The sequence below is a fragment of the Nitrosomonas eutropha genome, assembly GCF_900116685.1.
Lineage (GTDB): Bacteria > Pseudomonadota > Gammaproteobacteria > Burkholderiales > Nitrosomonadaceae > Nitrosomonas > Nitrosomonas eutropha_A.
Genome location: NZ_FPBL01000002.1, coordinates 1 through 57,671, shown reverse-complemented (window position 1 = coordinate 57,671; position 57,671 = coordinate 1). Strand labels below are relative to the sequence as shown.

Annotated in this window: 56 protein-coding genes and 1 tRNA gene (1 of these 57 running past the window's edge); 31 read left to right on the top strand and 26 right to left on the bottom strand. The window is 45.8% G+C overall.

Annotated elements, in window-relative coordinates:
• Nucleotides 1–513, bottom strand: partial view of a 23S rRNA pseudouridine(1911/1915/1917) synthase RluD gene (rluD, locus tag BM331_RS02955; RefSeq protein ID WP_083414665.1) — the 5' end (the start) only. 513 nt of this gene lie to the left of the window's left edge; only the first 513 of its 1,026 coding nucleotides appear in the window; the start codon lies at nt 511–513; its stop codon lies beyond the left edge, outside the window.
• Between the two features lies 1 nt (nt 514).
• Between rluD and BM331_RS02950 the strand changes: the two genes are divergently transcribed.
• The 3 genes from BM331_RS02950 (at nt 515) to BM331_RS02940 (ending at nt 2,448) form a co-directional block, all read left to right on the top strand.
• Nucleotides 515–1,318, top strand: a complete 804-nt coding sequence (locus BM331_RS02950) for an outer membrane protein assembly factor BamD (protein ID WP_074926932.1) — start codon at nt 515–517, stop codon at nt 1,316–1,318.
• Between the two features lie 75 nt (nt 1,319–1,393).
• A tRNA-Arg gene (locus BM331_RS02945) sits at nt 1,394–1,469 on the top strand.
• 94 nt (nt 1,470–1,563) lie between these two features.
• Nucleotides 1,564–2,448: a recombination-associated protein RdgC gene (locus BM331_RS02940; protein WP_074927433.1), complete on the top strand. Its 885-nt coding sequence runs from the start codon at nt 1,564–1,566 to the stop codon at nt 2,446–2,448.
• A 162-nt stretch (nt 2,449–2,610) separates the two neighbouring features.
• Here BM331_RS02940 and BM331_RS02935 read toward each other — a convergent pair whose 3' ends face one another.
• A complete protein-coding gene (locus BM331_RS02935) occupies nt 2,611–2,895 on the bottom strand; it encodes a hypothetical protein (protein WP_074926931.1) in 285 nt (94 codons plus the stop codon).
• A gap of 229 nt (nt 2,896–3,124) precedes the next feature.
• Between BM331_RS02935 and BM331_RS02930 the strand changes: the two genes are divergently transcribed.
• The gene (locus tag BM331_RS02930; RefSeq protein ID WP_074926929.1) at nt 3,125–4,687 is read left to right on the top strand and encodes an amino acid permease; all 1,563 of its coding nucleotides are present in this window, start codon (nt 3,125–3,127) and stop codon (nt 4,685–4,687) included.
• A gap of 27 nt (nt 4,688–4,714) precedes the next feature.
• Here BM331_RS02930 and BM331_RS11980 read toward each other — a convergent pair whose 3' ends face one another.
• The 5 genes from BM331_RS11980 to BM331_RS02905 all read right to left on the bottom strand — a co-directional run bounded on the left by BM331_RS11980 (nt 4,715) and on the right by BM331_RS02905 (nt 7,209).
• Nucleotides 4,715–4,885: a winged helix-turn-helix domain-containing protein gene (locus tag BM331_RS11980; protein ID WP_218154541.1), complete on the bottom strand. Its 171-nt coding sequence runs from the start codon at nt 4,883–4,885 to the stop codon at nt 4,715–4,717.
• On the bottom strand, nt 4,845–5,039 hold the full coding sequence (locus BM331_RS12345) for a response regulator (protein ID WP_371265331.1): 195 nt from the start codon (nt 5,037–5,039) through the stop codon (nt 4,845–4,847). The genes BM331_RS11980 and BM331_RS12345 overlap by 41 nt, the downstream gene beginning before the upstream one ends.
• Complete coding sequence (locus BM331_RS12130; RefSeq protein ID WP_074926927.1) at nt 5,027–5,293, bottom strand: hypothetical protein; 267 nt, start codon at nt 5,291–5,293, stop codon at nt 5,027–5,029. Before BM331_RS12130 ends, BM331_RS12345 begins: the two co-directional genes overlap by 13 nt.
• Before the next feature lie 133 nt (nt 5,294–5,426).
• Nucleotides 5,427–5,660: a hypothetical protein gene (locus BM331_RS11795; protein WP_218154540.1), complete on the bottom strand. Its 234-nt coding sequence runs from the start codon at nt 5,658–5,660 to the stop codon at nt 5,427–5,429.
• 28 nt (nt 5,661–5,688) lie between these two features.
• The gene (locus BM331_RS02905) at nt 5,689–7,209 is read right to left on the bottom strand and encodes an FAD-dependent oxidoreductase (RefSeq protein ID WP_074926923.1); all 1,521 of its coding nucleotides are present in this window, start codon (nt 7,207–7,209) and stop codon (nt 5,689–5,691) included.
• 263 nt (nt 7,210–7,472) lie between these two features.
• Between BM331_RS02905 and BM331_RS02900 the strand changes: the two genes are divergently transcribed.
• The gene (locus BM331_RS02900; protein ID WP_074926921.1) at nt 7,473–8,477 is read left to right on the top strand and encodes a class 1 fructose-bisphosphatase; all 1,005 of its coding nucleotides are present in this window, start codon (nt 7,473–7,475) and stop codon (nt 8,475–8,477) included.
• A 38-nt stretch (nt 8,478–8,515) separates the two neighbouring features.
• On the opposite strand, the gene BM331_RS02895 is transcribed toward BM331_RS02900, so the two are convergent.
• The 6 genes from BM331_RS02895 to BM331_RS02870 all read right to left on the bottom strand — a co-directional run bounded on the left by BM331_RS02895 (nt 8,516) and on the right by BM331_RS02870 (nt 13,568).
• Nucleotides 8,516–9,475, bottom strand: a complete 960-nt coding sequence (locus BM331_RS02895) for a glutathione S-transferase family protein (RefSeq protein WP_074926919.1) — start codon at nt 9,473–9,475, stop codon at nt 8,516–8,518.
• 3 nt (nt 9,476–9,478) lie between these two features.
• On the bottom strand, nt 9,479–9,937 hold the full coding sequence (locus tag BM331_RS02890) for a DoxX family protein (RefSeq protein WP_074926917.1): 459 nt from the start codon (nt 9,935–9,937) through the stop codon (nt 9,479–9,481).
• A gap of 618 nt (nt 9,938–10,555) precedes the next feature.
• The gene (locus BM331_RS02885) at nt 10,556–11,506 is read right to left on the bottom strand and encodes a polysaccharide deacetylase family protein (RefSeq protein WP_074926915.1); all 951 of its coding nucleotides are present in this window, start codon (nt 11,504–11,506) and stop codon (nt 10,556–10,558) included.
• 122 nt (nt 11,507–11,628) lie between these two features.
• Nucleotides 11,629–12,081: a SixA phosphatase family protein gene (locus BM331_RS02880; RefSeq protein ID WP_074926913.1), complete on the bottom strand. Its 453-nt coding sequence runs from the start codon at nt 12,079–12,081 to the stop codon at nt 11,629–11,631.
• Between the two features lie 89 nt (nt 12,082–12,170).
• Nucleotides 12,171–12,860 carry a VIT1/CCC1 transporter family protein gene (locus tag BM331_RS02875; RefSeq protein ID WP_074926911.1) on the bottom strand — a complete coding sequence of 230 codons (690 nt, stop codon included), beginning with the start codon at nt 12,858–12,860 and terminating at the stop codon, nt 12,171–12,173.
• Between the two features lie 27 nt (nt 12,861–12,887).
• On the bottom strand, nt 12,888–13,568 hold the full coding sequence (locus BM331_RS02870; protein WP_074926909.1) for an alpha/beta hydrolase: 681 nt from the start codon (nt 13,566–13,568) through the stop codon (nt 12,888–12,890).
• A 77-nt stretch (nt 13,569–13,645) separates the two neighbouring features.
• Here BM331_RS02870 and BM331_RS02865 point away from each other — a divergent pair, with 77 nt between their 5' ends.
• A complete protein-coding gene (locus BM331_RS02865) occupies nt 13,646–14,755 on the top strand; it encodes a transglutaminase family protein (protein ID WP_074926906.1) in 1,110 nt (369 codons plus the stop codon).
• A 156-nt stretch (nt 14,756–14,911) separates the two neighbouring features.
• Here the strand turns inward: BM331_RS02865 and BM331_RS02860 are convergent, their stop codons facing one another.
• From BM331_RS02860 to cysB, 3 genes are all read right to left on the bottom strand, one after another.
• Nucleotides 14,912–16,633, bottom strand: coding sequence for an NADPH-dependent assimilatory sulfite reductase hemoprotein subunit (locus tag BM331_RS02860; protein ID WP_074926904.1), 1,722 nt, complete (start codon nt 16,631–16,633; stop codon nt 14,912–14,914).
• Between the two features lie 8 nt (nt 16,634–16,641).
• Nucleotides 16,642–18,477 (bottom strand): assimilatory sulfite reductase (NADPH) flavoprotein subunit, encoded by a 1,836-nt coding sequence (locus BM331_RS02855; protein WP_074926902.1) that lies wholly within the window; start codon nt 18,475–18,477, stop codon nt 16,642–16,644.
• 525 nt (nt 18,478–19,002) lie between these two features.
• Nucleotides 19,003–19,932, bottom strand: a complete 930-nt coding sequence (gene cysB / locus BM331_RS02850; protein WP_074926899.1) for an HTH-type transcriptional regulator CysB — start codon at nt 19,930–19,932, stop codon at nt 19,003–19,005.
• Between the two features lie 233 nt (nt 19,933–20,165).
• Here cysB and BM331_RS02845 point away from each other — a divergent pair, with 233 nt between their 5' ends.
• The 7 genes from BM331_RS02845 (at nt 20,166) to BM331_RS02815 (ending at nt 29,822) form a co-directional block, all read left to right on the top strand.
• A complete protein-coding gene (locus BM331_RS02845) occupies nt 20,166–20,855 on the top strand; it encodes a phosphoadenylyl-sulfate reductase (protein WP_074926896.1) in 690 nt (229 codons plus the stop codon).
• Nucleotides 20,856–20,888: 33 nt separating this feature from the next.
• Nucleotides 20,889–21,797, top strand: a complete 909-nt coding sequence (cysD, locus tag BM331_RS02840; protein ID WP_074927431.1) for a sulfate adenylyltransferase subunit CysD — start codon at nt 20,889–20,891, stop codon at nt 21,795–21,797.
• A 60-nt stretch (nt 21,798–21,857) separates the two neighbouring features.
• Entirely contained in the window at nt 21,858–23,141 is a 1,284-nt protein-coding gene (gene cysN, locus BM331_RS02835; protein ID WP_074926894.1) for a sulfate adenylyltransferase subunit CysN, read from the top strand.
• 111 nt (nt 23,142–23,252) lie between these two features.
• A complete protein-coding gene (locus BM331_RS02830) occupies nt 23,253–26,804 on the top strand; it encodes an FAD-dependent oxidoreductase (RefSeq protein ID WP_074926892.1) in 3,552 nt (1,183 codons plus the stop codon).
• Nucleotides 26,805–26,949: 145 nt separating this feature from the next.
• Entirely contained in the window at nt 26,950–28,077 is a 1,128-nt protein-coding gene (locus BM331_RS02825) for a Re/Si-specific NAD(P)(+) transhydrogenase subunit alpha (protein ID WP_074926890.1), read from the top strand.
• Nucleotides 28,078–28,133: 56 nt separating this feature from the next.
• Nucleotides 28,134–28,442: an NAD(P) transhydrogenase subunit alpha part 2 gene (locus tag BM331_RS02820; RefSeq protein WP_011634267.1), complete on the top strand. Its 309-nt coding sequence runs from the start codon at nt 28,134–28,136 to the stop codon at nt 28,440–28,442.
• Entirely contained in the window at nt 28,443–29,822 is a 1,380-nt protein-coding gene (locus BM331_RS02815) for an NAD(P)(+) transhydrogenase (Re/Si-specific) subunit beta (RefSeq protein ID WP_074926887.1), read from the top strand.
• 5 nt (nt 29,823–29,827) lie between these two features.
• On the opposite strand, the gene BM331_RS02810 is transcribed toward BM331_RS02815, so the two are convergent.
• The 3 genes from BM331_RS02810 to BM331_RS02800 form a co-directional block, all read right to left on the bottom strand.
• Nucleotides 29,828–30,643: a tetratricopeptide repeat protein gene (locus tag BM331_RS02810; protein ID WP_074926885.1), complete on the bottom strand. Its 816-nt coding sequence runs from the start codon at nt 30,641–30,643 to the stop codon at nt 29,828–29,830.
• A 282-nt stretch (nt 30,644–30,925) separates the two neighbouring features.
• A complete protein-coding gene (gene bfr, locus BM331_RS02805) occupies nt 30,926–31,390 on the bottom strand; it encodes a bacterioferritin (protein WP_074926883.1) in 465 nt (154 codons plus the stop codon).
• Nucleotides 31,391–31,443: 53 nt separating this feature from the next.
• Nucleotides 31,444–31,644: a (2Fe-2S)-binding protein gene (locus tag BM331_RS02800; protein WP_074926880.1), complete on the bottom strand. Its 201-nt coding sequence runs from the start codon at nt 31,642–31,644 to the stop codon at nt 31,444–31,446.
• A gap of 476 nt (nt 31,645–32,120) precedes the next feature.
• Here BM331_RS02800 and BM331_RS12125 point away from each other — a divergent pair, with 476 nt between their 5' ends.
• From BM331_RS12125 to BM331_RS02785, 3 genes are all read left to right on the top strand, one after another.
• On the top strand, nt 32,121–32,426 hold the full coding sequence (locus BM331_RS12125; protein WP_074926878.1) for a transposase: 306 nt from the start codon (nt 32,121–32,123) through the stop codon (nt 32,424–32,426).
• A 330-nt stretch (nt 32,427–32,756) separates the two neighbouring features.
• On the top strand, nt 32,757–33,788 hold the full coding sequence (locus BM331_RS02790; protein ID WP_074926876.1) for a hypothetical protein: 1,032 nt from the start codon (nt 32,757–32,759) through the stop codon (nt 33,786–33,788).
• Nucleotides 33,789–33,831: 43 nt separating this feature from the next.
• Nucleotides 33,832–35,355 carry a sensor domain-containing phosphodiesterase gene (locus BM331_RS02785; protein ID WP_074926875.1) on the top strand — a complete coding sequence of 508 codons (1,524 nt, stop codon included), beginning with the start codon at nt 33,832–33,834 and terminating at the stop codon, nt 35,353–35,355.
• Nucleotides 35,356–35,370: 15 nt separating this feature from the next.
• On the opposite strand, the gene BM331_RS02780 is transcribed toward BM331_RS02785, so the two are convergent.
• The 3 genes from BM331_RS02780 to purE are packed head-to-tail and all read right to left on the bottom strand — an operon-like array spanning nt 35,371 to nt 37,910.
• On the bottom strand, nt 35,371–36,258 hold the full coding sequence (locus BM331_RS02780) for a phosphoribosylaminoimidazolesuccinocarboxamide synthase (protein ID WP_074926874.1): 888 nt from the start codon (nt 36,256–36,258) through the stop codon (nt 35,371–35,373).
• 33 nt (nt 36,259–36,291) lie between these two features.
• A complete protein-coding gene (locus tag BM331_RS02775) occupies nt 36,292–37,422 on the bottom strand; it encodes a 5-(carboxyamino)imidazole ribonucleotide synthase (RefSeq protein ID WP_083414664.1) in 1,131 nt (376 codons plus the stop codon).
• Nucleotides 37,413–37,910, bottom strand: coding sequence for a 5-(carboxyamino)imidazole ribonucleotide mutase (gene purE, locus BM331_RS02770; RefSeq protein WP_218154538.1), 498 nt, complete (start codon nt 37,908–37,910; stop codon nt 37,413–37,415). Before purE ends, BM331_RS02775 begins: the two co-directional genes overlap by 10 nt.
• A 180-nt stretch (nt 37,911–38,090) precedes the next feature.
• Between purE and BM331_RS02765 the strand changes: the two genes are divergently transcribed.
• The 10 genes from BM331_RS02765 to BM331_RS02720 all read left to right on the top strand — a co-directional run bounded on the left by BM331_RS02765 (nt 38,091) and on the right by BM331_RS02720 (nt 48,075).
• Nucleotides 38,091–38,525, top strand: a complete 435-nt coding sequence (locus tag BM331_RS02765; protein ID WP_074926871.1) for an ExbD/TolR family protein — start codon at nt 38,091–38,093, stop codon at nt 38,523–38,525.
• 71 nt (nt 38,526–38,596) lie between these two features.
• Nucleotides 38,597–39,235 carry a superoxide dismutase gene (locus tag BM331_RS02760; RefSeq protein WP_074926870.1) on the top strand — a complete coding sequence of 213 codons (639 nt, stop codon included), beginning with the start codon at nt 38,597–38,599 and terminating at the stop codon, nt 39,233–39,235.
• Between the two features lie 9 nt (nt 39,236–39,244).
• Complete coding sequence (hisG, locus tag BM331_RS02755; protein WP_074926869.1) at nt 39,245–39,895, top strand: ATP phosphoribosyltransferase; 651 nt, start codon at nt 39,245–39,247, stop codon at nt 39,893–39,895.
• A gap of 18 nt (nt 39,896–39,913) precedes the next feature.
• Nucleotides 39,914–41,212: a histidinol dehydrogenase gene (gene hisD / locus BM331_RS02750; RefSeq protein ID WP_074926867.1), complete on the top strand. Its 1,299-nt coding sequence runs from the start codon at nt 39,914–39,916 to the stop codon at nt 41,210–41,212.
• A gap of 64 nt (nt 41,213–41,276) precedes the next feature.
• Nucleotides 41,277–42,452 (top strand): FAD-dependent monooxygenase, encoded by a 1,176-nt coding sequence (locus BM331_RS02745; protein WP_074926865.1) that lies wholly within the window; start codon nt 41,277–41,279, stop codon nt 42,450–42,452.
• Between the two features lie 175 nt (nt 42,453–42,627).
• Nucleotides 42,628–43,641 (top strand): tRNA dihydrouridine synthase DusB, encoded by a 1,014-nt coding sequence (gene dusB, locus BM331_RS02740; protein ID WP_074926863.1) that lies wholly within the window; start codon nt 42,628–42,630, stop codon nt 43,639–43,641.
• Nucleotides 43,638–43,880 carry a helix-turn-helix domain-containing protein gene (locus tag BM331_RS02735; protein WP_074926862.1) on the top strand — a complete coding sequence of 81 codons (243 nt, stop codon included), beginning with the start codon at nt 43,638–43,640 and terminating at the stop codon, nt 43,878–43,880. Before dusB ends, BM331_RS02735 begins: the two co-directional genes overlap by 4 nt.
• Nucleotides 43,881–43,889: 9 nt before the next feature.
• The gene (gene purH, locus BM331_RS02730; protein WP_074926860.1) at nt 43,890–45,452 is read left to right on the top strand and encodes a bifunctional phosphoribosylaminoimidazolecarboxamide formyltransferase/IMP cyclohydrolase; all 1,563 of its coding nucleotides are present in this window, start codon (nt 43,890–43,892) and stop codon (nt 45,450–45,452) included.
• Between the two features lie 63 nt (nt 45,453–45,515).
• Nucleotides 45,516–46,814, top strand: a complete 1,299-nt coding sequence (purD, locus tag BM331_RS02725) for a phosphoribosylamine--glycine ligase (RefSeq protein ID WP_074926858.1) — start codon at nt 45,516–45,518, stop codon at nt 46,812–46,814.
• On the top strand, nt 46,807–48,075 hold the full coding sequence (locus tag BM331_RS02720) for an esterase (protein ID WP_074926856.1): 1,269 nt from the start codon (nt 46,807–46,809) through the stop codon (nt 48,073–48,075). The genes purD and BM331_RS02720 overlap by 8 nt, the downstream gene beginning before the upstream one ends.
• A 62-nt stretch (nt 48,076–48,137) precedes the next feature.
• Here BM331_RS02720 and BM331_RS11790 read toward each other — a convergent pair whose 3' ends face one another.
• Together BM331_RS11790 and BM331_RS02715 are read right to left on the bottom strand one after the other, a co-directional pair.
• Nucleotides 48,138–48,281: a hypothetical protein gene (locus BM331_RS11790; RefSeq protein ID WP_177217823.1), complete on the bottom strand. Its 144-nt coding sequence runs from the start codon at nt 48,279–48,281 to the stop codon at nt 48,138–48,140.
• A gap of 42 nt (nt 48,282–48,323) precedes the next feature.
• Nucleotides 48,324–50,258, bottom strand: coding sequence for a DNA repair helicase YoaA (locus BM331_RS02715; protein ID WP_074927430.1), 1,935 nt, complete (start codon nt 50,256–50,258; stop codon nt 48,324–48,326).
• Nucleotides 50,259–50,488: 230 nt separating this feature from the next.
• Between BM331_RS02715 and BM331_RS02710 the strand changes: the two genes are divergently transcribed.
• The 4 genes from BM331_RS02710 (at nt 50,489) to rsmA (ending at nt 55,891) form a co-directional block, all read left to right on the top strand.
• Nucleotides 50,489–52,669 (top strand): LPS-assembly protein LptD, encoded by a 2,181-nt coding sequence (locus tag BM331_RS02710; RefSeq protein ID WP_074926854.1) that lies wholly within the window; start codon nt 50,489–50,491, stop codon nt 52,667–52,669.
• A gap of 44 nt (nt 52,670–52,713) precedes the next feature.
• Complete coding sequence (locus BM331_RS02705; protein WP_256214790.1) at nt 52,714–54,009, top strand: peptidylprolyl isomerase; 1,296 nt, start codon at nt 52,714–52,716, stop codon at nt 54,007–54,009.
• 72 nt (nt 54,010–54,081) lie between these two features.
• The gene (gene pdxA, locus BM331_RS02700) at nt 54,082–55,119 is read left to right on the top strand and encodes a 4-hydroxythreonine-4-phosphate dehydrogenase PdxA (protein ID WP_074926851.1); all 1,038 of its coding nucleotides are present in this window, start codon (nt 54,082–54,084) and stop codon (nt 55,117–55,119) included.
• Between the two features lies 1 nt (nt 55,120).
• Nucleotides 55,121–55,891: a 16S rRNA (adenine(1518)-N(6)/adenine(1519)-N(6))-dimethyltransferase RsmA gene (gene rsmA, locus BM331_RS02695; protein ID WP_074926849.1), complete on the top strand. Its 771-nt coding sequence runs from the start codon at nt 55,121–55,123 to the stop codon at nt 55,889–55,891.
• On the opposite strand, the gene BM331_RS02690 is transcribed toward rsmA, so the two are convergent.
• Together BM331_RS02690 and BM331_RS11785 are read right to left on the bottom strand one after the other, a co-directional pair.
• On the bottom strand, nt 55,884–56,387 hold the full coding sequence (locus BM331_RS02690; protein ID WP_074926847.1) for a methylated-DNA--[protein]-cysteine S-methyltransferase: 504 nt from the start codon (nt 56,385–56,387) through the stop codon (nt 55,884–55,886). The genes rsmA and BM331_RS02690 overlap by 8 nt on opposite strands.
• Nucleotides 56,388–56,680: 293 nt before the next feature.
• A complete protein-coding gene (locus BM331_RS11785) occupies nt 56,681–57,049 on the bottom strand; it encodes a hypothetical protein (protein WP_074926845.1) in 369 nt (122 codons plus the stop codon).
• A gap of 141 nt (nt 57,050–57,190) precedes the next feature.
• Here BM331_RS11785 and BM331_RS11570 point away from each other — a divergent pair, with 141 nt between their 5' ends.
• Nucleotides 57,191–57,529 carry a hypothetical protein gene (locus tag BM331_RS11570; protein ID WP_143100918.1) on the top strand — a complete coding sequence of 113 codons (339 nt, stop codon included), beginning with the start codon at nt 57,191–57,193 and terminating at the stop codon, nt 57,527–57,529.
• The last annotated feature ends 142 nt before the right edge of the window (nt 57,530–57,671 follow it).

Below are 57,671 nucleotides of genomic sequence, written 5' to 3'. Positions count from 1 at the left end.
AACCAGCAGGCCGGTAGTGTTTTTGTCCAGCCGGTGAACGATACCGGCACGGGGCACCTGGCTTAGTTGTGGAGCATGGTTAAGCAAAGCATTTAATAATGTTCCGTGCCAGTTACCGTTTCCTGGATGGACGACCAGGCTAGCGGGTTTGTCGATGACAATCAAATGATCATCTTCGTAGATAATGCTGAGTGGAATCGCCTCAGCCTGATGGCTTTGATCACTTTCAACCAGGCCGGCTATGACGTGGATTGTTTCTCCCCCCCATATTTTTTGTCTGGTTGATCCCGCCGAGCCATCCACACTGACACGGTTTTCTCCTATCCATCGCTGTAACCGGCTGCGCGACCATTGAGGAAGCAACTGAGCCAGTGCCTGATCCAGCCGCAATCCTGCAAGGTTGCTTGGCGCGATCAATTCGATAATATCTTCATTTTTCTGGCCGCTGGCTGTGGATGAATCGGGCTTTGCGCTATAATCGCGTCCATCTTGCCCGTTACTGAGATTATTCATTATGTTGCGACAATTTTTGGCAGCGTGGTTGATGGTATTGCTGGCCGCATGTGGCATCCTGTCCGAGAAAACGGTTGATAACAGCCAGTGGTCTGCGAGTAAATTTTATATAGAAGCAAAAAATGAGCTTAACGAGGGTAATTATTCAGCTGCAGTCAAATTATTCGAAGCACTAGAAGCCCGTTATCCCTACGGACGGTTTGCTCAACAGGCACAGCTTGAAATAGCTTACGCTTACTACAAGGATCAGGAACAGGCTTCAGCTATTGCAGCGGCAGACCGGTTTATCCAGCTCTACCCACATCATCATAATATTGATTACGCTTATTATATCAAGGGACTCGCCAGCTTTAACGATGATCAGGGCCTATTGGGGTATATAACCACCAAAATTATTAAACAGGATCTGAGTGAACGGGATGCAAAGGCTTCAAGAGAATCATTTGAAGATTTCAAGCTGCTGGTAACCCGCTATCCAGATAGCAAATATACGCCTGATGCACTGCAGCGTATGGCTTATCTGGTCAATGCGCTGGCAAGAGGTGAAATTCATGTTGCCCGGTATTATATGAAACGGAAAGCTTACATAGCAGCTATCAGGCGGGCGCAGTTTGTACTGGAAGAATATCCGCAAACGCCTGCGACGGAAGAAGCGCTGTACATCATGGCAAGTGCCTACAACGAGTTGGGCATGATCGATTTGCGCGAGGATACAGAGAAAGTCATCAAAAAAAATTTTCCGGAAAGTGCTTATCTCACAGACTCCGGTTCACTGGTAGCAAAACCCTGGTGGAGAATCTGGTAGTAAATTAAATTTTTTCTGCATTAGGAGAGTGTGCCAATTTCGTTCATCCAGGATTTTGGCGTAAAATGCAGCCCCGCCCTGGTAGCTCAGGGGATAGAGCAACCCCCTCCTAAGGGGTAGGTCGGACGTTCGATTCGTCTCCAGGGCGCCAACAACTTACCAATCAGTTAACAGACCCCATCCGGATTACCGGAATCCACGGATCTGTTGTAGTTAATAGTGTGTTTCTATCTCAATACAAATCCATGTGGTTTAAAAATTTACAGATTTACCGTCTTACCGATGAAGTGATCATTCCTGACGAGCTTAAAGAGCGGCTGGCAAAGCAAACATTGCAGGGCTGCTTAGGACTGGAAGCACAGAGCAAAGGCTGGGTTTCCCCGGGAGCTGAGGAAGCTGATCTGGTCTACAGCTACGGGCAGCAGATGCTGATCTCGCTGGGGATCGAGAAAAAGCTGTTACCTGTATCAGTTGTCAATCAACTTGCCAAAGTTCGTGCGCAGGAAATGGAATCGCACCAAGGATACCCGCCTAGCCGCAAACAGATGAAAGATATCAAGGAAGCAGCTTATCGTGAGCTGTTGTCGCGGGCGTTTGCCGTTCAGCAACGGAATCACGCTTGGATTGATCCGGTTGGCGGCTGGTTTGTTGTTGAAGGGGCAAGTGCTGCCAAGGCGGACACTTTGATTGAGGCATTTATCAAATCAACCGGCTGTGGCCTGCAACGAATCAGCACGACTATGGCTCCGGTATCGGCCATGACGGCATGGTTGTCAGGGGATGACCCACCTTCCATTTTCTCAATTGATAGTGATAGTATTTTTCGCAGCCGAGAAGATAAGAAGGTTTCAGTGAGTTATGTGCAGCAATCACCCGATCCACAAGAAATTACCCGACATGTTCAAACCGGCAAGGAAGTTATCAGATTGGCGATGACCTGGCGAGACAAAATTTCTTTTATTCTGGATGAAAATCTACAGTTAAAACGACTGACTTTACTTGATATCGACCGTGAGCCGGCAGAAACGGCCGAAGAGCAATTCAGCAGTGACTTTTTTCTGATGACAGGTGAATTACGGCAGCTGCTGCCCGAATTGATGGATGCATTAGGGGGAATGGCAAATGAGTAAGCTGCTTGCAATGGCGGGAAAGAGGAGAGACCACTGCAGACAGTTTAGAGGTAATCGGATTATCAGAATGTAGCGTTATGGCTGCGTAGTATCGGATTTCTCCTGTCCATGTTCGTATTGTTCTTTCTGACCTTTCTGACGCTTTTCCTGCCATTGTGTATGTCAGCGCTGTTTCATTTCCTGTAACTTGGTATATTGCTCGGGCGTCAGGATAGCTTTCAGCTGGGATCGTGTTTCTTCATGTAATGCTTTGAACTTCTCCCCATTCTGTTTGAAAAGTGTCTCAAGTTTGGATTTCTGATCATCGGTCAGTGATAGCACTTTATCCATTCGCCCTATTCTTTTTGCTTGATAGTGATCATGATCTCCTTTGCATTCTCCCGGATTGGCAACTGCTGTCAGAGGCAATGTCAAGGCGAAAATAATAGCGATAAGGTTTGCATTCATGATAAATCCTCCAGATTGGTTCTTTAAAAAAGAGCGGAATGCTCGTTGCTCTTGATGACAACTATAATCTGTCAGTTATGTAAATAAATTGCAGAGAATGTGTAAAAACTGTGGAAATTAACAAAATATAAGCCTGGTTTTGAAATTTCAACTCGGATATTTCTTGTAAACTACTTGCTATTGAACTGGAAAGTATTGTAACCATTTGTTTTAATTGAGGAGAAAGCCTATGATTTTCTGGCGCGTCAAATCGCTAGACTCCATTATGGCCACAGCCAAAAAAAAATGCCTACATCGTTCCCTGGGTGTATGGCAGCTCACCTTGTTGGGAATTGGTGCGATCATAGGAACCGGTATTTTTGTATTAACGGCTGAAGCTGCCCAGAAAGCTGGCCCTGGCATGATGATCTCTTTTATTATTGCCGGTTTTGTTTGTGCGGTAGCTGCACTATGCTATTCCGAACTTTCTTCAATGGTACCGGTATCCGGATCTGCCTATACCTATTCCTATGCTGTGCTGGGTGAATTAATCGCGTGGATGGTTGGCTGGGCATTAATACTGGAATATTCTGTTGCTGCCGGAGCAGTTGCGGTAGGCTGGTCAGGTTATTTTGTCGGATTACTGAATAATTCATTATTGGGAATAGAAATACCCTTCGTACTGGCAAATGGTCCTTATGCTGGAGGCATCATCAATCTGCCTGCGGTTGTTATTTGCCTCCTGGTAACTGGGTTATTAATTATTGGTACGCGGGAAAGCGCTACATTCAATGCAGTACTGGTTGCAGTCAAAATTGTTGCCTTGATAGCCTTTACCATCCTAGCATTACCGGTTATCAATATGGATCACTTCCATCCCTTTTTACCATTAGGTACATCAGGTGTTGTAGCTGCTGCGGCTTCTATTTTTTTTGCTTATGTCGGCTTTGATGCTGTTTCAACCGCAGCAGAAGAGACCAAAGATCCGCAACGCAGCTTGCCAATCGCACTGGTAGGTTCATTACTGATTTGTACGTTATTCTACCTGCTGATAGCAGTTGCGGTAGTTGGAGCAGCAGGTGCACAACCATTGATCAATGCAGCGGGAGAAGGCTTTATACCTGGTTCCATAGAAATGGCAGAACAGTGCAAACTGCTTGCTGCACAAGGACAGCAACCAGTGGTTTGCTCGCAAGAAGCACTGGCGCATGTATTGCGCGAAATCGGATGGGTAAAAGTTGGAAACCTGATTGGTCTGGCTGCTTTTCTGGCGCTCCCTTCAGTTGTCCTGATGATGCTATTTGGGCAAACACGTATTTTCTTCGTTATGTCACGCGATGGCTTGCTACCGGATGGATTAAGTAAAATTCATCCGCGCTTCAAAACACCCTATATTGTGACACTGGTCACCGGATCTTTCGTTACCGTGTCGGCAGCTTTCCTGCCGGTAGGGAAGTTGGCAAATATCTCCAACTCCGGAACATTATTTGCTTTTCTGATAGTGGCACTCTCTGTCATGATTCTTAGAATCAAGGATAAAAACCGCACAAGACCTTTCAAAACGCCCGCAATCTGGTTGATGGGGCCGCTTGCTATCGGCGGTTGCATAATACTTTTTTTGTTTCTGCCAACAGATGCTCAACTGGTATTTCCGATCTGGACAGGGATTGGACTGATTTTTTATTTTCTGTATGGCTATCGCAGAAGTCATGTTCTGCTGGGTATAGATACCCCTTCCGGAGGTGAAAATCTGATCGAACCTATTCGCTCTCTGGTGGATTGTGATGAAAAGAATAGAGTAGGGGATAAATAGTTTCTTGTATCAAACCCTGACTAATCCTTATTTATCCGGTTCTATTGCCTGCAGATCATAACGATAACCAACGCCGTAAACCGAACAAATTATTTCCTTGTCCGGTATCAGCTCTATAAGTTTTTTTCTCAGTTTCTTGATGTGGCTATCTATCGTTCTATCTGAAACGATGCGTTGATCCGGATAGATCCGGTTCATCAATTATTCGCGTGAAAAAATGCGCCCAGGCTGCTATGGTAATTGGTACCTGGCTAAAATTGCGAATATCGCGGCAGATTTCAAGGCCATCCCGACTTGGCACCATCAAATCCAGCAGTATCAGATCCACCGGGTTTTCCTTTAGCCAGGGAATAACTGCCGGCTCTTGATCAAGGTGATGTGTCCGGAATCCAGCACAGATAACAGAATCATGGCTGCAGCAATCCGGAAAAACAGATTGGCCTGCTGCTCCATAAAATAAATATCGCTGGCCTGACTGACTGGATTGCCCGGCAGCAACCCGAAAAACCCTACCGTTTGATATTCATTCTGGATCGGGTGTGGATCCAGTTGAGGCAATAGTGCTTCCTGTCCGAATAAAACTGATTCATCCGCATCCAGCAGCATTACCCGTAATCCGAAAGGTATCCATTTTCTTCCGGCTTCTTCAGGAGTGGCCGGTGGCCACCAACTGTTCAGGTTCGCGGCGGGATTGTTCGACGACCCATTTTGGTGGGTGGTGGCGGTGCGGATCAGCGTGCTACAGTAACGCCATCCAATCCCGCTTGCTTTTTATTAAATTATCCCAACCATGATGATCAGCGTAGTATTCCTCCAACACATCGATGATTTTATCCAGTCGTTCCTGCTGTCTTTTTTCGATGAACTCGGTAAATCCTTTCTCCAAGGACCAGCGAGTGAAAAAATGCATCCTCATAACTACCAGCAGAGTAGTGAGTAGAAAAGCCAGAAATAATTTAACTCTGATTGACATGGAATGGCGCAGTGGTCGGAGTATCTGGCTATGCGCTTGCTGCTGCAAATTCCAGAATCTGTTTATCACGCCCGATTCCGGCAACGGCAGTGGTTACCCCATTTCTCTGATAACGCACCAAACAGTCACGAGCAGCAATATCACCATCGATTTCAATCGTATCCCATGATTGGGCATGGCCAGCATAATTGATAGTCAGGTCGTAATGCACGCTCCAGAAAAATGGTACGTCCTGAAATTTTTTGTTGGCCCCCAGCAGATTTTCAGCAACTACTTGTCCTTGTCGCTCTGCCACCACCCAATGTTCGATACGCAACGCCTGCCTACTTGCTTCATCACGCCAGCGGGCCACATCACCTGCAGCATAAATTCCCGGCACACTGGTTTGCAGATATTCGTCCACCAGAATACCTTTATTCACATTGAGTCCGGCTGATTCAGCCAGTGCAGTACGTGGTCGTACTCCCACGCCAAGTATGACGAGATCAGCAGTCAGCTTGTCGCCATTACTTAATGTCACTGATTCGGATTCAATATTCGTCAGGGATGTCTCCATATGAAATGTCACGCCGTGTGCTTCATGCAGGCTGCGGATGAAATTACCCAGCTTGGAACCCAGTACGTTTTGCAATGGACTCTGATCGAGCGACACGACATGCACAGCAAGCCCACGTGTGTGCAAAGCAGCGGCCACTTCCAGGCCAATGAATCCTGAACCAAGCACTACGGCTGTCCTGGCATTTTTTGCATGTTCAATGATGCGGCGGCTATCGGAGAAAGAACGCAGGGTAAATACATGTGCGCTGTCCTGACCGGGAATGGGTAGCCGGACGGGCTCAGCTCCGGTGGCCAGTACGAGACGATCGAATAAAATACTGCGATCATCTTTTGTAGTTATCCGATGATTAGCAGTATCGATATGCTGCACTACGGTACCGAGTTGCAGATCAATATGATTGTCTTTATAGAAGTCATCAGGGCGCAAAGGCATCCATTTTTCAGGCGCCGTACCGGCCAGATAATCTTTGGATAAATTGGGACGGTCACAAGGGGCGTCGGTATCCTCACTTAGCATAGTAAGGTGCCCCTGATAGCCGCGTCGACGCAACATTTCGGCACAGGCAAATCCTGCTGCGCCACCTCCCACAATGACAATATTTTTGGGTCGATCAGTTACTGCTATCAGTAGTTCTGGTTGTGCTGCAGGAGAGATTCTATTATGGACAAAAACACGTTCCCCATCGCGCTCGACTTTCCAGCAAAGCAGTGGATCAAAAGCAGGTGCACCCAGTGCCTCACCACTACGTAGTGAAAAACAAGCGTGATGCCAAGGGCAACGTATTGTTTCACCGACAACCAGGCCTTCTTCCAAGGGGCCACCGTAATGCGTGCAATGAGCGCCAATTGCCATGATCTCATTACCAGTACGCACCAGTACTATAGGTTCATCACCCACCTGTCCGCGCAATAGCTGTTGATCACCAAAATCAGCCAGGGTAATCCCTTTGGTCAGATCGAACCCCGTGTTTTCTGTTGTATCTGAAGACATCACAATCCTCCTTTCAAAAGTGTGGATGTAAAACAATCCGTACAAGTATGGCACATGAGACTGGAGCAGGTAAAAAGGCAGATTAGAAAGAATCGAAGAACAGGGCTGAGTATTATTGGCAATTTGAGATTTCAGACCCTGGCTCTTTGCTGGTAGACAGTAGTTTTAAAGAAAGAGGATTAGTAACTATTTCTTTCACACACTCGCCCAGGTTGCCAAACCAGTATAATTAATGCTTTTTTAATTTCTCAAGAGGAATTCCGATGCATACCGGTACTACCCTTACCCAGTTCATCATTGAAGATCAGCGCCACATTGCAGGCGCAAGTGGCGATTTCACTGCATTGCTGAACGATATCGTGACCGCCATCAAGACCATTTCCAACGCGGTGAACAAAGGCGCGCTGATTGGTGTCATGGGGGCGCTGGATACGGAAAATATCCAGGGTGAAACACAAAAGAAGCTGGATGTGATCACCAATGAAATCATGATTCACCATAATGAATGGGCCGGTCATCTGGCAGGTATGGCCTCGGAAGAAATGGATGATGTTTATTCGATCCCGAACCGGTATCCGCTTGGCAAGTATCTGCTGGTGTTCGATCCACTGGATGGTTCCAGTAACGTCGATCTCAATATTTCGGTCGGAACCATTTTCTCTATTCTGCGTGCTCCGGTGCCCGGGCAGGCTGCCAGCATGGAAGGTTTTTTACAGCCTGGCACTAAGCAAGTCTGTGCCGGCTATGCCTTGTATGGTTCTTCCACCATGCTGGTGCTGACTACCGGCCATGGCGTCAATGGTTTTACACTGGATCGCGATATTGGTGAATTTGTGCTGACTCATCCGAATATGAAAATTCCCGCTGATACCAGGGAATTTGCCATCAATGCATCCAATCAGCGTTTCTGGGAAGCACCAGTGCAGCGTTATGTATCGGAATGTCTGGCTGGCAGTACCGGGCCGCGCGGCCGTGATTTCAATATGCGCTGGGTGGCTTCAATGGTGGCGGAGGTGCATCGTATTCTTACCCGTGGTGGTATTTTTATGTATCCGCGTGATAACAAGGATCCTTCCAAACCCGGTAGATTGCGCCTAATGTATGAAGCCAATCCGATGAGCTTCATTGTTGAGCAAGCTGGCGGAATATCCTCAACCGGGTATGAGCGTATTCTGGATATTGTTCCGCAGGATTTACATCAGCGCGTGCCAGTAATTCTGGGCTCAAAGAATGAGGTTGAGGTAGTATTGGGGTATCACAAAGCCTGATAACACCTGATCGCCCGGGGGAAAGTCTATATCTCGTCTTATCCCCGGTTGTGCGGTCGGGTGTAATCAATCTCCGGCCCTTTTGGGACAATCCTGGTTGGATTGATGGTTGAATGGCTGTAGTAATAATGAGTTTTAATATGTTCAAAATTTACGGTATTGGCAATACCCGGTATCTGATACAGCGCGCGCAGGTAATTGGATAAATTGGGATAATCCTCAATTCGCTGTTTGTTGAGTTTAAAATGGCTGTAATACACGCTGTCAAAGCGGATGAGGGTAGTGAATAATCGCCAGTCAGCTTCAGTTAGCTGATCTCCCGTGAGGTAACGGCATTTACCTAGTAGGCTATCAATTTTATCCAGCCTGGCGAAAACCTGATCGTAAGCCCTTTCATAAGCTGACTGCTCGGTGGCAAAACCGGCTCTGTAAACACCATTATTGAAATCCCGGTACACCACTTCATTAATTGCATCAATTTCATTACGTAATGCTTCAGGATAAAAATCCAGATCGTTGCCGGTAAGTGCGCCAAATGCGTTGTTAAACATGCGGATGATTTCAGACGATTCATTACTGACGATCGTGTTACGTTGCTTATCCCACAATACCGGTACAGTAACCCGACCGGTGTAATCCGGTTTGACGTGAGTGTAGAGCTGGTGCAGGTATTGAATATTTGGCACGGGATTATCCCGGGAGATTTCACTGAATGTCCACCCATGTTCCAGCATTTTTGGGTCAACGATGGTAACGCCGATATGTTTCTCCAGATCTTTTAAGTGGCGGAAAATAAGGGTGCGGTGCGCCCAGGGACAGGCCAGTGATACGAATAAATGGTAGCGTCCCGATTCAGCAGCAAAACCGCCGTTTCCGGATGAGCCAGGTTGTCCATCTGCCGTGACCCAGTTGCGATATTGAGCATTCTCACGCACAAATTCTCCATTTTCAGAGGTATACCACTGGTCACGCCATGTGCCATCAATCAAAAGTCCCACAGATTATTTCTCCGGTTTATTAGGAAACATTGCTTGCAGAGTGTGATCAAGTGAGTACTTGCCTGCACCGTGCAGCAGGATACAAATGCTTATTACCATTAAAATAAGGGAGTATTCGTAACCACTATTTGTGATGAAAAAGCCATTTGTCCAATGTACAGCAACCATCGCCACCAGCATGATTAGTGCGGTTCCCAGCGCCGCCGGGCGAGTCAGCATACCCAGCAACAGTGCCAGGCCTCCAAAAAACTCGCCCGAACTGGCCAGCAACGCCATCAGATAACCCGGACTGAGGCCGATTGAATCCATCCATTGACCCGTGGCTTCCAGACCGTAACCACCAAACCAGCCAAATAGTTTCTGTGCACCACGTGCCATAAGCGTTCCACCTGTTGTTACACGCAACAGCAGTATTGCCAAATCAGTTTTATCATGTGTTTTCAAGATTGCTGAAATCTTCATTTGTGATCTCCTGTTAGTTGTCTTGCTATTAACTGTTTCGATGCATTGCAATGAACCTTTTGCCAAGTACTGGGAGTATTGCTATCGAGGCTGATATTTAGCGCAGTGATTCTAATGATAACGAGACAAATATTTTCAAGCGAATTGGCTATCAAGTGGTTGGTATGACTGCAATATGGCCTGTTTATCCATGCGTCCTCCGGAAGATGCTGAAACGATATTCGTTGTAGTATGGGTTTATGATCATTCTCAGTAGTAAGTTTGATTGAATGTTGAGAATTTTAGATTTAACACAATTTCAGCTGTTACTGAACGATTTTGCAGATTCCACGTCGTATACAGTAATTTTTTACGCAGATTTTTCTTAGAACCTGTTCAATATCTCACTGAAGGGCATATTACGGCGCTGAAATGGCACCGCATCCCTTGATCGAGACCTTGAACAGATTCTTAACCGTAAACCCTAACGGCCAATTTTATTTGGCCTCCCTTCGAGCCTGTACGGAATTTCCGTACAGGCCTTTTTCAGGCTGTACCCTACCGGGCACAGCCACTGATTGCGCTGCTATTCACAGTGAGGGACATTTACCATGGTGTTCCTGCGGGTCTTATTTTGTGTCACACAACCTGAATTTCCTGCTTCATGTTGCGAGTCATGCGTAGTACATAGAACAATTCACTTTTATCCCAGGGGGTGAAGCGTGGCAGCTGAAATAGGTCGCTATTCTGCCGGGCAGCTCCCCATGCTGTTGAGACGGCGGCTTCAAACCCGGCTTCTTTAACCATTTTTACGTGTGCAGGCAGATAGTCTTTTCCCGGCTTGCCATTTGGGTAGGCAAACAGGCGTACTGGCGCACCAATGATTGCTTCAAGCCTTGTCTTGCCTTCCGTTATTTCCATATGAGCAGTCGCATCATCAATGCTCGCAAGTATCGGATGGGTGACGGTGTGGCCGCCTATTTCCATTCCTGCATCGTGTAACCGTTTGACTTGTGCCGAAGTCATCATAAGATTGTCTGGCAGTTCAGCAGAAATAATGGTGTTTAGTTTTTCTACCTGAGAAGCCCTTGTTTCATGAGGCAGATATTTCAGCTTATCTATCAAAAAAATTAAAGCTTTCCGTCTTTGTTCAAGCGTGGTAATTACATGAATACCCAGATTGATTGAACTCAGGTCAAGTTTATCTCCTTTGGCAAGGCGCACTGACTCAATGACGGTATCGTTCCACATTCTTCCACCATCAAGAAAACCAGAAGCAACGAAAAAAGTGGCAGGTGCCCCATATTGTTGGAGAAGAGGAAGTGCTATTTCAGCATTATCCGCATAGCCGTCGTCAAATGTGATGCAGGCGGCACGACCGGGTAAAGTGCCGCTGCGCACCCTGTTTACTGCTTCGGATAAGGGCAGAACATTAAAATTCTTAATCAGGTAGCTCAGGCCTGTTTCAAACTCTTTTATCCCGCTGCTGCCAAGCAGAAGATCAGGCTCGGGTAAAACACGATGATGAATAACAATAGATAACTTTGCATTCTTGCCAGCAGGTGAAAACAGGGAGGGCAGTATTTTCATTGGAAACGTATTTGTGTTTTGATCCAATCTCTTGATAAGGGATCTCGAAATAAGCAAGGATACGGGTAATTCTGCTGTATGGGATCAGTGTCAGCAGTCATTTTTCATGCCATTTAAGAGATTTACAATATCTCGGGAGTCATTACTGCTCGCAGGATAATACTTTCTCGCTCATCTTTTTGCTTGCAACTGAACCACCAGACAGAACCCTTTCGTACACTAAAACCCGTTTCATCTCTCTTTAACAGGAGAGAGGCTATTTTTCCCAGCGTTGGTTGGTGTCCCACTACCAGTACAGTACCTTCTGCCTCCGGCCAGGCAATTGCGTTAAGCACTTTGTACGGAGTAGCGCCCGTTCCTACTTGATCGCTGGTTTCAAAACGGGTAGTCAGTGCCGAAACGGTTTGCTGGGTGCGTTTGGCCGGGCTGACTATGATGCGCGTATCTGGTGGCAATTTAGATTCCAGCCATCCAGCCATTTTTTGTGCCTGTTGCAAACCTTTTTCAGTTAATTCACGTGCTGCATCGGGAATACGATCTTCTGCTTCAGCGTGGCGCCATAAAATCAGATCCAAGATTACACTCCTTTATGAATGAACCAGCTCGTGTATTGTGTTGATTGAAATGATGTAGAGCCGACAGTATTGCCGTTATTTAATTGTGCTCAGGTAATTTTTTCAAAAAGTGTACCGGTGAGTGCGGTAAACCCCATGGCAAGCGCCCCCCAGAAAACCACACGCGCAGCACCTTTCAATATATTTGCTCTTCCAAGATAAGCAGCCAGTGTACCCAGGGCAGTCAGAGAAAGAAGAGAGGTGGCTGTCACAACAGGGATAATCTGTGATGCAGGAGCAACGATGGTTGCCAGGAGCGGCATGGATGCCCCGAGAGTAAACATGCCTGCCGAGGTGAGAGCGGCGTGAACAGGTTTTGCATTGATGTGCTCATGCAGGCCCAATTCATCTCTGAGGTGAGCGCCCAGTGCATCATGTGCCATCAGCTGTTTGGCCACCTCCTTAGCCAGCCTGGGCTCAACGCCTCTTCCGATGTAAATATCTGTCAGCTCCTGGATCTCATAATTGATATCCCGGATAAGATGATACTGTTCAAGTGCGATATCCGCTTTTTCTGTGTCTGCCTGGGAGCTTACAGAAACGTATTCTCCTGCAGCCATAGACATGGCTCCAGCAACGAGACCTGCTACACCTGCCAGCAGAATATCCTCAGCACCTGCATGCGCGGATGCCACACCAATGATCAGGCTAGCTGTGGAAACGATACCATCATTAGCGCCCAGTACCGCTGCCCGTAGCCAGCCGGTTCGATGCGAGTAGTGATTATTGTCATACGTCATGGCTATCTGTTTTGATGATCTGAAAATTCATGTTTCCTTCAGAATATTTTTTAGCCAGCGGGAGATATCAGCCAGCTCCTGATCACATACAGCATGCGCCATGGGATATTCATGCCAGTCAACAGAGTAATGGTAATCGCGCAGCAACTGTAGCGAAGATCTGGCTAATTTAACAGGGACGATAGGATCATAACTGCCATGGGCCATAAATATGGGAGTTGCCTGATTGGCTGCATGTGCCTCCTGCCTGATCTCGTGAGCAAGGGGAAGATATCCTGACAGAACCATAATGCCAGCCAGCTGGTCAGGGTGACGCAATCCTGTTTGTAGAGCCATGGCAGCACCCTGCGAAAATCCAGCCAGGATGATGCGATTGGATGGGATACCTCTCTGGTTTTCGTGTTCAATCAGTGCTACGATTGCGCGCTGTGATCTGTGTAACCCGGCTTTATCTTCCTGTTTAATAAAATCAGCATGTTGGATGTCATACCACGCTCTCATTGTATAGTTCCCATTGATGGTGACAGGTTGCAGAGGAGCATGGGGGAATAAAAAACGGATGGGGATTGCTGGCAAGTCGAGTGTTTGTACAACGGGTACAAAATCATTGCCATCGGCTCCTAATCCGTGCATCCACAAGACGGTATATAAGGGATTCGGTCCGGTTACAATATCGATTGCGGAAAGCTGAAGTGGGCTGTCAGACATAGGCTACGGAAAATTGATGTGGTTGGCCAGTAGCGATAAGTTTATCGGGTTCAATATTATCATTGATGAGGGATCGTATGAAACGCAGGGATTTTTTCAAGTTGGTTGGTACAGGCGCTGCAGCAGCTGTCTTGGCTCCGTCTGTTTCGCGAGCCTCCGCGTTACCGTTGAATCAGGCGAAATGGCGCGGCTATCAATTAACGTATCAGATTACTCTGCCAGCCGCAGGCAAGGTTGCAAAACTATGGCTGCCGTTGCCGGATACAAATGATACGATTTATCAGTTTACGCAAGGAAGTAACTGGAGTGGGAAAGCAACCGCTTCTGCATTTTATATGTTACCCGGTACCTCTTCCCCGGTATTTTTTGCAACCTGGCAAAAGGGAGAAGAGCGGACGGTCAAGGTGAGTAGTATTGTCAAAACAGCCTATCGCACTGCTGATCTGAGCTTTTACCAGGCTCCTGCCAAAGCTTCAATTCCCCAGAATATCAAACGCTATCTGCAGCCTACCAGCCAGATCCCATTAGATAATACCGTGAAGAAAATAGCACATTTCGTGACTAGCCAGGCTAATGCCCGTACTCATCTGCAACAGGCGCGCGCCATTTATGATTGGATGATTAATAACGTTACCTATGACAACAGTGTGCGCGGTCAGGGTAGGGGGGATATTCGAAGTATGCTGGCCGGAGGAGAAAATCTCAGTGGAAAATGTGCGGACATCCATTCGCTTTTTGTCGGGCTTGCACGTGCTTCTGGCATTCCGGCTAGAATCCAGTACGGAATCCGTATTGGTGAATCCTCTCTTAACAAAAATCTTGGGAAATCCGGTGATGTTAGTACTTCCCAGCATTGTCAGGCAGAATTTTATCTTTCCGGGTTTGGTTGGGTGCCGGTCGATCCGTCTGATGTGGCAAAAGTCATGGCACTGGAATCTCTGCCGAGCAACCATGATTCGATCAGTCAGCTAAGAGAAAAGCTGTTTGGCTCTTGGGAAATGAACTGGGTCGCATTCAACGACGGTGAAAATGTAGATTTGGGCAAGGCATGTGCAGCTGGCAAACTGCCATTTTTCCTCTACCCACATGCTGAAATTGACGGGCGACAACAAGATAGTCTGGAACCGGAATCCTTTTCTTACAAAATTACTTCGGCCACACTGGTGGGTACCGGCGCCAAACTGTAACCCGGTTTATAGCCTGATGATTACCCCGCAAAGGTAGGTGATTATCAGGCATCGGTAAGCGATAGTTGTGCTACTGGAACTTGGAAAAAGAGTATAGCTGGCAGTTATTTAGTTACGCACAGTCTCGCTTTACAGAGTATCACCGCATAACATCGGTTAGTCATTTGCAAAACGTCCTTCTGTTACTTCACGGATAATTCCGGCGCGAATTGTAAAATCGCCAAAGTGCTCGTTAGGTAATCGTTCAGTTGCATAACGACGAAGTACTTCATCAAGCGCTTCAAGAATTGCGGCCTCGCCGATATTTTCACGATAAAGGCGATTGAGGCGCTGGCCGTGAAAACCGCCACCCAGATAAAGATTGTATTTACCTGGTGCACGGCCGGTAAGTCCAATTTCTGCAATGAAAGGGCGGCTGCACCCGTTAGGACATCCTGTCATTCTGAGTGTAATTGGCTCATTTTGCAGATTGTATCGAGTGAGGATTCCCTCAATCTTCGTAATCAAAGCAGGCAGATAACGTTCACTGTCTGCCATTGCCAAACCACAGGTTGGAAAAGCGACACACGCCATCGAATTCAGGCGCAGCACGCTGTGTTCATTAAAAGTAATCAATCCGGATTCTGCCAGTAACACTTCTATCTTCGGTTTGTCAGTCGTGGCAACGTTGGCAATCATGAGATTTTGATTGGGAGTCAGGCGAAAGTGTCCTTTGTGTACATGCGCAATCTGTGCAATTTTATCAAGCGTATCGCGGTTGAGTCGGCCATTCTCAATAAATAATGTGAAATGATGATAACCATCATCCGATTCTACCCAACCATAGATATCCGCATTGGATGTGAAGTGGTAAGAGCGGGCGGGTTCAAGCAATCCAGCACGATCTTCAATTGCCAATTTGATCCAATCCAATCCTTTATCATCGATTGTGTATTTAAAGCGTGCACGTGACCGGTCAGCGCGATTGCCATAGTCACGCTGGACTCCCATGATAGCTTCGGTAACGGAAATAAGTCTGTCTGGTGTAATGAAGCCGATAACTGATGCAGTGCGCGGATAGGTATGCGGTGCCTTGTCGGTACGCCCCATTCCACCGCCGATTGCTATATTGAATCCCGCTATTTTTCCATCTTTACTCACGATCGCGATATAACCCAGATCCTGCGCGTAAATATCAATATCATTATTGGGCGGGATCACAAATCCAATCTTGAACTTACGAGGCATATAGGTTCGCCCGTAGAATGGTTCTTCCGGTTCAGATGAAGCAATACGTTCTTCACCATACCAGATTTCATGATAGCCCTTGGTCTTGGGAATGACATGATCGCTGACTGTTTTTGCCAGTGCTGCCAGTTCTGCCTGCAGAGCTGGAAATTGAGGATTGACCGTAGCCATTACACCACGTGAATCATCCCCGCACGCAGCAACTGTATCGAGCAATACTTCATGAAGACCACGAATAACCGAAACAATATTGTGCTTGAGCACCCAATGAAACTGGAAAGTCTGTCTGGTGGTCATGCGTAACGTTTCATTGCCGTGTGCACAGGCAAGCTCTGAAATCTTCAGCCAGCGTTCAGTCGTGCAGATACCTCCCGGCAAACGCACGCGGATCATGAACTGAAAAGCGGGTTCCAGTTTCTGGCGACGGCGTTCATCACGAACATTCCGGTCATCTTGCTGATAAATACCGTGAAATTTCATCAGCTTGATATCATCGCCTGGTACAGCAGATGTAATGCGATCGAGCAATCCAAGTGCGATTGTGCCACGCAGATATTCACTTCCAGCCTTCAGTGTCTCATCCGGGCTTAGGCGCTCAAGTGGTTGGGAAATATCGCAACTACGATCAGTGTGAGGGAGTGTGTCTGCCATTTCTATTCTCAATAAACGTCGCGCTGATAGCGCCCATCGCGTTGCAGGTTGCGAAGATATTCTTCTGCCTCTTCGCGCTGAACGCTTGCTTGTTCTTCGATTACGGTGACCAATGTATTGTGGACATCAGGCGCCAGGCGTGAAGCGTCACCACATATATAAATATACGCACCTTCTTCCAGCCAGGCATAAACATCGTGTGCATGTTTGCGAATACGGTGCTGGACATAGATTTTCTCTGTATCATCGCGCGAGAATGCGACATCCATTTTTGTCAGGATGCTATTTTTCAACCAATCCTGCCATTCGGTCTGATAAAGAAAATCCACACGGAAATTGCGTTCTCCGAAAAATAACCATGAACGGCCACCACCATTTGCTTCGCGTTCCTGCATAAAGGCACGATAAGGTGCCACACCGGTACCGGCACCAATCATAATAATGGGTTCGCCGCTAGGTGGCAGGCGAAAATGTGGGTTGCTCTGAATGTAGACTGGCAATATGGAATCAGCATTTGCACGATCAGCAAGGTGACTGGATGCAACACCTGACCGAATTTCGCCATGCAGCTTATAACGTACTGGTGCGACAGTGATATGTGCCTCATCAGGACAAATCGCCAGGCTGGAAGAAATAGAGTAGAGGCGCGGTTGCAGAGGGCGTAGCCCATCGATAAAACGTTGTGGATCAAGTCCTTTGAGCGGGAAGGCGCGAATAATATCAATAATATGATGCTCATGAAGGAATGCCGCACGTTCGACATTATCCTTTGCAGTAAAAATGTCGGTTGTGCCGGTTAATTCCCCCCAGTGATCAAGGAAACGCAGTGTTGCCGTGGTGATTTCTAATGACTTGTTAAGCGCATCAAAGAGTGTTGTCGCCTGACCTTTTACGGTCAGCGATGTGCTTGGATTCATGTCGAGCGCAGTCAGTAGTGCCTCAACCATCGCAGGATCGTTGTTCGCCACGACGCCCAATGCATCACCCGGTTCATAGGTTAAACCGGAATCAGCGAGTGAGATTTCGATGTGGTGTGTTTCTCGGGTAGAACCGCGACCCGAGAGAACGATATTGTCAATAACAGTTGCAGGGAAGGGGTTTCGTTTACTGTAAGCTGAATTATCAGCTTGCTGAGTATTTCCTGTTGTCTCTGATTGTGATGCGACAGATGATGTCACCGCTGTTTTTTCTGCGGCAAGCAACGCTAGTATATTGGTACTCCATGCAGCAGCTGGTTCTTCATAGTCCACATCACAGTCAATGCGTGGCTGCAACCGTTTTGCACCCAGTTCCTCGAAACGCTCATCAAGACGTTTGCCGGCGCCACAAAAATGTTCATAGCTCATATCACCCAGCGCAAGTATGGCGTAACGCAATCCGGATAGTGCTGGTGCCTTACGGCCTTCAATCAATTCAAAAAATTCCATTCCGGATTGGGGTGGATCTCCTTCTCCATGGGTGGAGGTAATGATCAGAAGATCCTGTTCTTCTTTGAGTTTACGAATTTTGTAATCAGCTATGTCAACCAGTGTCGGGTTGAGTCCTTGTTCAACAGCCAGCGCTACCAAACGGATTGCCAGCTCAGTGCTGTTACCGGTTTCGCTGATATGAAGAATTGTAAGTGAACGAGCTGCAACTGGTTCTGCTTGTGCCACTACTGCGGGAATGCGTACATCTGGAGACTGGGCAGCAGTATTGCCCCTGTGTAACAAGGCTGTTCCAAGGCCAGCAAAGTAGCCGCTGATCCAATATGCATGTTCAGATGTAAGAGAAGTGCCTAGCGTTTCGACAAGACGCCACTGTTCTGCGGTCAGAGCGGCTCCTGAGAATTGTGATACCGTCATTTTATTTTATATTTTGGAAGTTTTTCACACGTAGAAATACGTAGAAGTGAGATATCCGGCTGGTGGTTAAAATTTTGTAGACATGGACAAATCAATCGAAAACCTGTTTAAGTGTTGCTGTTACAGCACTCTTTAAATAAAGAGTGTAAGGATAGCAATTATTTTTATAATCCAAAAGAATATTAAATTAATTGTATATCGTATTTTGTTATATAAAGGATATCTGGATGGCCAGAAAAATTAATAATGCTAATTGAATATAAAATTATAGGGGCGTGAGCTATCCCAGCCCCTGGTCAGAAAATTTATTCTTTATGATACTAGTGCTCGCTTATTCGGCTTTATTGTTGCGAGCTGTCAGGCAGAACGTGTATTTCAGCGGCGTTTATGTTGTAATGCTGCCTCTAATTTCCGAAGAAGGTACTGAAATTTTAAGGGGCGGAGTCTATCAGAAAGTATTCTGATCATCAATCCGGGCAGGGCAGAAGCCTTCCTGTCTATTCCAGTTGGTACCGCCAATAGCAGTTAGTTTTCAGGATTTCTGAGTAACCCATTGACTGTTTCTGCATCAAGATGTGCCGCAAACATCTCAATAAAATCGTAAATGTAGTGGCGAATATAGCTGTTGCGACAGATACCGATGCGAGTAGTACTGGGTTCAAACAGATGTGCGGCATCAATGGCTCTCAGCTTTCTATCGCGAGTCGGATCAAAGGCCATCTTTGCCAGAATGCCTACGCCCAAACCGATTTCTACGTAAGTTTTGATTACATCTGCGTCAAGTGCTGTCAATACCACGTTGGGTTTTAGCCCTCTGGATTCAAATGCCTGATTGATTTTGGATCGACCGGTAAAAGCAAAATCGTAGGTAACAATAGTGTATTGAGCGATGGATTCAAGCGTTAACTCCTTAAGTTGGAGTAGTGGATGCCGAGGTGGAACGACGACGCAACGATTCCATTCATAACAAGGCAACATAACGAGTTCATCGAATAATTCGATGGCTTCAGTTGCGATAGCCAAATCGGCTTCACCAGATGAAACCCAAGTGGATATTTCTATGGGGCTTCCCTGCCGCAAGGATAGTCTGATTTTTGGGTGGCGTTCGATAAAGCGCTTGATTACAGGAGGGAGTACATACCGTGCTTGCGTGTGAGTAGTCGCAATAATAAATGTACCGCTCTCCTTATCATTAAATTCATTTCCAATTTTTTTTAGATTATCTGCGTCCTGCAGCATCCGTTGGGCAGTTTCCAGGATCGCAAGCCCTGGCTGAGTAATGCTGGTAATACGTTTACCGTGGCGTGTAAAAATCTCGACCCCCAGCTCTTGTTCCAACAGCTGGATTTGTCGACTGATTCCGGGTTGTGAAGTATGCAGAGCATTCGCAGCCTTGGATAAATTCAGCTTTTGTTTTGCAATTTCACGAAGATATCTCAACTGCTGGAGCTTCATTTATATAGCAATATGTAATATGTAATTAATTTAATATTCTTTTGTATTATAAATATTATTGTTATGCTTGCATATATGTTTAAAGAACAGTGTAAAAATGATGTCATTCGTGTTGTATATCATTCGAAGCTATGACAAGTAGCGTAAGGATATTCACATCGATCTGAGGTTGTCGTACTTATATGGATTTTTTATGGACAAGTATTTGTGAGGTAAAATAACGTTTTATTAATATGGATGAGCAAACATTGCAACAGAAGGTTGAGCAGTTACATAGTTTATTAGGTAATATCCAGCAGGATTATTCTCCCGCAGTATTTGCCAACAGCTTTGGTGCTGAAGATATGGTGTTGACCGATATAATCGCTCGCCATTATCCGGAAATTAGCATATTTACGCTTGATACCGGACGTCTTCCACAGGAAACCTATGATCTGATGCAAAAGACGAAGGAGCGTTATGGTGTTTCCATCCATACTTATTTTCCTGATTCATCGTCTGTTGAAAACTATGTGACGCAATATGGCCCGAATGGGTTTTATGAAAGTATCGATCTGCGAAAGCGTTGTTGTTATATACGAAAAGTTGAACCTCTAAAACGTGCTTTAGCTGGAAAGCGTGCCTGGATTACAGGAATGCGTCGCGAGCAATCAGCCACCCGAGAGGAGTTGAAGTTGTCAGTATTTGATAACATTCACGGTATACATAAGTTTAATCCTTTGTGCGATTGGACTGAGAAGGATGTATGGGACTATATAAAGCAGCACGATATTCCCTACAATGCGCTACATGATCAATTTTATCCCAGCATCGGCTGTGCTCCATGTACCCGGGCAATCACTCCCGGGGAGGATATTCGATCCGGGCGTTGGTGGTGGGAAAATATGGACTCTAAAGAGTGTGGCTTGCATACTCAAAAATAGAAACATAAGTTAATGTTCTTAAATCAAAATAAAATGAATCAACGGTCATATTTTACACATTTGGATGCCTTGGAAAGCGAGGCTATCCATATCATGCGAGAAGTTGCAGCAGAGTGTGCCAATCCGGTGCTGTTGTTTTCAGGGGGTAAGGATTCGGTTGTCCTGCTGAGGTTGGCTGAAAAGGCCTTTCGTCCCAGCCATTTTCCTTTTCCGTTGATGCATATTGATACGGGCCATAATTTTCCGGAAGTAATTGAATTTCGGGATTATCGGGCCAAACAATTAGGAGAGCGCCTGATTGTACGCAGCATGGAGGATTCTATTCAGCGTGGCAGGGTTATATTGCGATCCAAAAACCAAAGCCGCAATCCTTTTCAGGCAGTTACTTTATTGGATGCCATTTCAGAATTCGGGTTTGATGCCTGCATTGGTGGCGCTCGCAGAGATGAGGAAAAAGCACGTGCAAAAGAACGTATTTTTTCGTTTCGGGATGAGTTTGGACAATGGGATCCAAAGAATCAGCGTCCGGAATTATGGAGTCTCTATAATGCGCGAACTCACCCTGGAGAAAACATCAGAGTTTTCCCTATCAGTAACTGGACAGAATTGGATATATGGCAATATATCGGCCGGGAACAGCTGGAAATTCCATCTATCTACTATGCTCATGAGAGAGATGTAATCGTGCGAAATAGCAGTCTGCTGCCGGTGTCGTACCTGGTTCAGCCAGAGGCGGGGGAAAGTGTACAAAATATGATGGTACGATTCCGCACGGTTGGTGATATGAGCTGTACCTGTCCGGTGGCTTCTCAGGCCAGGGATGTTGAGGAAATTATTGTAGAAACGGCATTAACACGGATTACTGAGCGCGGGGCAACACGTATGGATGATCGGACTTCCGAGGCATCAATGGAGTTGCGTAAACGAGAAGGTTATTTCTAGGATAGCGTTCTGAAATAATACCCGGTTTTAATTTTTTATCTTCATAGGTTTTTCTAGGACATGTCTGTTGTTGAAAATATTGAACCCGATCATGCCGAGCTGCTGCGATTTATTAGTGCAGGTAGTGTAGATGATGGTAAAAGCACGCTGATAGGTCGTTTGCTGCATGATTCAAAATCCATCTTCGAAGATCAGCTGAATGCTGTTACAAAAACTTCTAACAAACGCGGGATGGAAAAAATTGATCTCTCGCTTTTTACTGACGGATTGCAAGCAGAGCGGGAGCAGGGGATCACTATTGACGTAGCGTATCGTTATTTCAATACACCCAAACGCAAGTTTATTATTGCGGATACACCAGGCCATGAGCAATATACGCGTAATATGGTAACGGGTGCTTCTACTGCCAATCTTGCAATTGTTCTTATCGATGCGCGCAAGGGGGTTCTGACACAATCCAGGCGACACGCCTATCTTGCCAGTCTGGTTGGTATCCCTCATCTGGTTGTGGCAATTAATAAAATGGATCTGGTTGGCTATTCCCAGGAGATCTTCAAACAGATTTGTGCTGAATTCTCTGTATTTTTGCAAGGGCTGGGGTTTCGTTCCATTGAATATATACCAATGTCTGCGCTACTTGGAGATATGGTCGTGGAACGTGGTGACAACCTTGACTGGTATTCGGGCAAACCATTATTGGATTATCTGGAATCCATTAATATAGAACATGATATCAATACACTAGATTTTCGCTTCCCGGTACAGTGGGTATGCCGTCCGCAAACGGAAGAAATGCGTGATTTCCGTGGCTATACGGGGAGAATTGAATCCGGAACAATACACGTGGGGGATACAGTGACAGTATTACCATCTGGATTAACATCCCGCATCAAAGAAATTCTTTTATATAACGACAGCTTTGAAACCGCTTTTGCGCCACAATCCATTACTTTGACCATTGAAGATCATCTGGATATCTCTCGCGGAGATATGCTAATCAATGGTGGAGAGTTGCCTCGAATTACCAGAGAGTTTGATGCCATGCTCTGCTGGTTATCCGAACAGGCATTTGACCCCGATCGTAAATATATCATCAAGCATACCACTCGTATCGTTAAAGGATTAATTACTCGAATTGACTATCGGGTTGATATAAATACGATGCATCAAGAGTCGGTTAATATTCTGACAATGAATGATATTGCCAGAATTGGAATGAAAGTACAGCAACCACTCGTCATTGATGCATATGCCCAAAATCGGGGAACCGGTTGTTTTATTCTGATTGATGAAGTCAGCAATAATACTGTGGCAGCCGGTATGATTTGTATCCAGGAAAGCTGATTACATTTTCCCAACCGAAAATTATTCTGATCAGCAAATATTGGCCATCTGCTTATTCCTATTTTCATATTTTCATATTAGAAAAATATCCTGGATATTTGACTAAAATATATGATTGATTCTCAATCAATGCACAACTATTCCTCAATGGTACCTGATACCAGGCTTGTTCTTGAATTTGGCATGTCTTTTCCGGAACTGTACGAACGTGCTGGCCTGGTTAAACTGGATCAGATATTCCTGAGTTTTCTTGGAGAAGGTGATCCCGGATTATGTGATCGACTGATTCAGGCTCGGAAGCATCCAGGACAACTGCCGCCCAAGGATGAATCCGCCTTACTGATTGAAGTGGCCCCCTGGTTGGAAGACTTTATTGCAATATTGTTTGGCATTAAAAGTGAGGTTAATACCTTAGCTGCACGACATCATGAACTGGCCCCTCTTTATTTTTGTAAACGTCAGTTTGTACAGCGGCGCGCCAAAACCAAGGTGAGTGATGAGATATTGCAAACACTGAATGGCCTGGAGCTGGAATGGAAACTGGCAGAAGAATTTGGCCAGCCTTTTTCGGAGCTTATTTTTGCATCTCATGTTGCTCACTGGATGACGGATGAAGCAAATTATTCGGTGCAGCTTGAGCTTGCGCTGCATTATGCCGCCTGGGCGCTGCGCACATCTGAAGGGCAGGTGCACACCCATCAGGGTATTTTATTCAAATCCCCACGCAAACTGGATCCGAGGCATCTGTTGTCACTGGAGAGTGATGAGCGTAATGGCTATATAACACATCGTCTTGATCATATCCGGTATCGGGAAGGCTTCTCATTGACAGATCAGGGAACCGATCTGTCAGGTGCACTGGATGAAGCGAACTACTGTATCTGGTGTCACGAACAGGGCAAGGATTCCTGTTCAAAAGGATTTCTGCAAAAATCAAAAGAAACACCAGAAGTAAAAGCCTTTAAAAGAAATGATCTGGGAGTGTTACTTGCCGGCTGTCCGCTGGAAGAACGTATTTCAGAATTTCACAAGCTTAAAACTCAGGGAGTTGCGATTGGCAGTTTAGCCATGATCGTGCTGGATAATCCGATGTGTGCAGGAACCGGGCACCGTATTTGTAATGATTGCATGAAATCATGCATTTATCAGAAACAGGATCCCGTCAATATTCCCCAAGCTGAAACACGTACACTTAAGGATGTACTCGAATTACCTTGGGGATTCGAGATTTACAGCTTACTAACGCGCTGGAATCCACTTGATTTGCACAGACCCTATCCCAAAGCGGCAACGGACAAGAAAGTGCTGGTGGTTGGTATAGGACCGGCAGGCTACACATTGTCACATCATCTTATGAATGATGGACATACCGTAGTGGGTGTGGATGGATTAAAAATAGAGCCTTTATCAGCCAACATCTCTGGAATAGATATAAAAGGCGAGCGTAGTTCTTTTATGCCGATTTATGATGTCAAGCAGTTAAGCGAAGATCTGAATGAACGATTGCCAGCCGGATTTGGTGGCGTGGCTGAATATGGCATTACAGTACGCTGGGATAAGAATTTCCTTAAATTGATCCGTTTATTGCTGGAACGTCGCTCAGAATTTGCTCTTTTCGGTGGTGTGCGCTTTGGGGGTACACTGACTGTTGATGACGTATGGCAGCTGGGATTTGATCATATCGCACTGGCAGCAGGCGCCGGTCGCCCAACTATTCTGAATATACCCAACGGATTAGCTCGAGGCGTGCGAGCCGCATCTGACTTCCTGATGGCGCTTCAGCTAACGGGAGCTGCTCAGAGTGATTCTATTGCCAATATGCAGTTACGCTTGCCAGTAGTCGTAATAGGAGGCGGATTGACAGCAATTGATGCTGCAACAGAAGCACTGGCCTATTATCCGGTTCAGGTAGAGAAATTTCTGAAGCGCTATGAAATATTGGCAGTGATACAAGGAGAAGCTGTAATACGGGCTGGCTGGGACACTGAAGAACGCGAAATTGCTGAAGAATTTATGCGTCACGCACGGGCTATCCGCAATGAGAAAGCTCAGGCAGTGCAGGAAAACCGTGAACCTCGTGTTGCGGCATTGCTGCAATCCTGGGGGGGCGCCATGGTTGCTTATCGAAAACGATTGATCGATAGCCCTTCCTATACTTTGAATCATGAAGAAGTGGAGAAAGCGTTGGAGGAGGGCATCTATTTTGCTGAAGGCCTGACTCCATTGAGGATTGATATTGATCAATGGGAGCATATTCAATCTATCTGTTTTGCTGTTCAAGCAGTGGATGAGGAGGGTAATTGGTATAAAGCGAGGGAAGTAGTTCAACCTGCCCGAACAATATTGGTAGCGGCTGGAACCCAGCCGAATACTGTTCTGGCACGTGAAGACGCGCAGTATTTCAAACTGAATGGACGCTATTTTGCTTCCTGTGATGAACAGGGTCAGCCTGTAGATATCAGCAGGGGTAATCCCAAGCCCGAAGTACCCGCAGTATTGTTGAGCCACTCCAGTGACGGACGTTTCATTAGCTTCTTTGGTGACTTGCACCCATCCTATTCTGGCAATGTGGTCAAGGCAATGGCAAGTGCCAAACAAGGGTATCCAGTGGTTAGCCGGGTGCTTGCTCAGATTAACCCCGCATCAGCACAAACCACTCCTCAGTTTTTCATTGGGATTGGAGATCAGTTACGCGCTACCGTGCATAAAGTGGAGCGTCTGACACCGAATATCATAGAGGTCGTTGTTCACGCGCCTTTAGCTGCTCGCCATTTTCACCCCGGACAGTTTTATCGTTTTCAGAATTATGCTTCATTTGCAAGAGTTCCTGAGCAAACCTGTTTGGCCATGGAAGGCATTGCCCTTACGGGCGCTTCAGTTGATACCTCTAAAGGTTTGGTATCGTTGATTGCCCTTGAAATGGGAGGATCAGCAAATTTATGTTCATTACTTCAACCGGGGGAGCCGGTTATTCTGATGGGGCCAACCGGAACTCCAACAGAAATTGAACCCAATGAAACCGTTATATTAGTTGGTGGCGGGCTGGGTAATGCGGTATTGTTCTCGATTGGTGCTACTGCGAGAGCAGCCGGTTGTAAAGTATTGTATTTTGCAGGCTACAAAAAATTGGCTGATCGCTATAAAGTGGCAGAAATAGAAGCGGCAGCCGACACCATTGTCTGGTGCAGTGACGAATCACCAGGATTCCAACCTTCTCGTCCAGGTGATTTGAGTTATGTGGGTAATATTGTGCAGGCAATGGTTGCTTATGCCAATGGTGAGCTAGGTCATACACCGATTTCCATGCAGATTGCCGACCGTATTATAGCAATCGGTTCCGATCGCATGATGGCGGCAGTAGCTGCTGCACGGCATCAACAACTGGCACCTTATCTTAAAACCGAGCATTTTGCAGTGGGTTCAATTAATTCTCCGATGCAGTGCATGATGAAGGAGATCTGTGCGCAATGCCTACAACCTCAAAAGAATCCAGAGACAGGCGAGATTTCATACGTTTTTTCCTGTTTTAATCAAGATCAACCATTGGATCTGGTTGATTTCGGTGGATTGGCTTCACGTTTACGCCAAAATAGTGTTCAGGAAAAACTGACAAGTCGCTGGATCGGACATTGTCTGCAACGCAGTAATAATCATGTATCTTAGTCAGATATCATGAATGCTGCCAAGATCAATTTGCTCTAAATTGATTTATAATTTGACGTTAAACTGAATGAATGTGATGGATTTTGCTGTGGTAATCAGTACGATAATTTTTGATTAATGAACAAAATAACAAGGGAGAATATCCATGCACATAGGCATACCTGCCGAAACGCGTGCAGGAGAAACGCGCGTGGCGGCTACGCCAGAAACCGTCAAGAAATTGATTGCCAAGGGGCTGCATACTGTTCTGGTGCAGGCAGGAGCGGGCATAAGCGCCAGCATTCCTGATTCCGCATACCAGGAAGCAGGCGCCGTTATCGTCTCTGGTGCTTCGCAGCTATATGAGCAATCCCAGATCATACTGAAGGTTCGGGGTCCTGAAGCCAGTGAACTGGTTCATATGAAAAAAGATGCGGTACTGATTGGTTTGCTTGCACCTCATCTTGCAGAAGAAATCGAGATGGTAGCTCGGCATGGTGTCACTGCATTTGCGATGGAAAAACTGCCTCGTATATCGCGGGCTCAAAGTATGGATGTGCTGTCTTCTCAGGCAAATATTGGTGGTTACAAAGCGGTTATTCTGGCTGCTAATATATACCAGAGATTTTTTCCCATGCTGATGACGGCAGCCGGTACGGTTAAAGCCGCACGTATGTTGATTCTGGGAGCTGGTGTAGCAGGGTTGCAGGCTATTGCAACAGCCAAACGCCTGGGTGCAGTGATTGAAGCATTTGATGTGAGGCCAGCAGTCAAAGAGCAGGTAGAAAGCCTAGGAGCTAAGTTTGTGGAAGTTCCACTGACGGATGAGGAAAAAGCTAAAGCAGAAACTGCTGGCGGATACGCAGCCGAAATGTCGGAGGATTACAAGCGTCGACAGAGCAATCTGATTCATGAGCGTGCCGCTGCAGCAGATATTATCATTACAACTGCTTTGATTCCGGGTCGCCCAGCTCCTGTCCTGATTAGCGAAGAAACAGTCAAGGCAATGAAACCCGGTTCGGTAATAGTGGATATGGCCGTTGAAGCAGGTGGAAATTGTCCGTTATCAGAGCTTGGCAAAACTGTGGTTAAACACGGCGTGCATTTGATTGGCGTAGCAAATCTCCCGGGATTGGTGGCAACTGACGCCAGTGCGTTATATGCACGTAATCTGTTGAATTTCCTGAATCTAATACTGGATGCACAGACTGGCGAGCTTAAAATAGATCGTGAAGATGAGATTATCAAAGGAAGCCTGATCTGTACGGCTGGAGAAATTATAGGTAAATCATAAGTAAGCCAGTTGTATTGTTTACACATAAAATTTATGAATCTCTATGAGGAAAACACATGATTGGAGAAATTGATCCAACGATCATTAACCTGACAGTATTTGTCCTGGCAGTTTTTGTTGGCTACCATGTGGTGTGGAATGTGACACCTGCTCTTCATACCCCCCTGATGTCAGTAACAAATGCAATTTCCAGTATCATTCTGGTCGGAGCAATGTTGGCAGCGGGCTCGGCTGAAGCGGACTGGGGAGCATGGTTAGGGGCTGCAGCCGTGGTCCTCGCATCCATCAATGTGTTTGGTGGATTTCTCGTTACCCAGCGTATGCTGGAAATGTTTAAGAAAAAAGATAAAAAAGGACAAGCCTAAATGTCTGTTAACTTCATCGCGCTGGCCTATCTGGTAGCGGCTGTATTTTTTATTCTTTCACTCAAGGGATTAAGTTCACCCACTGCTGCACGTCGTGGCAATCTGCTTGGCATGTTAGGGATGGGTATTGCTGTTAGTACAACTCTAACCATTACCGGGAACTGGGTATTGATTTTAAGCTGTATTGCTGTGGGTGCAATCATCGGTTCAATCGTGGCACAACGTATTCAGATGACCGCAATGCCTGAACTCATTGCATTCATGCATTCGCTTGTTGGGCTTGCTGCAGTATTTATTGCAATTGCGGCTGTCAACAATCCAGTTTCATTTGGTTTACCGGAAATATTACCTGCTGGTAATAAGCTTGAGCTTTTTCTGGGGACTTTCATCGGTGCCATGACATGGTCCGGATCCGTTATTGCTTTCCTTAAACTATCCGGACGTATGAGTGGTGCGCCAATTACCTTTAGCGGTCAGCATATGGTTAATCTGCTGCTGGCAATTGTCATGGTCGGTTTTGGTTTATGGTTTTTCTTTAGTGAAACAACGAACTGGACTGCATTTTCTACAATGACAGCGATTGCCTTCCTGTTGGGTTTTCTCATTATTATCCCAATCGGCGGTGCAGACATGCCGGTTGTGATTTCTATGTTGAACTCATATTCGGGATGGGCAGCAGCAGGAATTGGTTTTTCGCTTGGGAACCCGATGTTGATTATCGCTGGATCTCTGGTAGGTAGCTCTGGTGCGATTCTCTCTTACATTATGTGTAAGGCCATGAATCGACCATTTCTTTCTGTGATTCTTGGTGGTTTTGGTAGTGATGGAGGAAGCCAGGGTGCTAGTGATGGGGCACAGAAAACCTACCGTAGCGGTAGTGCAGATGATGCTGCATTTTTGTTGGGGAATTCAGACAGTGTTATCATCATTCCCGGATATGGGCTAGCTGTGGCACGTGCTCAGCATGCTGTTAAAGAATTAGCATTGGCACTGCATAAAAAAGGAATCAATATTCGCTTCGCCATTCATCCTGTCGCAGGTCGTATGCCTGGCCATATGAATGTACTGCTTGCAGAGGCTGAGATTCCCTATGAGATGGTTCAGGAAATGGAAGAGATCAACAGTGATTTTCCGAATACTGATGTTGTACTGGTGTTAGGTGCAAACGACGTGGTCAATCCGGCAGCAAATATTCCAGGAAGCCCCATTTACGGGATGCCAATCTTGGAAGCATATAAGGCGCGTACAGTAATGGTTGTCAAACGCAGTATGGCTGCTGGCTATGCGGGTTTGGACAATGATCTTTTTTATATGGATAAGACCATGATGGTATTTGGTGATGCCAAGAAAGTCGTGGAAGATATGGTTAAAGCACTTTAATATTATTACTCTAGCCCGGATAGCTGTTTTTCAGATTTATTTCTGGAATTCAGCCACTCTCGGGCTGTTTTTTGTGCTGATGTAAGTTGTACTCTACTGAGTGAACGCATGGCTTTATCGCGTGCCAATGCCGCCTGTTCTACACCAGCTGCAGCAGCCAGATTGAACCATACATAACTTTTTTCGCTATCCATTTCCACGCCTTGGCCAATTTGGTAAAGCAGACCGAGTTCATACTGCGCAAGAGGATGATTTTGTTCGGCAGCCAAGATGAACCATTTTGAAGCTTCAGAGAAATCTTGAAGTGTTCCTTTACCAGTCAGGTATAGTAAACCTAGTTGATATTGGGCGTCAGCACTGCCTTTTCTGGCCTTTTCAAGGAAAAGGCTAATCGTGTAAAATCGATTGTCGCTGGGGTTTGGTACAGAATGGGATTCTTCGTTTCTGATCGATTCAAGATTGATTTTCTCTCCGCGCGCAATTGCCTCAGATAGCGTTGGTTTCGTTGATACAATAACTAATGGGGATTGAGGAGGGCTTCGAAGCAATTCTGCAGAAGCCGCTTGTGATTGAGATTGCAGGTTGTTTCTTATGGACTCGTCAGTAGAAAATCCAATCCAGATTAATGTTCCTAGCAGAAATACACTACCGACACTTGTTGCAGCCACAAAATAAGCATCACTATTTCGGCCCCAGAAACGTGCCTTGCAGTCGCGACAGCGATAGGGAGATAGTAGTAAGTTTGAAGGAGTACGTTCACCTGGCCTGAAACGGGATTTATGCGTCCGGCTACTACCACACTGAGTACAATTAATAGTCATAATACTAAGTTAGAAATACAGATATTAATAAAATAGCAAGCTAGACTTGTATTCTATCAGCACATTTCTAATTTCGATCAGTAATAGACGATATGCAGACGATTGCATACAGAAGCAGCACTGGCTGAATCTAACTGGTTATGATTAGATCCAGCCATATTCTTATTCTGATGCAGACAAAAGGGAAGTGTGCTGCTTCCGACTCCCTGATGCCTTGTGTTGTTTTCAGTTATAAAATAGCCCTGCAGATGCATATTTGACGGCAGATCAGATGACAAGCTATTAAATCTGGCTCTGCAGCCAGTTCTGGAGACCGATATTTTGAATTACGTCTTGCTGTGTTTCCAGCCAGTCAATGTGCTCTTCTGTATCCTCAAGAATCTCTTTAAAAATTTCACGTGAGACAAAATCCTGTGCTGTTTCACAAGCAGCTATCGCACTTATGAGAGTTTCCCGGCCTGCACGTTCCAGCTCGAGGTCACAAGCTATACATTCTTGTGCATTTTCACCTATCATCAATTTCCCAAGTTCTTGTAGATTAGGCAAGCCCTCAAGAAAAAGAATGCGCTCAATTAATTGATCCGCATGCTTCATTTCTTCGATAGATTCGTGGTATTCATGCTCACCGAGTTTATTAAATCCCCAGTTCTTATACATGCGAGCATGAAGAAAATATTGATTGATAGCAGTCAATTCGAGCTGTAGCTGACGATTTAGCCAGCGAATTATATCGGCATTACCTTTCATAATTTTCTTTCTCCGGATGATCAGCCTGCAAGCTTCAGTAAGTCAGAAAGACTTCAGGAGGGTCTTGCAGCAGTTTGTTGAGAAAGCTCCTGGTTCAATACCTTATCCAAGGTTATCTTGGCATGGCAAGCACAAATACCACATTGACCGGTAACGCCCAAGCAGCTCCTTAGATCACGCATTCTTACGGCACCTTGTTTTACGGCCTCGTGAATGTCGCGTTCAGTTACTCCCTTACATACACAAATATACATGAAAGATAACTTTTGTCGAATAATTTTCAGAAAACACGGGGTATACTCAATTGATTACAGTTGTTGCAATAATCCTAATCAATAATGAGAATAGTTCTTAAAATTATATTCATCTTTGAAAATTTTGCAACTGGTAGTTTTTAAAGCCTCCCTGCAGAATTGTTCCTATTGGTCAAAGAATCCTTAAAATGGAGGGATATAAATATCTGACCGAAGTTTGCAAAATGCAAATAAGTTTTGAATCGATCAAGCTGGCACGCCGTTTGAAGCAAGATAGCGTATTAGTGAAGATTGATAGGTTGGTTGACTGGAAACAGCCAAGGTCAGGTTTAGGTGGTTTATATAAATGGGATTAATCGCGCGGTAGCGGATAAGAACTATTTGATACCTGATGATGCTCAAAGCAATTCTGCTGAGCCAATGGCATCGTTTGTCGGCTACAACGCTGGGGAAGGTGTTGTGTGTGAATTGATTTTATGTATTTCTGTGCCCTGGCAGATGCTGTTCCTGATGAAACGAGCTTGTGTCGTTTCCGTAACCACCTGGTTGTCCGGGCTTACAAGAACAAACTACTTTCCGCCTGGCAGAAGCTGGCAAACAAACAAACGCATCAGCAAAAAGTGCTAAATATCGTTGAATGGTGTTTTGGCACTGCTAAACGTTTATCCAGAATAAAGTATGCTAGCTACTTCAGCACGATAAAAATCGACACCCAAATCATCTATATTGGCATGAATCTGAAAAAACCGCCAAGAAATTTTTTATTAATGATCCATCAGTAAGAAAAATCTGTCCTGTTGCAGCATAAAAGAGGGAATCCCCTGAAAAATGAGGAAAACTTCCCTTCTCCCCTGAATCAATCAGCAAAAACTACTTCAGCTAAATTTCTTTCCTCGCTCTCCTGCAAAATTTCATGGGTATGCAGAGATCTTTTATATATTTGTGTAAAAATGTTAATTACTCTGTAACGGGGTAATAAAGCTGTATTGTCAGGGGTGTGTGAACAGTAAATAACATAGGGCGATGTGGTTTTTATGATTTTTCATCAATGAATTGCTTTTGCTCAGCGAGCATAGCTTCAATGATGCTTTTATATTTATTTCCAATTTTGTATGAATCTACATTTATGTATTCCCGCCTTATTCTGGCCAGATAATTCGCAAGCAGATATTTACCGTCACCTGGAATTGCCGGCACTAGAAACAATGCTTGCAAAAAGCCTCCGTACTGAAGATCCAGGGCGCACCGTAGAATCCTGGCTATGCGAGGTTTTTAATGTGCAAAAACAGCATGATTGGCCCGTTGCTCCCATAGTTCTGCAGTTGGATGGAGGGTGCGCCAAATTTAGAGATGATTATTGGTTACGTGTTGACCCGGTTCATCTCCGGATTAAAAACAACCATATACTTTTGGGCGACAATCACATTTTGAATATTTCTCTAAAGGAAGCAATTTCATTTACCGATAGTATTAATGAGCTAATTTTAGATGATGGTTTAACCCTGCTACCCCTTCATTCTGACCGCTGGTATCTACGGTGTAGTGAAACACCTGAGCTACAAACGTTTCTCTTGAGCGAAGCGGTTGGTCAAAATATAAATAATCTTCTACCCCATGGTAATGATAGTTCGATCTGGAACAGCAAAATCAATGAAATACAAATGCTTTTATATGATCATCCGTTAAATCAAATAAGAGAAGCTCAAGGAGATCTGGTAGTCAATAGCGTATGGGTGTGGGGAGGAGGCGTTATGCCACAGAAAGTGCATGCGCCCTATACCAGAATTTGGAGCAATCACATTCTTGCTTCTGCTCTGGCAAAAATGGCAAAAGTTACGTGTCATGATTTGCCGGAAGATGCAGGCGAGTTACTAAGATACTCTGATGACTCAGGTGGACAATTGGTATTTCTGGATAATCTCCAGAAGTACGCTAACTACAGAGATGCATTCAATTGGAGAAATGAATTGACGAAAATTGAGCAGGGCTGGTTCGCTCCATTACTTCAGGCATTGAGGAAAAAGCAAATAACTCAGTTAAAGCTTACAGTTATCAGCGAACATTCAACCAGAAACTTCACGTTAATACCTGGTAGCCTTTGGAAATTTTGGGCTGCTGTACGTCCGTTTGGATCTTATAGTTAGTTTTAGGGAAACAAGATTTTTTAACCAGATTGCCCTCACAGCTATGTATAGCTACTCAAAAATCAATACGATTAAACCTTTTCTACCGACAGCTATAACAATGGTTGTTGCCGGTTTGTTGATCGCGCTGGATCGTTCCATGCTCTCTATTGAACCACATGTCATTACAGGGTTATGGGTAATTCTGGTAACAACAATACTAATTACAATTATCCAGATTGTGCATACTGAAAAAATATTTTCAACACAATTTGCACAGTTGGCTGCTCAAAAAGAACGTCTTGCCAATGAAATAAAATATCGAATCTGGGCTGAAAAAACTTCTTCGGAGAATAAAGCCAAGCTACAAATTGTAGATGAAAACTTCCCAGTCATGCTGGCTTACTTTAATTCAGAGCAGCAATGCCGCTATCACAACCGGGCTTTTCGTCAATGGTTTGGATTAAGATCCGAACAAATAGAAAATCGATTTTTGCATGAGTTTCTCAATGGATCATTTTATACCCATATCAAGCATGAAATCGGACGTGTATTATCTGGCGATACGGTGCAAAATCAACAAATTCAGCAACTTCCAAATCAATCTATCTGTTTAGTTACCGCTCATTTAATACCGCATTTCGATTCTGGCGGAAAGGTAATCGGGTTTTATACTCTTTATACACCTCGGTTCATGAAGAAAGACGAGCTGTCTCTGGAGAATCTTAAAGAAAAATCTGTATCTGAAAATGAGCAATTGCGGAAAAGAAAGCTTACCCAGTATTCAGGCGGAGACACGACATATCAACCGGCACGAGCACCTACAGATTCATCCAGCCGTATTATCCTGGCTATTGAGCAAGAGGAGTTCCGTCTTTTTTGTCAGAAAATACTGCCGGTTAAACCTGGTCAGGATGCTGCAATCTACTACGAAATCCTTATTCGTATGGCAGAGGAAGAATCTAGTCTTATTCCTCCGGGCGCGTTTCTCCCGCTTGTCGAAAAACATAACCTGATGCCGCGTCTGGACAGATGGGTCGTGAAGAAAATTATCCAATACCTTTCAAAAAAGAATATTGGCACTGAAATTTCATTTTGTATAAATTTATCCGGTAGCACACTTAAAGATCCGGCGTTTGTTGATCACGTTCAAGATCTCCTGAAGAGTGCCAAGGTATCGCCTGATAAATTATGTTTTGAAATAGAAACATTTGATGTTATAGCCAATTTGCAAAATACAGTACTGTTTGTAAAGAAAATGCAGCAATTAGGGTGCCTGGTTTCATTATGTAGCTTCAATCATGACCGTACATCATTTGATTTATTGAAGTACATCAGAGCAGATTTTTTGAAGATAGATGGCAGCATAGTTTGTAACATTTTACGCAATGCAGAAGATCTGAAAAAAATTGAGAATATCAACAAATTTGCGCGTGCTCTAAAGATCGAGACAATAGGAGAGCTGGTAGAAACACAAGCTATTCTGGAAAAACTCGCAGAAATTGGGATCGATTATGCTCAGGGATTTGCTGTCGGACGGCCACACCCGATTGAAACCATAAGTCGCTCCACTATTAACTTACCATGAGTTGCAAGTATGTTATTACTGCACCAATACTTGATATGCTTCCTGATATTTTTCTACTGTTTTCGTGAGAATTTCAGCTGGAATAGCAGGAGCAGGTGGGGTTTTGTTCCAGCCAGTTTGTTCCAGCCAGTCGCGAATAAACTGTTTATCATAACTAGATGGGGTTTTACCAGGCTGATAGCCTTCAGTAGGCCAGAAACGAGAGGAGTCCGGTGTTAGTGCTTCATCGATCAGGTAAATCTGATTGTTATCATCCAGGCCAAATTCAAACTTGGTATCAGCAATAATAATATTTCGCGTCAACGCATAGTCAGCTGCAGCGCTGTAAAGTGCAATTGCATATTTGCTGACAACTGAAGCAAGCGGTGCTCCCAATATTTGTTCGCAAGAGGTATATGAAATATTCTCATCATGTGATCCTGCTTGCGCTTTAGTTGATGGCGTAAAAATTGCGCCACCAGGAATTCTATCAGCCTCTCGCAATCCCTCAGGCAGAGTAATGCCACAAATGGTACCGCTGTGCTGATAATCTCTCCAACCAGAGCCAGAAATATAACCGCGTACGATTGCCTCGATAGGGAGTGGCTTCAATTTTTTGACAATAAAAGCGCGGTCTGTAACCTGATCTCGTTCTCCAGGCAGAATAACGGATTCGGGTGGTATGTCGGTAAGGTGGTTGGGAATAATATGAGCTAGTCTCTCGAACCAGAAACGGGAAATTTTTGTCAGGATCTTACCTTTTCCTGGAATCGGGGTCGGTAATATTACATCAAAAGCAGAAATGCGATCTGTTTGTATAATCAGCAGGTTGTTTTCATCTACCACATAAATATCCCGTACTTTTCCCCGGTGTAGCAGGGGGAGGCTTGTTATATTGGTTTCAAGCAGCGTCGCAGTTGTCATGGTTGATGGGGAGCTTATTCCTGGTGTGTTGTATTAGGGTTGGAAATCATGCCTGATATGCTGAGCTTGCAGAAAAGCCTCTTCAGTTGAGTTTGCCAGTACAGTGAAATGCCCCATTTTTCTACCCGGTTTTGCTTCACGTTTACCGTACAAATGCAGTTTGGCTTGTGAGTGACGTAATATCTGATTCCAGGCAGGTTCATCATTTTGCCACAGGTCTCCGAGTATATTAATCATTACAGCAGCCTGTACCTGTTTTGTGCTGCCGTGTGGAAGCCCACACAATACGCGAACCTGTTGCTCAAATTGTGAGGTGATACAGGCATCAAGCGAATAATGTCCGCTGTTGTGCGGACGTGGTGCAATTTCATTGACCAGAACCTGATCATTATTCAGAACAAAAAATTCCACACACAGAACACCAATATAATTCAGCCTTATAGCCACTCGCCTCGCAATTTCACAAGCTTCTTCAATGATCTTGTCAGATAACCCGGCTGGTACAATACTTGTATCAAGAATACCTTTTACGTGCCTGTTTTCCGGAACGGGAAAGAAAGTAATCTGATTGCGATTATCACGAGCAAGAATAACGGAAATTTCATGGGCAAGCGGTAATCGCTTTTCCAGTACGCAGGGCCTGCTTCCCAAATCAGCAAATCGTTCAAGCAAAATACTCGCGTTTTCAATTTGTATTTGTCCTTTACCGTCATAACCAAACTGACTGATTTTGAGTATACCGGGGAGTAAGGATGCATCAATTTTCCGGGATATATCCTTTTCGCTACGGATAGCGACGAAAGGCACAACTGGAAAACCATTTTCTATAAGAAATTGTTTCTCAAGGATACGGTCTTGTGCGATTGAGACACTTTTGGCATCAGGGCTGACTATACAGCGTTGCGCCAGATAGTGTAGTGCCTGAGCGGGGACATTTTCAAATTCGATGGTGACTGCGGCACATGTTGATCCTAATTCATCCAGTGCCCGATAATCCAGATAATCTGCTTGCAGATGGCGTTCAGCAATGTTTGCGGCAGGACTTTCTGCGGCCGGATCAAGTACAGTTACCCGGTAACCCATTTGCTGTGCTGCCATGGTGAACATTCTTCCCAGTTGTCCGCCACCCAACATGCCTAGCATGGTGCCTGGTCTTATATACATGATTCAGGGAGAGTCATTGCGGCAACAGAAGCTGCCTGATCCTTGCGAAACTGATCAAGTTTCTCGGCCAACAGGGTATCCTCCCCAGCCAGCATGGCAACGGCAAACAGCGCAGCATTCACCGCACCGGCCTCGCCAATAGCGAAAGTGGCAACCGGCACCCCTTTGGGCATTTGTACGATGGACAGGAGTGAATCAATGCCCTGTAAGTGCTTTGAAGTAACCGGAACGCCAAGAACAGGCAGTGTGGTCTTGGCAGCAATCATCCCTGGCAGATGTGCCGCACCACCTGCTCCGGCAATAATACATTTGATTCCACGTTCATGCGCCGCTTCAGCGTAGTCGAACATCCTGTCGGGTGTGCGGTGCGCTGAGACAATTATGGTTTCATGCGGGATACAGAATTTCTTCAAAATATTTGCAGCATGCTGCATGATATGCCAATCGCTGCTGCTGCCCATTACAACACTGACTGCTGGACGATCCACTTGAAAGACCTTTTACAAAAATCCGGAATAACTCGAAATATACCTAAGCATGGTGAAAGTGGTAATAATAAACTAGAATAGTTCATCAGCTTGCAAGTTTTAAGAGCAAATCCCAATTTGCTGGAGTAATCCCAGCAGGGTGGATTCAGCAGTTTTACTGGCCCTAATATCCAAAATCTAATGAATTTTCAGCGAGGACAAAAAAAAGAAGAGCCCGAGATCAATCTCGTCCCTATGATTGATGTGCTACTGGTAATTCTTATTTTTCTGGTAATTACCACTACCTACTCGAAGTTTTCAGAGCTGGAAATAACATTGCCACAAGCAACTGCTACTGAAGAAGATCACGCATCAGATGCTTCAAAGATGATTGATATATCAGTCAGTGCAGCGGGCGACTATACGATTAACCATAGTCCAATAAAATTCACCAGCATTGAAGGTTTGCGGGATGCCTTGCGATCAGCTGCCCGAGATCAGGACAACCCGGTTATTGTAATCAGTGCTGATGCAAAAGCTACTCATCAGTCAGTTATCACGATTATGGAGGCTGCAAGAACAGCTGGATATAATCAGGTGACTTTTACTACAGAAGTTACGGGCGCCAGCCAATAACATTTTTACTAATAACATTCAATCGTATGATTTCATTATTCAAATTTGTTTTCAGAAATAAAGGAGAGAAAATGAGTACCAGTCTGGATAATTTTTCGAAAGCAGCACAATCAGGTAATGTATATGTATTGCCTCCCCTTCCTTATGCGGATAACGCGCTGGAACCAGTTATTTCTGCTCATACATTAAGTTTTCATTACGGCAAACACCATAAAGGCTATGTAGATAATCTGAATAAACTCGTTGCAGGCACTCCATTTGCTGGGCAATCGCTGGAACAGATTATTACGGCCACAGCTGACCATGCTGATAAAATCGGGATTTTCAATAATGCAGCACAGGTTTGGAACCACATGTTTTACTGGAACAGCCTCAGTCCCAATGGGGGGGGTGAGCCTCCTGCTGCATTAAAACAGAAAATTGAAGAAGCATTCGGCAGCGTAGAGGCCTTTAAACAGGAATTTGCCAATGCAGCGATTACACAATTTGGTAGCGGCTGGGCTTGGCTTGTACAAGAAGGAACGAAATTATCCATTGTCAAAACAAGCAATGCGGATTCACCTTTGACTCGCAATATTCGTCCTCTGTTAACGATTGATGTGTGGGAACATGCTTACTATCTGGATTTCCAGAATCGTCGCCCTGATTACGTTAATACAGTAATCGAGAAATTGATTAACTGGGAATTTGCTGCTGCAAATCTCGCATAACAACAGTTAATGCCGGATATCACTATAGCTCTTTCTAAAGGGCGAATCTTTGAGGATACCATCCCGTTTCTGAAAGCTGCTGGCATTGTCCCGCTGGATGATCCGGACACTTCTCGTAAGCTGATTATTGGGACTAATCGTCCCGATATCAGGCTTGTCATGGTGCGAGCTACAGATGTACCGACTTACGTGCAATATGGTGCCGCTGATCTGGGTGTGGCCGGGAAAGATGTGCTGCTGGAGCATGATGGAGTCGGACTATATCAGCCTCTGGATTTAAAAATCGCCCGCTGTCGCATGATGGTTGCAGTGCGAGACAGCTATGATTACGCTTCAGCAGTTTTTCAAGGTGCACGCTTGCGTGTGGCTACCAAATATGTCAAAACTGCGCGCAGCCATTTTGCTGCAAAAGGGATGCATGTCGATCTGATCAAATTATATGGTTCAATGGAGCTTGCTCCGCTTGTTGACTTGGCGGATGCAATTGTTGATCTGGTTTCGACTGGCGGAACACTCAAAGCAAATCGTTTGCAAGCAGTCGAGGAAATTATGCCAATCTCAGCTCGCCTGATTGTAAATCAGGCGGCGTTGAAGCTGAAAAATCCCACGATACAACCTTTGCTGGAAGCGTTTAATGCAGCAATTCCTGCAAACATATAGCCCAACTCTTAAATTACCATGACTCCAATCAGACGGCTGTCATCTTCGGATACCCATTTTCAAGAGAAACTTGAATCACTATTGCATTTTGAAATATCTCTTGATGATGAGATTGATCGGACTGTGATTCATATTCTGAACCAGATCAGAAAATATGGAGATGAGGCATTACTTGAGCTTACATGTCGATTTGATAACTTGGATATAACCCAAATTGACCAGATCGAATTGCCTCGTGATCAGTGGCAATCAGCCCTGAAATCCTTGCATGGTGATCAGCGTGATGCCTTGGAACAGGCTGCTTTCCGTATACGCACCTATCATGAAAAACAAATAGCCCAATCATGGGATTATGTTGAGCCGGACGGCACACGGCTGGGACAGAAAATTACCGCGTTGGATCGGGTAGGGCTCTATGTGCCCGGAGGCAAGGCCGCTTACCCATCATCAGTGTTAATGAACGCAATTCCCGCCCGGGTTGCCGGTGTCAATGAATTGATTATGGTAACGCCAACGCCAGGGGGAGAGAAAAATCCGCTGGTAATGGCGGCGGCTGCAATTTGTGAAGTAGATCGTGTTTTTACTATAGGGGGGGCGCAGGCAATCGGTGCCCTGGCTTATGGTACGGCGACTATTCCAAAAGTGGATAAAATTGTTGGTCCTGGCAATGCCTATGTAGCAACGGCAAAGCGGCATGTGTTTGGAGAAGTTGGAATTGATATGCTGGCAGGGCCATCAGAAATTCTGGTGATATGTGATGGAAAAACCGATCCTGACTGGATTGCGATGGATCTGTTCTCGCAAGCCGAACATGACGAGCAGGCACAATCAATTCTGCTTTGCCCGGATGAAGCCTTTCTGGATGCGGTAGCAGAAAGTATTGTCAGATTGGTTGATACACTGCCGCGCCGAGAGATTATCCACGCTTCACTGAAGAATCGTGGTGCATTAGTCAAGGTGCGTGATCTGGAAGAAGCTTGTTTGATCGCAAACCGGATTGCACCTGAACATCTGGAGTTATCCGTTGATCAGCCAGAACAATGGGTAGACAGTATTCGGCACGCTGGCGCAATTTTCCTTGGGCGATATACCTGTGAGGCACTGGGAGATTATTGTGCTGGCCCTAACCATGTGCTTCCTACTTCTGGCACAGCTCGTTTTTCCTCTCCACTGGGTGTTTATGATTTCCAGAAACGTACCAGCCTGATTCAAGTTTCAGCTGAGGGAGCATCCAGATTAGGCAAGATTGCATCCATTCTGGCAAAGGGGGAAGGGCTTGAGGCGCACGCTAGATCTGCTGAGTTCCGTTATCGATAGATCACAGGCTCAAACGCCTGTGATCAACCTGTCTGCTTGATTCTACTGCTTAATATGAACGGCCATGATTGATCAGCAATTCGATATTGTCATTGTTGGAGGTGGTCCGGTTGGAATGGCTCTGGCATTGGCATTGCGTGAACATAAGCTCTCGATTTTGCTGCTTGAAGCACGTGAGCTACCAGAGGAAGTGGACGACCCGCGGCCGCTAGCTCTTTCATATGGTAGCCGTTTAATTCTGCAGCACCTGGGTATCTGGAAAAATCTGACACAACCTACGCCAATCACCACAATTCATATTTCGAATTGTGGTCATTTTGGCCATACTGTGCTTACCCCTGATGATGCAGGAGTTCCGGCACTGGGTTATGTGGTCAATTATCACAACCTTTACCATACCATGGGCCGATCCGTGCGAGATTACGGTGTCGTATACCGGACAAATGCGCTGGTTACGACCATACAGACAAGTCAGCAGCAAGCCCGGATAACGTATCGACAAAATGAGATGGAAAAACAGGTTCAAGCCAAATTGCTGGTGCTGGCGGATGGTGGAAAACTTGCAGAGCAAATTGATGGCATCTGTTATCACGTTCATGACTACCGACATACGGCGATTGTGGCTAACATTAAAACCGAATCATCCCGATCAGGAACAGCTTTTGAACGTTTTGCCCTGAACGGGCCATTGGCACTGCTGCCATCTGGCGATAAATATGCATTGGTATGGACAATGCCGACTGTCGAAGCAAAAAAAATACTAAGGCTTGATGACAGATTGTTTTTGCTGCATTTACACGAACAATTTGGAGATCGTCTGGGTAATTTTATTCACGCAGGTAAGCGATCAAGTTTCCCGCTGATACTCAAACATGCGTCAACAATTATCGGCCATCGATCAGTAATAATAGGTAATGCTGCACAAACACTCCATCCGGTTGCCGGGCAGGGCTTTAATCTTGGATTGAGAGACGCATGGGAGCTGGCCAGTGAAATTAGTCACGCCCCTTCTGGTGCGCCTGGTGAGCCAGGATCAAGCAGAATGCTGTCTGCCTACAGCAAACGGCGCCAACGTGACAAACATATTGGCAGAATGTTTACTGATTCTCTGATAAAACTGTTTACAGCTGATTTGCCGCTGGTACAGACTTGTAACGGAATAGGATTGACCGTTCTGGATTGCCTGCCGCCCGTAAAACGTCTGGTTGCACGGCAAATGATATTCGGTACAAAAAATTGATTGCTCGAATAATCGAAAATACGTTGATATGGCTATAAAGATCCGATAATCCAGTTCAGGATTGGAATCAGATCTGATTTATTCAATAATTTTCACCAAATTTCATTAACAGCTAAAACTGGCTGGCAGCTATGGAATTTTTCTTCTGATATTTTTAACCTGGCTTTACCTGTTTATGCAAATTGGTTCCTATACGCTTAAAAACAAATTGATTGTTGCCCCCATGGCAGGAGTGACAGATCGGCCTTTCCGACAATTATGCAAACGGATGGGTGCTGCGATGGCGGTGTCTGAAATGGTTTCCAGTAACTCTCTGTTATACGGCTCTGAAAAAACCCTGCGCCGTGCTTGTCATGAGGGAGAGGTGAAACCGGTTTCGGTACAGATTGCAGGTGCTGATCCAGCTATGATGGCACAGGCTGCGCGCCACAACGCGGATCATGGTGCCGAAATCATTGATATCAATATGGGATGCCCAGCCAAAAAAATATGCAATGTCATGGCAGGATCTGCTTTGCTGAAAGATGAAGATCTGGTCAGCAAAATTCTTGAAGCAGTCGTGCAGGCGGTGGATATTCCGGTCACCCTGAAAATCAGAACTGGCTGGGATACACAGCATAAAAATGCAGTTGCAGTGGCTAAAATCGCTGAAAGTGCAGGTATCCAGGCGCTGGCTGTACACGGGCGCACACGCGCTTGTGCCTATCGGGGGCAGGCTGAGTACGACACCATCGCGACCGTCAAAGCGGCCATCAATATTCCAGTGATTGCCAATGGCGATATCAATACACCGGAGAAGGCCAGAGAAGTACTTGAATACACGGGAGTGGATGCTGTCATGATAGGTCGTGCTGCCCAGGGCAGACCTTGGATTTTTCGGGAAATTAATCACTATCTGACAACCGACAATTTTTTGCCTCTGCCTGAAGTAGCTGAAATTCATCATGTTTTAATTGATCATCTGCAAGAGCTTTATCAGTTCTACGGTGAATATTCGGGCGTACGGATCGCTCGTAAACATATTTCCTGGTATACCCGTGGGTTGGCAGGTTCTGCGGCTTTTCGCCATGCCATGAACCAGCTTGCATCGGTTGAGGAACAATTGGCAGCTACCCATCAGTTTTTCCATGAGCAGGCTGATCGGAGCCAAACACTTACCTATATTGACGAAGAGATCCTTGAGGCATGACTGTTATTAACGAAAATGAAATTGCGCTCTGTGTTCGTAAAGCGGTAGAAGCTTATTTTCGCGATCTAGAAGGTGAGAAACCATGCCCTATTTATGAAATAGTGATACGCAGTGTGGAAAAACCATTAATAGAAGTCGCCATGCATTATGCACAAGGCAATCAAAGCAAGGCGGCTGAACTACTTGGCATCAATCGCAATACCTTGCGTAACCGACTAACCAAACATCAGATCGGATAATTTTTTCAAATGTGTATTAAACAAGCACTCATCAGTGTTTCAGATAAAACAGGCGTGGTTGAGCTGGCCTCAGTTCTGCATCAATTCGATATTGTGATTCTTTCAACTGGCGGGACTGCAAAATTGTTGCAGGAAGTGGGTATTCCCGTCATAGAAGTGAGCGACTACACGGGTTTCCCTGAAATGCTGGATGGACGGGTTAAGACGCTGCATCCCAAGGTGCACGCAGGAATTCTTGCCAGGATGGATTTGCCTGTGCATCAGCAGGCAATGGCGCAGGCACAGATTCCAGTGATTGATCTGGTAGTGGTTAATCTGTATCCGTTTGCCAGCACAATCGCTCGGCAAGGCTGTACAGTTGAAGAGGCAATCGAGAACATTGATATCGGCGGGCCTACCATGATCCGGGCAGCAGCCAAGAATTTTCAGCGGGTTGCCGTTGTAACCGACCCGCAGGATTATGAGCCACTGCTGGAACAAATACGATCAAACAACGGATCAGTTGATCGTGATTATCGTTTCAAATTAGCGCAAAAGGCTTTTTCCCATACCGCACGCTACGATGGAGCAATCAGCAATTATCTAACGGCACTAGAACCCGCAACCGGACAGCGCAAACCATTTCCGGATCAATTCAATCTCAGCTTTACATTAACTCAACCCTTGCGTTATGGAGAAAATCCCCATCAGCAGGCAGCGTTTTATCGCGATACAGCAGATATAACAGGCAGTCTGGCAGGCTATAACCAGCTCCAGGGGAAGGAGTTGTCCTATAACAATATTGCTGATACCGACGCGGCGTGGGCATGTGTCAGAACTTTCGATAAACCCGCCTGCGTTATTATCAAGCATGCCAATCCCTGTGGTGTAGCCATTGCTGATAATCCACTTGCTGCTTATGAGAAAGCATTTACTACCGACCCGGTATCAGCTTTTGGTGGCATTATTGCGATTAACCGTACAGTCGAGGCTGATCTGGCTAAAGCAGTATTGCAACAATTTGTGGAAGTGATTGTTGCACCAGAATTCAGCATAGAAGCCAGACAACTTCTGACAGGTAAATCCAATATCCGGGTGCTGACTGTTCCACTGGGCGCGCATGACAATCTATATGATCTGAAGCGTGTGGATGGTGGCTTGCTGGTTCAGACACCGGACGATCTTAATATCACGGTTAATCAGTTACGAATGGTGACACAAATAAAGCCAACGGATGCACAAATTGAGGATTGCCTATTTGCATGGCGAGTGGCAAAGTTTGTCAAATCCAACACCATTGTATTTTGTAGCAATGGCCAGACACTTGGCATTGGTGCCGGACAGATGAGTCGGGTGGACAGTGCCCGTATTGCTTCAATTAAGGCAGAACAGGCTCATCTTGATTTGCATGGATCTGTCGTTGCATCGGATGCATTTTTTCCGTTTCGGGATGGACTGGATGTGCTCGCCCAGGCAGGTGCCAAGGCTGTCATCCAACCAGGTGGCAGTATTCGCGATGAAGAAATCATCGCTGCCGCCAACGAACAAGGGATAGCCATGATCTTTACCGGTGTCAGACATTTTAGACACTAGCAGATTACGTTTTTTTCTTGCTTCTCATCAACTTGTATCCTTAAATTCTATTCAGATAGCCAGATGAAATTACTTGTGATCGGCAGTGGCGGCAGAGAGCATGCTCTGGCATGGAAACTAGCTCAATCTCCATTGGTCAAGAAGGTTTTTGTCGCACCTGGCAATGCCGGAACAGCACTGGAAGCCAAGTTGGAAAATATTCCGGTAACTTCTATTTCTGATTTGCTGGTATTTGCCCGGCAGGAAAAAATTGATTTGACTGTAGTGGGCCCGGAAGCACCACTGACGGATGGTATCGTTGATACCTTTCAGACTGCAGGTCTGAAAATATTCGGACCAACCCGGAATGCCGCGCGGCTGGAAGGCTCCAAAAGCTTTGCCAAAGCATTCATGCTTAGCCACGGTATTTCAACCGCTGCCAGTGAAACATTTAGCGACGCTGCTGCTGCCCATCGCTATCTTGATCAGCATGTTCTACCTGTTGTCATCAAGGCTGACGGATTGGCAGCCGGTAAGGGGGTGATTGTCGCGCAGACATTGGATGAAGCGCATGCAGCTGTCGATACCATGCTGATAGATAATAAATTAGGGGCTGCAGGGGCACATATCTTGATTGAAGAATATCTGGAAGGGGAGGAAGCCAGTTTTATTGTCTTGTCAGATGGGCAGAATACCGTGCCTCTAGCCACCAGTCAGGATCACAAACGTTTGCTGGATAATGATGAAGGGCCCAACACGGGTGGCATGGGTGCCTATTCTCCCGCACCGGTTATTACCCCTGACCTGCATGAAAAAATAATGCGGGAAGTCATCATGCCCGTGATCGAAGGGATGGCACAACAATCACAACCTTATACCGGGTTTCTTTATGCAGGATTGATGATTTCATCTCAGGGCGACATCAGGGTGCTGGAATTCAACTGTCGCCTGGGTGATCCGGAAACTCAAGTCATCATGCTGCGACTGAAAACTGATTTATTTTCTCTGCTGGATCATGCAGTTAATGGCACACTGGATCAAGTCAATGTTGAGTGGGATCCCGGAGTTGCATTATGTGTCGTGATGGCAGCACAAGGCTATCCTGACAGTCCACGGAAAAATGATGTTATTCACGGCCTGGATATAATTATAGAGAATCAGGATGTGAATGATAGATCTCACATTTTTCATGCCGGAACCACCATCAGTAGTGGAAATTCCAAGGAAATCCTGACTGCTGGCGGGCGGGTGCTGGGGGTGACTGCTTTGGGTGAAGACATCCGGCAGGCACGGTTACGCGCTTATGCTATTGCAGAAAGTATTCATTTCGATGGCTGTCAGATGCGGCAGGATATTGGGCATCGTGGATTGAGAAATGAATGATACAGCTACAAAATTGTTGCTGACTGCATCGTTTGCATTGCTGCTATCTGCTTGTGCCTCTAATGAAATCTACCACAACAACTTCAGCAGTTGTGTGGTAGCAGCTCAAGAATTATGTGAATCTCATTCTATCCAGGAGCACAACGAGGAAACAAATCAGGAATATTTGCTCGGTTTTGTCGAAATTGATGATCAGGGGCAACTTCGTAACCGTGCGCAAATGCAGGCACTGCTGAGTGTGTTGTACACATTAGCTTCAAAAGAAAGTCTGTTAATCAATGTTTTTGTGCATGGCTGGCATCATAATGCCGATCCGGGTGATGCCAATATAGAAAGTTTCAAACACAGTCTGGCCGAGCTTAGCAAGGTTGAGAATCAACTGCATTCAGGCAGAACACCGCGCAGAGTCGTGGGTGTTTATGTCGGTTGGCGTGGGGAATCAATTGATATGCCGCTGGTGAAGGATGCTACTTTCTGGGATCGCAAGAATACGGCACATGAAGTGGGATATCTTGGGATGACTGAACTGCTGTTGCGGCTGGAAGAGATTCGCAATGTCAAGAATACGCAGGAACCACCGGTAAAAAGTCGTCTTGTGGTCATAGGACATAGCCTTGGTGGTGCAGCAGTTTATAGTGCTACCGCCCAGATTCTCGCTGATCGCTTTGTCAACAGCGCTGGCAACAAGAACTATGTCGGTAATGCGGAAGGGTTTGGGGATCTTGTGGTCTTGCTTAATCCGGCCTTTGAAGCGCTCAAATATGCGCCTCTTTATGATCTGGCACAGGCACGCTGCAGCTACTTCCAGAATCAACCGCCACGATTGGTTATTCTGACCTCTGAAGCTGATTACGCGACTAAGTATGCTTTTCCTGCTGGCCGGATTTTCTCAACCCTCTTCGAAACTCACGGCACAATCAATCGTAACGATTGCAATCTGCCACTTTCCTATAGTGAAGGCGCGGCTGACCGTCAGGCGGTGGGTCATTTTGAGCCTTTACAAAGTCATGAGTTGCATCCTGTCAGCGCAAGCATAGAGCCGGCTTATGATCAAGCCAGAACTATCTGGGAGAGTCAACTACCAGAAGAATCACTACAATTTGGCAGAACAGAGTTAACAAGTCTGGGGCGCACAGTAATTCATAATCCCTACCTGAATGTAAAAGTCGATAAGCGATTGATTACAGATCATAACGATGTGTTTCGCCCTGAAATCATGGAATTCATTCGCATGTTGATTGTTGTGTCTGCTGCGGAATAAAGCGCACCCTGGAAGCCTGCCTGCAGCGAGTGTCGTACGCAACTTTGGCCGTCATAAAGCAGTCAGGATTTCTTGATTTCTTGCACAATGGTGCGTGCTTTCTCGGTTTCACCTTGCTGTAAATAGGCGTACAGCAGATAGTCCTTGTAGTGAATATCATCCCCGTAATTGTCTGATGCGTGTTCCTGTGAGGTATGGTACGCCAATAGTGCAGTCCAACAAAGATAAACAATTGGAATGGAATGACATTAAACAGTAGCCAGAAAGTGAGTTACTTCATCCAGATCACGGGTGCGTTTCATCGGTGGTAGACTTTGCCAGACTCGTTTGCCGTAGGGTTTAGATATCAGGCGCGGATCACAAATCATTAATACCCCCCGATCATACTCATCTCGTATCAGCCGACCAGCACCCTGTTTTAAATTGATAATTGCATGTGGCAGCTGGTATTCCATAAACGCATTACGACCTTCCTGCGTATATTTCTCGATGCGGGCAGATAACACCGGATCATCTGGTGAGGCAAAGGGTAGCCGGTCAATGATGACCAGTGAAAGTGCGCGGCCACGTACATCCACACCTTCCCAGAAGGATTGGCTGCCCACCAGAACAGCATTGCCCAGTTTACGAAATTGATTCAGGAGGGCAGAGCGGGTTTCTTCTCCTTGCAACAATAACGGATATTCGAGTTGCTCCTGCTCGAACGCATCCTGCAGTAACTCATGGATCTGCTGCATGTTGCGCAAACTAGTACATAAAATGAATGCTCGTCCACGGCTGGCCTTAATTACCGGCAACACTGCCTGAATGATGCTCTCGGTGTAATACTGTGTGTTTGGATCAGGCAACTGAGTCGGCACATAAAGCAGTGCCTGATTAGGGAAATCAAACGGGCTATCCCAGCTGGCAGTTTTAGCTTCAACCATCCCCATCATTCGATTGTAATGGGAAAAATCCTTTTTGACTGATAGCGTAGCAGAGGTAAAGATCCACGCACGTACTGTGGTACTGAGCTGCCTGCTGAATGTTTCCGCGATAGATAAAGGCGTGGTATTGAATTGCAGGCTTTGGCTGTAGGTCTCAATCCAGCTGATAATTTTGCCGGATTCGGATTGTTCGTGCCATTGTCTGATTTTGTTCAGAATAGCTTGTGCTCGCAGCCAGCAATTTTGTAATTCTTGAGATCGAACAGCCTGGGTTTCAAGCAAACTGGCCAGTTGTACCAGTTTTTCCTGTAGTACTTGTCGCGCCTCACTGAATCCAGGCCGTTGTACGGCAGTTGCGAAAGAGAGGCGCGCATGCTTTTCAGTGATTATCGGTAAGATATCCAGTGCAGCTTTTTCTGCTGCAGCCAGCGCATCAAACAACGGCGTAAATTCCCGCGCAACGAGTAGAGCCTCGGTATGGGTGTCGCGCACCAGAGTCGCTATCTGGCCAGTGCTGATTGATTCACCAAAAAACAGACTGGCCACTTCCGGCAACTGATGTGCTTCATCAAATATCACGGTATTACAGGCGGGCAGTAATTCGGACAAACCTTCATCTCGCAGCATGACATCCGCAAAAAACAGATGATGATTGACGACAATCATATCTGCGGATAATGCACGTTTGCGCGCTTCCATGACAAAGCACTGTCGATAATGCGGGCAATCTGATCCCAGACAGTTTTCTCGCGTGGAAGTAACATGCTGCCAGATAGCCGCCTGTTCCGGTACTTTATCCAGCCCGCTTTTATCACCGTGACTGCTGGTATTGGCATACCGTTCAATCAGATTGAGATATTTCACTTCAGTACGGTTAGCAAAGTGAACGTGATCCGAATTCAGTGTGCGTTCAAGATGATAATGGCAGATATAATTGACACGTCCTTTTAATAGTGCAACTGTTACTGGAACTTTCAGCGCAGCACGTATAGTTGGGATATCACGCTGGAAAAGTTGATCCTGCAATGTCTTGGTGCCGGTGGATAAAATAACTTTCCCTCCCGACAATAATGCCGGCACCAGGTAGGCAAAGGTTTTTCCTGTACCCGTGCCCGCTTCGGCAACCAGAATTTCCTGGTTCTCTATTGCGCATGCGATAGCTTGTGCCATCTCCAGCTGCTGGGTGCGTGGGCGATAGTCTGGTATATTGCGGGCGAGCATGCCATCAGCTGAAAAAATGGTGCTCAATTCAGGCATCAAATCGGACATTGAAACAATCGAGTTATGCAAAGAATTAATCAAAATATGTGGAAATGTCCTTCCTTGACGTATTTCCTGCTTTAAAGTGTAACTGTGTTTTTACCTGAATATATCCAAAATCACCAGCAACCAGACCTTTGTTCCGATTATCCACCCGAGATAATTGCCGGATAATGGTGCCTTTATTAAAAGACATCCAGAAAAATCCATTTAAGCCCTGGTCCTGAATGAGTCTTCTGTCAAAATTACGTTTAATACTGTACATCTGTCTGTTGTTGCTACTGCCGCTTAGATTCGTAAATGCGGAGCAATTATCCGGATCGGGCAAATCTCAACCGGTTCATATCGAGGCAGATCGGATCGATGGGCATTATCAGCAGGAAATTGAGGCAACCGGCAGCGTGCGGATGCGTCGTGGTGATCAGACATTATCAGCCGATCGCGTTAAATATTATCAGGATACAGAAGATGTGGAAGTGGAGGGTAATGCACTGCTTGAGCGTCCTGACGATACGCTGTGGGGTACCTTCCTGCAGATGAATCTGCAGACCGATATTGGCAAGTTGCGCGATCCTCGCTACGCTCTCAAGGGTGGGAGTGGGCGGGGCAGTGGAAACCTGCTGCTGCTGGAAGGAGAAAATCATTACAGAATCAAGAAAGCGCGCTATACCACTTGCCCAGAAGATAATCATGACTGGTACATTCTGGCGGATGATCTGGAAATAGACAATGAAAAAAAAGTGGGAACTGCACGCCATGCTTCAATCCAGTTCAAGGATGTACCGATTCTTTACCTGCCGTGGATGAACTTTTCCTTCAGTAAGGAACGAAAAACTGGCTTTCTATCGCCTATTATGGGCAACACAAGCAGAAGCGGAGTCGAAGTATCAGTTCCTTTTTACTGGAATATTGCGCCCAATTATGATGCCACGATTACGCCGCGCCTCATGAGCAGGCGTGGTGTCATGCTGGATAACGAGTTCCGCTACATTGGAAAGGGACTCGGGGGACGTTTACAGTTTGATTATTTGCCGAATGATCTGGTAACCGATACAACGCGCTATGGCTTACAGTTTAATCACGCCCAATTTCTTGGATCCGGGTGGTTCGGGGCGCTGAACTACAACCGGGTATCTGACCATAATTATTTCCGGGATCTGGGTAACAATATTCTGTTTACCTCTCAAGTCAACCTGCTGCAGCAGGCAACAGCAAGTTATTTCAGTGACTTGGGACGCAATGGTATGCTCACATTCAGTACACTCGTTCAACAATTTCAGACGGTTCAGGACCCCAGGGCGCCCATTATTTCACCCTTCAAAATTCTGCCGCGATTTACACTGAACGCGGTGAAAAGTAATGTCTATGGCCTGGATTTTGACCTTGCCAGTAGTTTTACGTACTTTTCTCACCCGACATTACCACATGGCTTACGTTTCACAGCATTCCCCAGTGTTGCCTTGCCATTAGAAAATTCCTTTGGTTTCATCCGACCACGGGTGGGGCTGCACTATACAAAATATGATTTGAATACACCGGCCTTTCCAGGCGCAAATGATAAGCATCTTGACCGATCTGTACCGATATTCAGCCTGGATAGTGGCGTGGTACTGGAGCGTGATATGACATTAGGGGGAGGGAATTTCATTCAAACCCTGGAGCCACGCGTTTTTTACACCTATATTCCATACAGGGAACAGCGGCTGTTACCCAACTTTGATTCGGCAGAAATGGACTTCAGTTTTGCCCAGCTGTTCATGGAAAAAAGGTTTAGTGGTGAAGATCGGATCAATGATGCCAATGAAATTACACTGGCAATGAGCTCACGCTTGATTCATTCGGCGACCGGTAATGAGCGCCTGCGCTTTTCTGTAGGGCAAAGAATTCGTTTCAGCGATCGTCGGGTCTTACTAACCTCACCCCAAGTCACAAGGGCAGGATCCGATTTTATTGCAGAACTTTCCGGCAGTCTTGCACAGCATTTCAAGACTGATGCAGGAATACAACTTAACCAGAATAACCTGCTGATAGAAAAAATTCGTACCGGCATCAGCTATAACCCGGCTCCAGGTCAGATTGTAAACGCTGGCTATCGTTTTACCAGGGACATCCTGGAACAGGTTGACTTGTCTACTCAGTGGCCTTTCCTGAAAAAATGGCAGGGCTTTGCTGCCATCAATTATTCCTTGAAAAATGACAAGCTGCTTGCCGGCCTGCTGGGTCTTGAATATAACGCCTGCTGTTGGTCACTGCGCCTGGTGGCCAGCCGCTTTACGACGGCAACACAAAAAACCTCAACTAATATTTTCGTTCAGCTGGAATTGAACGATTTAATGAGAATCGGTACCAATCCGATACGTGTGCTGCAACAGAGCATTCCAGGTTACGTGAGGACAGATTTGCAATGACCCGATTAAGCCGGTTTATACAGTCAAAATTTGGAAAATTCGCATTGATCGGAGCTTTTATCACCATGTGGGCGATAAATGTTTCCGCACAAAATCCCCCTTCCGGAAACGACATCAGACCAATTGATCGTATTGTGGCTGTAGTCAATGAGGAGGTGATCACTCAGCAGGAAACTGACGAGCTGCTGCAAAATACGATCCAGCAATTGCGGAAACAAAATACACAGTTGCCCAGCATGGAGATTCTGGAGAAACAGTTGCTGGAGCGCCTGATTACCAAACGAATACAATTGCAACGCGCCAAGGAAGTCGGGCTATCTGTTAGTGATAACGATCTTGATCAAACCCTGCGCCGGATTGTTCAGGATAACCACCTCACCATGGATGAGTTCCGGCAGGTGCTTTTGCAGGAAGGGACTAATTTAAACCTGTTTCAGGATGAAATCCGCGATGAAATCCTGATATCCCGACTGAAAGAACAAGAAATAAATAGCCGTGTCAACGTAACCGAGAGTGAAATCGACAACTTTCTGGAAAATCAGGCCAACTCACCGGCGGCCAACGAAGAGTATCGCATTGCGCATATCCTGGTGCAGACTTCAGAACAGATGGATGAGGCACAGATCGATATACGCCACAAACGTGCCGAGGCAGCCTATGAAGATCTCCGGCAAGGCATTAGTTTTGCACAGGTATCTGCTGAGTATTCCGATGCAACGGATGCGATGCAGGGAGGTGAACTTGGCTGGCGCCCGCTTGGCCAGATAGGTTCACCTTTTGCCGAATTGCTGTTGCAAATGCAACCGGGAGAAATTACTCCAGTGGTACGCAGCCCGATCGGATTCCATATTCTTAAGTTGCTCGAACGCCGGCAACAGGAGAAATCGGTAACGATTATCGAACAAACACATGCGCAACATATTTTAATCAAGGTCAGTGAAATAATTTCTGAAGAAGACGCGCACCAATTGATTGATCAAATCATGGAACGCATTCATAACGGAGCAGATTTTATGGAGATGGCCAAGGCGCATTCGGAAGATGCTAGTGCATCTGCCGGAGGAGATCTCGGCTGGGTTTCTCCAGGAGATACTGTGCCCGAATTTGAACAGGCGATGAATGCATTGCTGCCAGGGCAAATCAGCCAGCCTGTGCGCACATCCTTTGGCTGGCATCTGATCAAGGTTATTGAACGCCGCTCACAGGATATAAGCGAGCAAAAACAGCGTGAAACAGCGCGCAAGACCATCCACGCACGCAAGGCAGACGCCGTTGCGCAGGAATGGTTGCAGCAACTCAGAGATCAGGCCTATGTGGAATATAAAATTGAAGGTGGCTAAGCGAATACATAGCAATAACAAGGGAGTCTTTCTTATGAACAAGCTGGATTTACTGGCTGAATCATCTCCAACATGACAATTGCTTCTATCCCCAGACTGGTGGTAACAGCCGGCGAACCTGCCGGGATTGGCCCGGATTTAAGTGTGCAAGTTGCACAACAGGATCTACCTTATCAACTGACAGTTATTGCCGATCGCAACGTGCTGCAACAGCGCGCAGAAAAACTGAGATTACCTCTGCAAGTATTGGAAGTTGATTCAATTGACGATTTGTCTTGTCTACCTCCACATAAAGCAGGTTGCCTGCATGTACTGCATGTGCCCGTCAAAAACCCGGTGGTAACAGGTCAGCTGGATGCTGGCAATGCAGCTTATGTACTGACAACATTACAGTTGGCGGTAGCAGCCTGCAGCACCCGTAAAGCCGATGCTATAGTCACAGCGCCGGTACATAAAGGCATTATCAGTGAATCAGGCATTCCATTCTCCGGGCATACTGAATATCTGTCAGAGCTGACAAACAGCCATGCCGTCATGATGCTGGCCGGTGGCGGTATGCGCGTTACCCTTGCCACAACCCATTTGCCGCTTAAAGATGTTTCTGCTGCGATTACGCCTGAGCGATTGGAGCAAAAGTTGCGCATTATTCATCATGATCTGGTCACGCGTTTTTTAATTGAAAATCCATGCATTGCCGTGGCCGGATTAAATCCCCATGCTGGAGAGTCTGGCCACCTTGGCCGAGAGGAAATCGACATTATTATTCCAGTGCTGACAAAGCTACGTAGCGAAGGAATGAATCTGCTGGGTCCGTTGCCAGCGGATACTCTGTTTAATCCTTCTAAACTCAAGGAATATGACTGCATCTTTGCCATGTATCACGATCAGGGATTACCGGTACTCAAACATGCCAGTTTTGGTCATGGTGTAAATATTAGCTTGGGAATGCTCATTATTCGCACATCAGTAGATCACGGTACGGCGTTGGAGCTGGCCGGAACCGGACAGGCCGATCCTGGCAGCATGCATGCTGCGATCGAAATGGCGTTGACACTCGTCAGGAACACCAGAAACAACTCGCTACAAACAAGCCAACAACCCGAGAACTAACATGCGGCATATTCCCCGCAAGCGTTTTGGCCAACACTTTCTGGTTGACCATCACATCATTGCCGAGATTATTCACATTATTCATCCGCTATCAGGCGATCAAATAATTGAAATCGGACCCGGACTGGGTGCACTAACCCAGCCGTTACTGAATAACCTGGGTGCGCTGCAAGTTATTGAAATCGACCGGGATATCGTTGATTATCTATCCCGCAATTATGCTGAGAAACTGATCATTCATAATGTTGATGCTTTGAAATTTGATTTTTCAGCACTGGGAAAGGGGTTACGAATCGTTGGAAATCTGCCTTACAACATTTCCACACCACTATTGTTTCATCTGTCCCAGTTCAGCAACCTGATTACCGATATGCATTTCATGTTACAGTTTGAAGTAGTGGAACGTATGGTGGCACAGCCTTCCACGTCAGATTACGGGCGTTTGTCGTTGATGCTGCAAAACAGGTTCGAAATGGAACAAATGCTGATCGTCCCCGCAGAAGCGTTTAATCCACCGCCGCGAGTCCAGTCTGCCATTGTAAGTATGCGTCCAAGAGTGGAACCGGTTATTCCATTTGAGCAGGAAAAACTGTTTGGTGAACTGGTCCTGGCTGCGTTTTCTCAACGGCGTAAAACATTACGTAATACGCTGCGCCATTATTTGGCCATCGAAGATTTTAACCGGCTAGAGATTGACCCAGGGCTGCGGGCAGAAAACTTGTCGCTTGAACAATATTCAACAATTACCCGCCACATCTACGAAATCAGATGAGAGTAGTTTGCTTATCCTCGTGCTCGTGCCCAAGTAACCATTCTTTACGGTGAATGCCGCCCCCGTATCCGGTTAGTTTACCATTGGCGCCAATGACGCGATGACAGGGAATAATAATGGAAATAGGGTTACGACCGTTTGCCATTCCCACCGCACGCGCAGCTTTGGGCAGATGAACGTGCTCGGCAATATCCTTGTAGCTGACTGTCTTGCCATAAGGAATAGAAGTTAATGCCTGCCAGACCATTTCCTGAAAAGGTGTGCCAGTTGCTTTCAATGGCAGATCAAATTCATGCAGCTCCCCGGCAAAATAGGCATATAGCTGAGCAATAGTTTCCTTGAAAGGAACGGCATTTTCATCCTGTTGCCAATCATCTTTCATGCCGGATAGCAGCTTCTGAGCTTCCTTTTCCATATACAGCCCCGTGAGAAATTCACCATCGCTTGTGAGCAACAGCGGATCAATGGGGCTTTCCATAACAGTGTAATAATTCATTGCTTGCTCCTTACAGGATGATCATCACGCGCTAATTCGACAATTCATAGTGGCAACAAGACGATCTGATGGTGCCTCGTATTCTGTTTAGAAGTGAAAATAATTATATTCATAATATGATTATTTTACAGCACGTTATACGATTTTATAACTTCTGTTTCTATCTGTACTCAGTATTATTATGTACCAGTAACCCTGTTCGAATTTGTTCTGTAACAAATCGGGACACATACCTGATAGCGTCCATTCTGAGGTTACCTGGCGCAACCTTCCTTCTGAATGTTCTGCGTCTGTTATTTGTCATAATGTAAATTGACTGGGCTGCTGGCCTCTCTAGATTCAAGCGGGGCGAGGGTTAGCAGTGAAATGACTAAGCTGCCTATTATCGTTGCCGTTGCCCTTTCTTTTGACTTCTCAAAGCAGCTTCTGAAAATTTCTCTCCGCTCTTCGTCTTTTTCGGTTACTAGGTTGCTTGCTGCGATCACTTCCAGCCGGTCTACGCCTATGTAGTCCGCTAGTTTTATACATACTGCGTCTGGTAGTCCTTTTTTCCCGCCTTTTACTGCTCTTAGTCCGCTGTCGTATTGTCCGAGGTATTTAGCGAGCGCAATTTGGCTTCCAGCTTTGGTTTCACCCATTTCTATGTAAGTTTTCATTTCCATTTTCTTTTTCTCTCTTGACAGACAAAATTTTGTACTATACTTTCCGATCAGACAAAATTTTGTACGGCTCAATTTTGTCTGATCCGTATTCTACATCAAACAATAGCCTCATTTGCAACAAGGTTATTAGGGTAAGGGGAAATGTCAATAGAATCAAGCATTACGCCATATCCGGCACTTAATCAATTGTCATTGCAGTACAGTATTTTCGGCTTTCTGCTGCGCAACATCACCAAACCCGGTAATCACTTCGCCGCCCGCTGCTACCTCTCTGCGCTTGACGATACAAACTCGCTGCCGCCCGGCCAGATTTTTGCCCTGCTTTCTGTACTTGATTTTTGGTATTCGAACGTCAAAAACGGATCGTTGGAGGAGGGGGGAGTGCGGGGGGACGCGAAGCGCCCGCATCCCCCCGAAAGACTTTACGTCCCAGTAACACGTAAAGTTAGTCCCATTTTTGAAACATTTGCTTGTTTTTAGTCATGGAGGTCTCTCCGGTTTTCATCGACTACGCAACCATCCGCCAGGATTATATCGGTGGCGATTTACCTGTCCTCAATGATGGTCGTGTGTTCAGGGTTGATCCTGATGGTGAGGTTGAGTATTCAACCGATGTTCGCTG

Excerpts from the sequence above, each read along its gene's own strand:
- BM331_RS02775 (WP_083414664.1), bottom strand. The coding sequence starts at position 37,422 with ATGTATATAAGACCAGGCACCATGCTAGGCATGTTGGGTGGCGGACAA.
- BM331_RS02780 (WP_074926874.1), bottom strand. The coding sequence starts at position 36,258 with ATGACAACTGCGACGCTGCTTGAAACCAATATAACAAGCCTCCCCCTG.
- BM331_RS02790 (WP_074926876.1), top strand. The coding sequence starts at position 32,757 with ATGAATCTACATTTATGTATTCCCGCCTTATTCTGGCCAGATAATTCG.
- BM331_RS02830 (WP_074926892.1), top strand. The coding sequence starts at position 23,253 with ATGATTGATTCTCAATCAATGCACAACTATTCCTCAATGGTACCTGAT.
- pdxA (WP_074926851.1), top strand. The coding sequence starts at position 54,082 with ATGACAATTGCTTCTATCCCCAGACTGGTGGTAACAGCCGGCGAACCT.
- cysD (WP_074927431.1), top strand. The coding sequence starts at position 20,889 with ATGAATCAACGGTCATATTTTACACATTTGGATGCCTTGGAAAGCGAG.
- BM331_RS02825 (WP_074926890.1), top strand. The coding sequence starts at position 26,950 with ATGCACATAGGCATACCTGCCGAAACGCGTGCAGGAGAAACGCGCGTG.
- rsmA (WP_074926849.1), top strand. The coding sequence starts at position 55,121 with ATGCGGCATATTCCCCGCAAGCGTTTTGGCCAACACTTTCTGGTTGAC.
- BM331_RS02870 (WP_074926909.1), bottom strand. The coding sequence starts at position 13,568 with ATGTCTGACAGCCCACTTCAGCTTTCCGCAATCGATATTGTAACCGGA.
- BM331_RS11785 (WP_074926845.1), bottom strand. The coding sequence starts at position 57,049 with ATGGAAATGAAAACTTACATAGAAATGGGTGAAACCAAAGCTGGAAGC.
- BM331_RS02820 (WP_011634267.1), top strand. The coding sequence starts at position 28,134 with ATGATTGGAGAAATTGATCCAACGATCATTAACCTGACAGTATTTGTC.
- BM331_RS11980 (WP_218154541.1), bottom strand. The coding sequence starts at position 4,885 with ATGAACCGGATCTATCCGGATCAACGCATCGTTTCAGATAGAACGATA.
- cysB (WP_074926899.1), bottom strand. The coding sequence starts at position 19,932 with ATGAAGCTCCAGCAGTTGAGATATCTTCGTGAAATTGCAAAACAAAAG.
- BM331_RS02735 (WP_074926862.1), top strand. The coding sequence starts at position 43,638 with ATGACTGTTATTAACGAAAATGAAATTGCGCTCTGTGTTCGTAAAGCG.
- BM331_RS02800 (WP_074926880.1), bottom strand. The coding sequence starts at position 31,644 with ATGTATATTTGTGTATGTAAGGGAGTAACTGAACGCGACATTCACGAG.
- BM331_RS11795 (WP_218154540.1), bottom strand. The coding sequence starts at position 5,660 with ATGTCAATCAGAGTTAAATTATTTCTGGCTTTTCTACTCACTACTCTG.
- hisD (WP_074926867.1), top strand. The coding sequence starts at position 39,914 with ATGACTCCAATCAGACGGCTGTCATCTTCGGATACCCATTTTCAAGAG.
- BM331_RS02690 (WP_074926847.1), bottom strand. The coding sequence starts at position 56,387 with ATGAATTATTACACTGTTATGGAAAGCCCCATTGATCCGCTGTTGCTC.
- BM331_RS02940 (WP_074927433.1), top strand. The coding sequence starts at position 1,564 with ATGTGGTTTAAAAATTTACAGATTTACCGTCTTACCGATGAAGTGATC.
- BM331_RS02785 (WP_074926875.1), top strand. The coding sequence starts at position 33,832 with ATGTATAGCTACTCAAAAATCAATACGATTAAACCTTTTCTACCGACA.
- dusB (WP_074926863.1), top strand. The coding sequence starts at position 42,628 with ATGCAAATTGGTTCCTATACGCTTAAAAACAAATTGATTGTTGCCCCC.
- BM331_RS02810 (WP_074926885.1), bottom strand. The coding sequence starts at position 30,643 with ATGACTATTAATTGTACTCAGTGTGGTAGTAGCCGGACGCATAAATCC.
- BM331_RS12125 (WP_074926878.1), top strand. The coding sequence starts at position 32,121 with ATGTATTTCTGTGCCCTGGCAGATGCTGTTCCTGATGAAACGAGCTTG.
- BM331_RS02845 (WP_074926896.1), top strand. The coding sequence starts at position 20,166 with ATGGATGAGCAAACATTGCAACAGAAGGTTGAGCAGTTACATAGTTTA.
- BM331_RS02935 (WP_074926931.1), bottom strand. The coding sequence starts at position 2,895 with ATGAATGCAAACCTTATCGCTATTATTTTCGCCTTGACATTGCCTCTG.
- BM331_RS02865 (WP_074926906.1), top strand. The coding sequence starts at position 13,646 with ATGAAACGCAGGGATTTTTTCAAGTTGGTTGGTACAGGCGCTGCAGCA.
- BM331_RS02765 (WP_074926871.1), top strand. The coding sequence starts at position 38,091 with ATGAATTTTCAGCGAGGACAAAAAAAAGAAGAGCCCGAGATCAATCTC.
- BM331_RS02885 (WP_074926915.1), bottom strand. The coding sequence starts at position 11,506 with ATGAAAATACTGCCCTCCCTGTTTTCACCTGCTGGCAAGAATGCAAAG.
- BM331_RS02890 (WP_074926917.1), bottom strand. The coding sequence starts at position 9,937 with ATGAAGATTTCAGCAATCTTGAAAACACATGATAAAACTGATTTGGCA.
- BM331_RS02855 (WP_074926902.1), bottom strand. The coding sequence starts at position 18,477 with ATGACGGTATCACAATTCTCAGGAGCCGCTCTGACCGCAGAACAGTGG.
- BM331_RS12130 (WP_074926927.1), bottom strand. The coding sequence starts at position 5,293 with ATGCTGCTGGATGCGGATGAATCAGTTTTATTCGGACAGGAAGCACTA.
- BM331_RS02715 (WP_074927430.1), bottom strand. The coding sequence starts at position 50,258 with ATGCCTGAATTGAGCACCATTTTTTCAGCTGATGGCATGCTCGCCCGC.
- purD (WP_074926858.1), top strand. The coding sequence starts at position 45,516 with ATGAAATTACTTGTGATCGGCAGTGGCGGCAGAGAGCATGCTCTGGCA.
- purH (WP_074926860.1), top strand. The coding sequence starts at position 43,890 with ATGTGTATTAAACAAGCACTCATCAGTGTTTCAGATAAAACAGGCGTG.
- BM331_RS02815 (WP_074926887.1), top strand. The coding sequence starts at position 28,443 with ATGTCTGTTAACTTCATCGCGCTGGCCTATCTGGTAGCGGCTGTATTT.
- BM331_RS02905 (WP_074926923.1), bottom strand. The coding sequence starts at position 7,209 with ATGTCTTCAGATACAACAGAAAACACGGGGTTCGATCTGACCAAAGGG.
- BM331_RS11570 (WP_143100918.1), top strand. The coding sequence starts at position 57,191 with ATGTCAATAGAATCAAGCATTACGCCATATCCGGCACTTAATCAATTG.
- cysN (WP_074926894.1), top strand. The coding sequence starts at position 21,858 with ATGTCTGTTGTTGAAAATATTGAACCCGATCATGCCGAGCTGCTGCGA.
- BM331_RS02860 (WP_074926904.1), bottom strand. The coding sequence starts at position 16,633 with ATGGCAGACACACTCCCTCACACTGATCGTAGTTGCGATATTTCCCAA.
- bfr (WP_074926883.1), bottom strand. The coding sequence starts at position 31,390 with ATGAAAGGTAATGCCGATATAATTCGCTGGCTAAATCGTCAGCTACAG.
- BM331_RS02950 (WP_074926932.1), top strand. The coding sequence starts at position 515 with ATGTTGCGACAATTTTTGGCAGCGTGGTTGATGGTATTGCTGGCCGCA.
- BM331_RS02745 (WP_074926865.1), top strand. The coding sequence starts at position 41,277 with ATGATTGATCAGCAATTCGATATTGTCATTGTTGGAGGTGGTCCGGTT.
- BM331_RS02710 (WP_074926854.1), top strand. The coding sequence starts at position 50,489 with ATGAGTCTTCTGTCAAAATTACGTTTAATACTGTACATCTGTCTGTTG.
- BM331_RS02875 (WP_074926911.1), bottom strand. The coding sequence starts at position 12,860 with ATGACGTATGACAATAATCACTACTCGCATCGAACCGGCTGGCTACGG.
- BM331_RS02900 (WP_074926921.1), top strand. The coding sequence starts at position 7,473 with ATGCATACCGGTACTACCCTTACCCAGTTCATCATTGAAGATCAGCGC.
- BM331_RS02760 (WP_074926870.1), top strand. The coding sequence starts at position 38,597 with ATGAGTACCAGTCTGGATAATTTTTCGAAAGCAGCACAATCAGGTAAT.
- hisG (WP_074926869.1), top strand. The coding sequence starts at position 39,245 with ATGCCGGATATCACTATAGCTCTTTCTAAAGGGCGAATCTTTGAGGAT.
- BM331_RS02930 (WP_074926929.1), top strand. The coding sequence starts at position 3,125 with ATGATTTTCTGGCGCGTCAAATCGCTAGACTCCATTATGGCCACAGCC.
- BM331_RS02720 (WP_074926856.1), top strand. The coding sequence starts at position 46,807 with ATGAATGATACAGCTACAAAATTGTTGCTGACTGCATCGTTTGCATTG.